The 56,684-nt window shown below is 70.5% G+C and carries 53 protein-coding genes (1 of these 53 running past the window's edge); 17 read left to right on the top strand and 36 right to left on the bottom strand.

Annotated features, from left to right (window positions below):
* On the top strand, nt 1-267 hold the final stretch of the coding sequence (locus ACWGJM_RS18320; RefSeq protein WP_453412700.1) for a sugar ABC transporter substrate-binding protein. 864 nt of this gene lie to the left of the window's left edge; the window shows 267 of its 1,131 coding nt (coding positions 865-1,131); its start codon lies off the left edge, out of view; its stop codon occupies nt 265-267.
* 29 nt (nt 268-296) lie between these two features.
* Here ACWGJM_RS18320 and ACWGJM_RS18315 read toward each other — a convergent pair whose 3' ends face one another.
* Both ACWGJM_RS18315 and ACWGJM_RS18310 read right to left on the bottom strand, forming a co-directional pair.
* Complete coding sequence (locus ACWGJM_RS18315) at nt 297-2,099, bottom strand: bifunctional metallophosphatase/5'-nucleotidase (protein WP_453412699.1); 1,803 nt, start codon at nt 2,097-2,099, stop codon at nt 297-299.
* Between the two features lie 159 nt (nt 2,100-2,258).
* Entirely contained in the window at nt 2,259-3,542 is a 1,284-nt protein-coding gene (locus tag ACWGJM_RS18310; protein WP_453412698.1) for an adenylosuccinate synthase, read from the bottom strand.
* Between the two features lie 197 nt (nt 3,543-3,739).
* On the opposite strand from ACWGJM_RS18310, the gene ACWGJM_RS18305 reads away from it, so the two are divergent.
* Complete coding sequence (locus tag ACWGJM_RS18305; protein WP_453412697.1) at nt 3,740-4,588, top strand: diacylglycerol kinase; 849 nt, start codon at nt 3,740-3,742, stop codon at nt 4,586-4,588.
* Here the strand turns inward: ACWGJM_RS18305 and ACWGJM_RS18300 are convergent.
* On the bottom strand, nt 4,580-5,182 hold the full coding sequence (locus tag ACWGJM_RS18300) for a Uma2 family endonuclease (protein ID WP_453412696.1): 603 nt from the start codon (nt 5,180-5,182) through the stop codon (nt 4,580-4,582). The genes ACWGJM_RS18305 and ACWGJM_RS18300 overlap by 9 nt on opposite strands.
* 201 nt (nt 5,183-5,383) lie before the next feature.
* Between ACWGJM_RS18300 and ACWGJM_RS18295 the strand changes: the two genes are divergently transcribed.
* Entirely contained in the window at nt 5,384-6,895 is a 1,512-nt protein-coding gene (locus ACWGJM_RS18295) for an APC family permease (protein WP_453412695.1), read from the top strand.
* A 170-nt stretch (nt 6,896-7,065) separates the two neighbouring features.
* Here the strand turns inward: ACWGJM_RS18295 and ACWGJM_RS18290 are convergent, their stop codons facing one another.
* The gene (locus ACWGJM_RS18290) at nt 7,066-8,286 is read right to left on the bottom strand and encodes a cytochrome P450 (protein WP_453412694.1); all 1,221 of its coding nucleotides are present in this window, start codon (nt 8,284-8,286) and stop codon (nt 7,066-7,068) included.
* Between the two features lie 1,112 nt (nt 8,287-9,398).
* Nucleotides 9,399-9,806 (bottom strand): ATP-binding protein, encoded by a 408-nt coding sequence (locus ACWGJM_RS18285; protein ID WP_453412693.1) that lies wholly within the window; start codon nt 9,804-9,806, stop codon nt 9,399-9,401.
* 232 nt (nt 9,807-10,038) lie between these two features.
* Here ACWGJM_RS18285 and ACWGJM_RS18280 point away from each other — a divergent pair, with 232 nt between their 5' ends.
* Entirely contained in the window at nt 10,039-10,890 is an 852-nt protein-coding gene (locus tag ACWGJM_RS18280) for a helix-turn-helix domain-containing protein (protein WP_453412692.1), read from the top strand.
* An 8-nt stretch (nt 10,891-10,898) separates the two neighbouring features.
* On the top strand, nt 10,899-11,099 hold the full coding sequence (locus ACWGJM_RS18275; protein ID WP_453412691.1) for a DUF397 domain-containing protein: 201 nt from the start codon (nt 10,899-10,901) through the stop codon (nt 11,097-11,099).
* Here the strand turns inward: ACWGJM_RS18275 and ACWGJM_RS18270 are convergent.
* The 17 genes from ACWGJM_RS18270 to ACWGJM_RS18190 form a co-directional block, all read right to left on the bottom strand.
* Complete coding sequence (locus tag ACWGJM_RS18270; RefSeq protein ID WP_453412690.1) at nt 11,086-11,751, bottom strand: response regulator; 666 nt, start codon at nt 11,749-11,751, stop codon at nt 11,086-11,088. The two genes, ACWGJM_RS18275 and ACWGJM_RS18270, sit on opposite strands and share 14 nt — an antisense overlap.
* A gap of 19 nt (nt 11,752-11,770) precedes the next feature.
* Nucleotides 11,771-13,117 carry a sensor histidine kinase gene (locus ACWGJM_RS18265; protein ID WP_453412689.1) on the bottom strand — a complete coding sequence of 449 codons (1,347 nt, stop codon included), beginning with the start codon at nt 13,115-13,117 and terminating at the stop codon, nt 11,771-11,773.
* A 99-nt stretch (nt 13,118-13,216) separates the two neighbouring features.
* The gene (locus tag ACWGJM_RS18260) at nt 13,217-13,891 is read right to left on the bottom strand and encodes a response regulator (RefSeq protein ID WP_453412688.1); all 675 of its coding nucleotides are present in this window, start codon (nt 13,889-13,891) and stop codon (nt 13,217-13,219) included.
* On the bottom strand, nt 13,888-15,264 hold the full coding sequence (locus ACWGJM_RS18255) for a sensor histidine kinase (protein ID WP_453412687.1): 1,377 nt from the start codon (nt 15,262-15,264) through the stop codon (nt 13,888-13,890). Before ACWGJM_RS18255 ends, ACWGJM_RS18260 begins: the two co-directional genes overlap by 4 nt.
* Nucleotides 15,265-15,274: 10 nt before the next feature.
* Nucleotides 15,275-16,492 (bottom strand): acyltransferase family protein, encoded by a 1,218-nt coding sequence (locus tag ACWGJM_RS18250; protein ID WP_453412686.1) that lies wholly within the window; start codon nt 16,490-16,492, stop codon nt 15,275-15,277.
* Nucleotides 16,485-17,486, bottom strand: a complete 1,002-nt coding sequence (locus tag ACWGJM_RS18245) for an alpha/beta hydrolase (RefSeq protein WP_453412685.1) — start codon at nt 17,484-17,486, stop codon at nt 16,485-16,487. Before ACWGJM_RS18245 ends, ACWGJM_RS18250 begins: the two co-directional genes overlap by 8 nt.
* A 201-nt stretch (nt 17,487-17,687) precedes the next feature.
* On the bottom strand, nt 17,688-18,572 hold the full coding sequence (locus tag ACWGJM_RS18240; protein WP_453412684.1) for an alpha/beta hydrolase: 885 nt from the start codon (nt 18,570-18,572) through the stop codon (nt 17,688-17,690).
* A gap of 492 nt (nt 18,573-19,064) precedes the next feature.
* Complete coding sequence (gene kynU / locus ACWGJM_RS18235) at nt 19,065-20,279, bottom strand: kynureninase (RefSeq protein ID WP_453412683.1); 1,215 nt, start codon at nt 20,277-20,279, stop codon at nt 19,065-19,067.
* On the bottom strand, nt 20,272-21,129 hold the full coding sequence (locus ACWGJM_RS18230; RefSeq protein ID WP_453412682.1) for a tryptophan 2,3-dioxygenase family protein: 858 nt from the start codon (nt 21,127-21,129) through the stop codon (nt 20,272-20,274). The genes kynU and ACWGJM_RS18230 overlap by 8 nt, the downstream gene beginning before the upstream one ends.
* Before the next feature lie 152 nt (nt 21,130-21,281).
* Nucleotides 21,282-21,695: a DUF3151 domain-containing protein gene (locus tag ACWGJM_RS18225; RefSeq protein ID WP_390737284.1), complete on the bottom strand. Its 414-nt coding sequence runs from the start codon at nt 21,693-21,695 to the stop codon at nt 21,282-21,284.
* A gap of 182 nt (nt 21,696-21,877) precedes the next feature.
* Nucleotides 21,878-23,371: an MFS transporter gene (locus ACWGJM_RS18220; protein WP_453412681.1), complete on the bottom strand. Its 1,494-nt coding sequence runs from the start codon at nt 23,369-23,371 to the stop codon at nt 21,878-21,880.
* Between the two features lie 69 nt (nt 23,372-23,440).
* A complete protein-coding gene (fbaA, locus tag ACWGJM_RS18215) occupies nt 23,441-24,472 on the bottom strand; it encodes a class II fructose-bisphosphate aldolase (protein WP_453412680.1) in 1,032 nt (343 codons plus the stop codon).
* 135 nt (nt 24,473-24,607) lie between these two features.
* Nucleotides 24,608-25,180, bottom strand: a complete 573-nt coding sequence (gene pyrE / locus ACWGJM_RS18210) for an orotate phosphoribosyltransferase (RefSeq protein WP_453412679.1) — start codon at nt 25,178-25,180, stop codon at nt 24,608-24,610.
* 10 nt (nt 25,181-25,190) lie between these two features.
* A complete protein-coding gene (locus ACWGJM_RS18205) occupies nt 25,191-25,979 on the bottom strand; it encodes an aldose epimerase family protein (protein WP_453412678.1) in 789 nt (262 codons plus the stop codon).
* A 120-nt stretch (nt 25,980-26,099) separates the two neighbouring features.
* Nucleotides 26,100-26,888: an SRPBCC domain-containing protein gene (locus tag ACWGJM_RS18200; RefSeq protein WP_453412677.1), complete on the bottom strand. Its 789-nt coding sequence runs from the start codon at nt 26,886-26,888 to the stop codon at nt 26,100-26,102.
* Between the two features lie 52 nt (nt 26,889-26,940).
* Nucleotides 26,941-28,581 carry a polyamine aminopropyltransferase gene (locus ACWGJM_RS18195; protein WP_453412676.1) on the bottom strand — a complete coding sequence of 547 codons (1,641 nt, stop codon included), beginning with the start codon at nt 28,579-28,581 and terminating at the stop codon, nt 26,941-26,943.
* A 91-nt stretch (nt 28,582-28,672) separates the two neighbouring features.
* Nucleotides 28,673-29,197, bottom strand: coding sequence for a DUF2617 family protein (locus ACWGJM_RS18190; protein WP_453412675.1), 525 nt, complete (start codon nt 29,195-29,197; stop codon nt 28,673-28,675).
* A gap of 885 nt (nt 29,198-30,082) precedes the next feature.
* Between ACWGJM_RS18190 and ACWGJM_RS18185 the strand changes: the two genes are divergently transcribed.
* Both ACWGJM_RS18185 and ACWGJM_RS18180 read left to right on the top strand, forming a co-directional pair.
* Nucleotides 30,083-30,688, top strand: coding sequence for a hypothetical protein (locus ACWGJM_RS18185; RefSeq protein WP_453412674.1), 606 nt, complete (start codon nt 30,083-30,085; stop codon nt 30,686-30,688).
* Between the two features lie 111 nt (nt 30,689-30,799).
* A complete protein-coding gene (locus ACWGJM_RS18180) occupies nt 30,800-31,993 on the top strand; it encodes a pyridoxal phosphate-dependent aminotransferase (protein ID WP_453412673.1) in 1,194 nt (397 codons plus the stop codon).
* A 12-nt stretch (nt 31,994-32,005) separates the two neighbouring features.
* On the opposite strand, the gene ACWGJM_RS18175 is transcribed toward ACWGJM_RS18180, so the two are convergent.
* Nucleotides 32,006-32,545 carry a YbjN domain-containing protein gene (locus tag ACWGJM_RS18175; RefSeq protein WP_453412672.1) on the bottom strand — a complete coding sequence of 180 codons (540 nt, stop codon included), beginning with the start codon at nt 32,543-32,545 and terminating at the stop codon, nt 32,006-32,008.
* A 145-nt stretch (nt 32,546-32,690) separates the two neighbouring features.
* On the opposite strand from ACWGJM_RS18175, the gene ACWGJM_RS18170 reads away from it, so the two are divergent.
* Nucleotides 32,691-32,822, top strand: coding sequence for a hypothetical protein (locus ACWGJM_RS18170; RefSeq protein WP_453412671.1), 132 nt, complete (start codon nt 32,691-32,693; stop codon nt 32,820-32,822).
* Nucleotides 32,823-32,873: 51 nt separating this feature from the next.
* Here the strand turns inward: ACWGJM_RS18170 and clpB are convergent, their stop codons facing one another.
* Entirely contained in the window at nt 32,874-35,471 is a 2,598-nt protein-coding gene (gene clpB, locus ACWGJM_RS18165) for an ATP-dependent chaperone ClpB (RefSeq protein WP_453412670.1), read from the bottom strand.
* Nucleotides 35,472-35,624: 153 nt separating this feature from the next.
* Here clpB and ACWGJM_RS18160 point away from each other — a divergent pair, with 153 nt between their 5' ends.
* On the top strand, nt 35,625-36,038 hold the full coding sequence (locus ACWGJM_RS18160; RefSeq protein WP_361798183.1) for a pyridoxamine 5'-phosphate oxidase family protein: 414 nt from the start codon (nt 35,625-35,627) through the stop codon (nt 36,036-36,038).
* A 149-nt stretch (nt 36,039-36,187) separates the two neighbouring features.
* Here the strand turns inward: ACWGJM_RS18160 and ACWGJM_RS18155 are convergent, their stop codons facing one another.
* A complete protein-coding gene (locus ACWGJM_RS18155; RefSeq protein ID WP_390737300.1) occupies nt 36,188-36,523 on the bottom strand; it encodes a hypothetical protein in 336 nt (111 codons plus the stop codon).
* A gap of 378 nt (nt 36,524-36,901) precedes the next feature.
* Between ACWGJM_RS18155 and ACWGJM_RS18150 the strand changes: the two genes are divergently transcribed.
* Nucleotides 36,902-37,873 carry a helix-turn-helix transcriptional regulator gene (locus tag ACWGJM_RS18150; RefSeq protein ID WP_453412669.1) on the top strand — a complete coding sequence of 324 codons (972 nt, stop codon included), beginning with the start codon at nt 36,902-36,904 and terminating at the stop codon, nt 37,871-37,873.
* A gap of 30 nt (nt 37,874-37,903) precedes the next feature.
* On the opposite strand, the gene ACWGJM_RS18145 is transcribed toward ACWGJM_RS18150, so the two are convergent.
* The 7 genes from ACWGJM_RS18145 to ACWGJM_RS18115 form a co-directional block, all read right to left on the bottom strand.
* A complete protein-coding gene (locus ACWGJM_RS18145; protein WP_453412668.1) occupies nt 37,904-38,950 on the bottom strand; it encodes a LuxR C-terminal-related transcriptional regulator in 1,047 nt (348 codons plus the stop codon).
* A gap of 278 nt (nt 38,951-39,228) precedes the next feature.
* Nucleotides 39,229-40,335 carry a sugar ABC transporter substrate-binding protein gene (locus ACWGJM_RS18140; protein WP_453412667.1) on the bottom strand — a complete coding sequence of 369 codons (1,107 nt, stop codon included), beginning with the start codon at nt 40,333-40,335 and terminating at the stop codon, nt 39,229-39,231.
* 512 nt (nt 40,336-40,847) lie between these two features.
* Nucleotides 40,848-41,300, bottom strand: a complete 453-nt coding sequence (locus ACWGJM_RS18135) for a heat shock protein transcriptional repressor HspR (protein WP_453412666.1) — start codon at nt 41,298-41,300, stop codon at nt 40,848-40,850.
* A 5-nt stretch (nt 41,301-41,305) separates the two neighbouring features.
* A complete protein-coding gene (dnaJ, locus tag ACWGJM_RS18130) occupies nt 41,306-42,496 on the bottom strand; it encodes a molecular chaperone DnaJ (protein ID WP_453412665.1) in 1,191 nt (396 codons plus the stop codon).
* Between the two features lie 39 nt (nt 42,497-42,535).
* Nucleotides 42,536-43,204, bottom strand: a complete 669-nt coding sequence (gene grpE / locus ACWGJM_RS18125; protein WP_453412664.1) for a nucleotide exchange factor GrpE — start codon at nt 43,202-43,204, stop codon at nt 42,536-42,538.
* Entirely contained in the window at nt 43,201-45,045 is a 1,845-nt protein-coding gene (dnaK, locus tag ACWGJM_RS18120; protein ID WP_453412663.1) for a molecular chaperone DnaK, read from the bottom strand. Before dnaK ends, grpE begins: the two co-directional genes overlap by 4 nt.
* 94 nt (nt 45,046-45,139) lie before the next feature.
* Nucleotides 45,140-46,273: an MraY family glycosyltransferase gene (locus ACWGJM_RS18115; RefSeq protein WP_453412662.1), complete on the bottom strand. Its 1,134-nt coding sequence runs from the start codon at nt 46,271-46,273 to the stop codon at nt 45,140-45,142.
* A 127-nt stretch (nt 46,274-46,400) separates the two neighbouring features.
* On the opposite strand from ACWGJM_RS18115, the gene ACWGJM_RS18110 reads away from it, so the two are divergent.
* Together ACWGJM_RS18110 and ACWGJM_RS18105 are read left to right on the top strand one after the other, a co-directional pair.
* The gene (locus tag ACWGJM_RS18110) at nt 46,401-46,958 is read left to right on the top strand and encodes a hypothetical protein (protein ID WP_453412661.1); all 558 of its coding nucleotides are present in this window, start codon (nt 46,401-46,403) and stop codon (nt 46,956-46,958) included.
* A 144-nt stretch (nt 46,959-47,102) separates the two neighbouring features.
* Complete coding sequence (locus tag ACWGJM_RS18105; RefSeq protein WP_453412660.1) at nt 47,103-49,385, top strand: (Fe-S)-binding protein; 2,283 nt, start codon at nt 47,103-47,105, stop codon at nt 49,383-49,385.
* Nucleotides 49,386-49,490: 105 nt separating this feature from the next.
* On the opposite strand, the gene ACWGJM_RS18100 is transcribed toward ACWGJM_RS18105, so the two are convergent.
* Nucleotides 49,491-50,219 (bottom strand): L,D-transpeptidase, encoded by a 729-nt coding sequence (locus ACWGJM_RS18100; RefSeq protein WP_453412659.1) that lies wholly within the window; start codon nt 50,217-50,219, stop codon nt 49,491-49,493.
* Entirely contained in the window at nt 50,209-50,721 is a 513-nt protein-coding gene (locus ACWGJM_RS18095; protein WP_453412658.1) for a SigE family RNA polymerase sigma factor, read from the bottom strand. Before ACWGJM_RS18095 ends, ACWGJM_RS18100 begins: the two co-directional genes overlap by 11 nt.
* A gap of 174 nt (nt 50,722-50,895) precedes the next feature.
* On the opposite strand from ACWGJM_RS18095, the gene ACWGJM_RS18090 reads away from it, so the two are divergent.
* Genes ACWGJM_RS18090 through ACWGJM_RS18080 form a run of 3 tightly spaced genes read left to right on the top strand, consistent with a single transcriptional unit; the run spans nt 50,896 to nt 53,743 of the window.
* Entirely contained in the window at nt 50,896-51,345 is a 450-nt protein-coding gene (locus ACWGJM_RS18090) for a SigE family RNA polymerase sigma factor (protein ID WP_453412657.1), read from the top strand.
* Nucleotides 51,342-52,025, top strand: a complete 684-nt coding sequence (locus tag ACWGJM_RS18085; protein ID WP_453412656.1) for a hypothetical protein — start codon at nt 51,342-51,344, stop codon at nt 52,023-52,025. Before ACWGJM_RS18090 ends, ACWGJM_RS18085 begins: the two co-directional genes overlap by 4 nt.
* 5 nt (nt 52,026-52,030) lie before the next feature.
* Nucleotides 52,031-53,743, top strand: coding sequence for a transglycosylase domain-containing protein (locus ACWGJM_RS18080; RefSeq protein WP_453412825.1), 1,713 nt, complete (start codon nt 52,031-52,033; stop codon nt 53,741-53,743).
* 4 nt (nt 53,744-53,747) lie between these two features.
* Here ACWGJM_RS18080 and ACWGJM_RS18075 read toward each other — a convergent pair whose 3' ends face one another.
* Nucleotides 53,748-53,933 carry a DUF397 domain-containing protein gene (locus ACWGJM_RS18075; RefSeq protein WP_453412655.1) on the bottom strand — a complete coding sequence of 62 codons (186 nt, stop codon included), beginning with the start codon at nt 53,931-53,933 and terminating at the stop codon, nt 53,748-53,750.
* Here ACWGJM_RS18075 and ACWGJM_RS18070 point away from each other — a divergent pair.
* Nucleotides 53,927-54,238 carry a hypothetical protein gene (locus ACWGJM_RS18070; protein WP_453412654.1) on the top strand — a complete coding sequence of 104 codons (312 nt, stop codon included), beginning with the start codon at nt 53,927-53,929 and terminating at the stop codon, nt 54,236-54,238. The genes ACWGJM_RS18075 and ACWGJM_RS18070 overlap by 7 nt on opposite strands.
* A gap of 76 nt (nt 54,239-54,314) precedes the next feature.
* Here ACWGJM_RS18070 and ACWGJM_RS18065 read toward each other — a convergent pair whose 3' ends face one another.
* Complete coding sequence (locus ACWGJM_RS18065; RefSeq protein ID WP_453412653.1) at nt 54,315-54,644, bottom strand: antibiotic biosynthesis monooxygenase family protein; 330 nt, start codon at nt 54,642-54,644, stop codon at nt 54,315-54,317.
* Here ACWGJM_RS18065 and ACWGJM_RS18060 point away from each other — a divergent pair, their 5' ends adjacent.
* Complete coding sequence (locus ACWGJM_RS18060; RefSeq protein WP_453412652.1) at nt 54,645-56,327, top strand: recombinase family protein; 1,683 nt, start codon at nt 54,645-54,647, stop codon at nt 56,325-56,327.
* Nucleotides 56,328-56,684: the final 357 nt, after the last annotated feature.

The raw sequence follows: 56,684 nt of genomic DNA, 5'->3' as shown, positions 1-56,684 counted from the left end.
GTGTACAAGTCGTTCCTGGACGAGGCCACCAACGCCGCGGAGATGGCGGTGTACAAGGTGCAGGGCCGCGACATCCAGTTCGACGCGCTGACCCGGGACACGGCGAACAGCCCGACCAACAAGAAGATCCCCGCCGCGCTGGTGCCGGTGGTCTCCCTCACGAGGAACAACATCAAGGACACGGTGATCGCGGACGGCGTCTACACCGTCAAGCAGCTCTGCGCCCAGAAGTACGCGTCGGACTGCGCCGCGATCGGCCTGAAGTAGCCGCCGCGCCCCACCCACCGTCCGGTCGTCTAGAACACCGGCGTACCGTCCTGCGTCAGCTTCCAGTTGACGGTGGCGAAGTCTGCGGGGTTCAGGCTGCCCTTGGCCAGCAGGTAATCGATCATCAGCTGGCGGATCTCGTTCGTGGAGCTGTAGGCGATCTCCGCGGACGCGATGTGCGGGTACCCCGAACCGCCGTTGGCCCGGTAGTTGTTGACGGCGACGACGAAGACCTGGTCGTCGGCGACCGGCGTGCCGCCGTACGTCAGGTTCTTGATCCGCGAGCCCTCCGCCTGCGCGATGTCGATCTCGTAGTCGACGCCCGCCGCGGTGTCGTACATGTAGTCCCAGAAGCTGTTGGCACCTGTGAGGGTGGCGGTGTCCACCGCCGTGCCCGACGGGACCTGGTGGTAGTACTTCGCCGCGTACTCCAGGTAGTCCTTCAGCTGGGCGCCGGTGAGCTTCTTGCCGTACAGGGTGTTGTCGTAGATGTAGAGCCCGGCGATGTCCTTGATGGTCACGTTCCCGGCGGGGATCTCCGCCGTGCGGCTGAAGGGCGCGGCGACCGAGATCAGCGGGAGGGCCGCGTCCGCCGTGGACAGGCCCGCCTTCACCGTGTCCGCCTGCACCTTGTGGATGAAGTCCATGATGGGCACGTCCTTCCAGCAGGACTCCGCCGCCGAGAGGTCCTCGGTACACGTGCCCACCGCCGTGTTGACGTACTTCACGACCAGCTCGTGGTCGGCCGCCAGGAGCTTCTTGATCTCCGGGTCCTCGTCCACCGTGTTGGGGTTGAGGGTCTGCGCCTTCTTGCTCGTCACCTTCCACTGGCCGTGGTGCAGTTCGAGTTCGAAGTCGAAGACGCTGAGGCGGTAGCCCCAGCAGTAGGGCTCGGAGAGGAGGACGTCCTCGCCGGTCTGCTCGTTCTTCACCGTGTAGGACGGGACCTCGACGTGGGTGTGGCCCACCAGGATCGCGTCGATGCCCGGGACCTGCTCGGCCACGAGGTTCGACGCGTTCTCGACGTACGGCAGTTCGTCACCGTACGACGAGGAGCCGTCGAGGCCGGAGTGGTCGGTGAGGAAGACGACGTCGCAGCCCAGCGCCCGCAGCCGGGGCACGTACTTCTTCGCCTGCTCCACCAGCCCGGGGAACACCATCTTCCCGCTGACGTTGTCCTTGTCCCAGATCGCGATGCCCGGGTTGGTGAGGCCGAGGATGCCGACCTTGATGTCGGGGGCGCCGGGGACGCGGATCTTCTTCACGGTGTACGGGGCGAACGCCGGGCGCAGGGTCTTCGCGTCCAGCGCGTTCGCGCCGAGCAGCGGGAAGCGGCACTGCTTCTCGAACTTGCGCAGCACGTCGATGCCGTAGTTGAACTCGTGGTTGCCGAGCGCGGCGGCGTCGTAGCGCATGTGGTTCATGGCGACGGCCATCGGGTGCTTGACGCCGTCGGTGATGGGGTCCACGCGCGCGAAGTAGTAGGCGAGGGAGGTGCCCTGGATGATGTCGCCGGCGTCGACCAGGAGGACGTGGTCCTCCCCCTTCGCCTCCCGCTGCTGCTTGACGAGGGTGGCGACCCGGGCCACGCCCACGGAGTTGCCGGCCTTGTCGCTGTAGGCCGCGTCCTTGTAGTAGTCCCAGTCGAAGACGTGGCTGTGCAGGTCGGTGGTGCCCAGGATGGAGAACGTCCAGGTGCGGGGCTTGCAGTCGGGCTTGTGCCCGGCGGCCTCGGCGGTGCCGGTGCCGACCGCTCCCGCGACGGCCACCGCCGCACCTGTGACGGCCGACTTCTGCACGAACTCACGACGGTTCATGGGACTGACGGGCATTCGGGGCTCCTGGGACTGGAGAGAGGAGGAAGGCAGGAAGGCAACTACCCGCGTAGATGCTTGCCCTCGGCCACTTCCGCGCGGAACCACGAACAACCCAAGGGCCGGTCAAGGATGTTCATGTCCATGACCGGCCCAGCGGGAGGTGCGGCTCGTGACCTACAGGAACGAGTTGATCTCGATCGTCTCGTCACGGCCCGGGCCCACGCCGATCGCCGAGATCGGGGCGCCGGACATCTCCTCCAGCGCCTTGACGTAGTTCTGGGCGTTCTTCGGCAGGTCGGAGAAGGACTTCGCCTTGGTGATGTCCTCGGACCAGCCCGGCAGGGTCTCGTAGACCGGCTTGGCGTGGTGGAAGTCGGTCTGCGAGTACGGCAGTTCCTCCACCCGCCTGCCGTCGATCTCGTAGGCCACGCAGACGGGGATCTGCTCCCAGCCGGTCAGCACGTCCAGCTTGGTGAGGAAGAAGTCGGTCAGGCCGTTCACGCGGGTCGCGTAGCGGGCGATGACCGCGTCGAACCAGCCGCAGCGCCGGTCACGGCCCGTGGTCACGCCCCGCTCACCGCCGATGCGGCGCAGCGCCTCGCCGTCCTCGTCGAACAGCTCGGTCGGGAAGGGACCGGCGCCGACGCGGGTGGTGTACGCCTTCAGGATGCCGATGACCCGGCTGATCTTCGTCGGGCCGACACCGGCGCCGGTGCAGGCGCCGCCGGCGGTGGGGTTGCTGGAGGTGACGAACGGATACGTGCCGTGGTCGATGTCCAGCAGCGTGCCCTGGCCGCCCTCGAAGAGGACGACCTTGTTCTCCTCCAGGGCCTGGTTCAGGACCAGCACCGTGTCGGCGACGAACGGCGCGAGCTTGTCGGCGTAGTCCAGCAGCTCCTCGACCACCTGGCCGACGGCGATCGCGCGGCGGTTGTAGAGCTTGGTGAGGACCTGGTTCTTGACGTCGAGGGCCGCCTCGACCTTCTGGGTCAGGATCGACTCGTCGTACAGGTCCTGCACGCGGATGCCCACACGGTTGATCTTGTCGGCGTACGTCGGACCGATCCCGCGTCCGGTGGTCCCGATCTTCCGCTTGCCGAGGAAGCGCTCCGTCACCTTGTCGACGGTGACGTTGTACGGCGTGATGATGTGCGCGTTACCGCTGATGAGGAGCTTGGACGTGTCGACGCCTCGCTCGTTCAGACCGCTCAGCTCGGAGAGCAGGACCGACGGGTCGACGACGACGCCGTTACCGATGACCGGCGTACAACCGGGCGAGAGGATTCCGGAAGGGAGAAGGTGGAGTGCATACTTCTGGTCGCCGACGACCACCGTGTGGCCGGCGTTGTTGCCGCCCTGGTAACGCACCACATAATCCACCGAGCCACCGAGCAAGTCGGTCGCCTTTCCCTTGCCTTCGTCACCCCACTGAGCACCGAGCAGCACAAGTGCGGGCACGCGCGTACACCCCTTCCGGGCGGGGCATGTCCAAGGTCAGGGGCGCACGCGTAGGCTTCACCGCCGCGTACCACCGCGACCGTCGTTGGTCGCACAACCGTCGGACCGGATGCCCCGGAATAGACGAAGCCCCTGGCGCAATAGCGCAAGGGGCTCTTGCACAAAGATGCTACCCGAGGAAGCGAGGCAGGACCGAGGTGGCGACTTTCGCGACGTCCGATCAGCTGCTGGTGATCATCGATCCCCTCGCCCGACGGACGGACGGGGAGGCGGTGCGGATCGCGAAAGACGTGCTCAGCGCGGGTGCGGCCACAAAGGTGTGCCTGCCGGACGACCCCGAGGAATTCGCCCGGGCGCTCACCCGGCGGGGCTCGCGGCGGCCGGTGGTCGTGGGCGACGACCGGGCGCTGGTCCGGGCGGTGACCGTGCTGCACCGGCAGCGGGAGCTGGCCGGATGCCTGCTGTCGATGGTGCCCGTCGGGGGCTCCCTCGCCCTGGCGGAGGCACTGGGCGTGCCGACAGGGGCCGTGGCGGCGGCGCGGGCGGTGCTGGACGGTACCGAGCGCAGGATGGACCTGCTCGTCGACGACAGCGACGGGGTGGTGCTGGGCGCGCTGCGCATCCCGCCGGTTCCCGTACGGGAGGCCGAGGCGGTGGGGGCGGTGGCGTCGGCTGACGGACGTCCGTGGCTGCGTACGCGGTACCGGTCGCTCGTACGGACCCTGGCCATCCGCCCCACCACGACCGTCCCCGGCCCCGGCCCGTCCCGGCTGCGGGTGGAGGTCGACGGGGAGACGGTCATCGGCCTGGAGCAGCCGGTGGAGGCGGTGTCGGTGACCGCGGGCGCCTCCGGTGTGGCCGACGTGGAGGTGCGTCCGGTGTCGGTGGGCGCGGAGGCGTCACCCCTGCTGGCGTCCGGCCGGACGGTGACCGTGACCGGCGCTGACTTCCGCTACCGGGCGGACGCGGGGGTGTCCGGGCCGGTACGCCGGCGAACGTGGCGGGTGGTGGAGGGGGCCTGGGGACTCACGGTGCCTTCAGCGTGAGCCGGGGGGCTGGAAGCCGGTGGTGTCGAGGGGGCAGTCGAAGGGTTCCGGGATGTGGAGCTTCTCGCCGAAAGGCTTGCTGAAGCGGACTTCATACCCCTTGGCGGAGGGGGACCCGAAGACGATGGCCTGCTTCTCCTGCATGTCGAGGACCAGGTAGACGGGGACACCGGCTTTGCCGTACGCGTCGACCTTGTCGGTCAGGTCGTCGTCCCTGGTGGAGCTTGAGGTCAGTTCGGCTACGAAGGAGAGACCCTCTCCATCGAGGCATTTGGTCTCCTCTTCGTACGTCTGCGCATGCGCAGCGTGAATGTCCGGCCCGTACGCGCGCTCGATCCCAGGGAAGACGAACAGCTGGGGGTTCCGGTCGATGATGTGGTCATCGGGGAGATACGGCTCGAGTTGGCTGCACACCGACCTCATGACCCGGGTGTAATAGCCCAGCGACCACGGCGACACGACGATGCTTCCCCTGATGATCTCGGCCTTGTAGCCGTCGGGCACGTTCAGCTCGTCGAGGAGGTCCAGGAGCTCCTCAAAGCTGCTACGGGGTTCGGGGTCGTTTATCACCGGTCGCTCTGCCATCAACGTCATGATGCGCCCTCCCTCGCATGCAGACCAGCCGCCACAGAGCGTAGCCGAACGATCACATATCAGGATGTGATCATGCTAGCCACGCCCGCCCAAAGGTCTGGTGACGAATATTTAACCGGGCCGACCCCTTGAGCACCCCCTCCGCCGTCCACCATGCTGCTCCATCAAGACCCACGCGGCACAGGCGGAAGGGGCCACCCGATGGCAGTGGACGAGGGCGTCGCCCCGGCGGCGGGAACGGCGGGCGAAGAGGCGGTTCACCGGCTCAAGCCCAACGCAGTGGGCCTGCTGGGCGTGGTCTTCATGGCGGTCGCGACCGCCGCGCCGATCACGGCGATGACGGGCAACGTGCCCTTCATGGTGTCGTCGGGCAACGGCATCGGCGCTCCCGCGAGCTATCTCGTCGCAATGGTCGTTCTGGCAATCTTTTCCGTCGGCTTCACGTCGATGGCGAAACACATCACCTCGACCGGCGCGTTCTACGGCTTCATCTCCTACGGCCTCGGCCGCACCGCCGGACTGGCCTCCGGACTGCTGGCGACCTTCGCGTACGTCGTCTTCGAGCCCGCCCTGATCGGCATCTTCTCCACCTTCGCCACCACCACCCTCCAGGACCAGACGGGACTCGACGTGCCGTGGTGGGCGTTCGCGATCCTGATGCTGGCGATCAACGCCATGGGCACCTGGTTCGGTGTCAGCGTCGCGGAAAAGCTGCTCGTCGTGCTGCTCGCCACCGAGATCACCGTGCTGGCGGCGATGGCGGTGTCCGTCGCCCTCCACGGCGGCGGCCCGCACGGCTTCACCCTCGCCCCGGTCAACCCGGTCAACGCCTTCAAGGGCACCAGCGCCGGCCTCGGCCTGTTCTTCGCCTTCTGGTCGTGGGTCGGCTTCGAGTCGACGGCGATGTACGGCGAGGAGTCCCGCGACCCGAAGAAGATCATCCCCAGGGCGACCATGATCAGCGTCCTCGGCGTCGGCGTCTTCTACGTCCTCGTCTCCTGGATGGCCATCACCGGCAGCGGCGAGGCCGAGGCCGTGCGGGCCGCCTCCTCCGCGAACCCGCTGGCGCTGTTCTTCGGCCCCACCGAGCGGTACGTCGGCCACTGGGCGGTCGACGTCATGCAATGGCTGATGATCACCGGCTCGCTGGCCTGCGGCATGGCCTTCCACAACTGCGCCGCCCGCTACCTGTACGCGCTCGGCCGCGAGGGCGTCCTGCCCGCGCTGAAGAACACCATCGGCCGCACCCACGCCCGGCACGGCTCCCCGCACATCGCCGGCCTGGTGCAGACGGTGGTGAGCGCGGTGCTGATCGGCGCGTTCTGGGTCGCGGGCAAGGACCCGTACAACGCCCTCTACGTCCTGCTGGCCATCCTCGGCACGATGGCGATCCTGATCGTGCAGGCGGTGTGCTCGTTCGCGGTGCTGGTGTACTTCCGCTCGCACCACCCCGAGAGCCGGCACTGGTTCCGGACCTTCACCGCGCCGTTGATCGGCGGCGTCGCGATGCTCGCGGTGGTCGTGCTGCTGGTGTCCAACATGAGCGTCGCGGCCGGCCCGGAGTCCGGCTCGCTGGTGCTGAAGGCGACGCCGTGGCTGGTTGCGCTGGTCGCGGCCACGGGTGTCGGATACGCGCAGTATCTGAAGCGGCGCTCGCCCGAACGGTACGCGCTGCTGGGGCGGACGGTGCTGGAGGAGACCAAGGAGCGCTGACGGAGTGGGAGTCGGTGGCGGTTCTCGCGGGGCCGGCGGTGGTGCTGGTGGCCGGTGGGCCGGCGGGACTACGGCGGGACTACGGCGGAGGGACTTGACCGGCTGACGGTGGCCGCCGGTCAATCGACGTACTGCTTGACTTCTCGTCCGGTGATCAGCCGAACGGCTGATCACCCCACCTCCACGCTCAGCCCCTCCAGCCCCCGGATCACGAAGTTCGGCTTCCGCTTCGGCTCCGCCGCCGGCCGCAGCGTCGGGGCCTTCTCCAGCAGGGCCGTCATCGAGGCGGCGAGCTCGATACGGGCAAGAGGCGCGCCGATGCAGTAGTGGATGCCCGCGCTGAAGGAGATGTGCGGGTTGTCCTTGCGGGTGAGGTCCAGCCGCTCGGGGTCCGCGAAGACCGCCGGGTCGTGGTTGGCCGAGCCGAAGAGCATGGCGATCTCGGCGCCCCTCGGGATCACCGTGCCGTCGATCTCGATCTCGTCCAGCACCCAGCGCTCGAAGAGCTGGAGCGGAGTGTCGTAGCGCATCAGCTCCTCGATCGCGGACGGGATCAGGGAGTGGTCCGCGCGCAGGGCCGCCAGCTGGTCGGGGTTGCGGAACAGGGCCCACCAGCCGTTCACGGTGGCGTTGACCGTGGCCTCGTGTCCCGCGTTGAGGAGGAGGACGGCGGTGGAGATCATCTCCTGCTCGGTCAGCCGGTCGCCCTCGTCGTGCGCCGCGATCAGGCCGGAGATGAGGTCGTCGCCCGGCTCCTTGCGGCGGGCCGCGATCAGCTCCCGGAGGTAGTCGGAGAACTCGACCGACGCCCGCACGGCCTTCGCCGCCGTCTCCTCCGACGGGTTCAGCTCGTACATCCCGCAGATGTCCGCCGACCAGGGCCTCAGCGGGGCCCGGTCGGACTCGGGGATGCCCAGCATCTCGGCGATCACCGCGACCGGCAGCGGCTCGGCCACGTCGGTCAGCAGATCACCGCCGCCCGCGTCGACCAGTTTGGATACCAGGTCCCGCGCCAGCCCCTGCACGTAGGGCTTGAGCTGCTCCACCGTGCGCGGCGTGAACGCCTTCGACACCAGCCGCCGGATCCGGGTGTGGTCCGGCGGCTCGAGGTCGAGCATGCCGTGGTCGTTGAGGACGTGGAACGGCTCGTGCTCCGGCGGGGGCGCGGTGCGGCCGAACTCGGCGTGCGTGAACCGGTGCTGATACGTCCGCCCCAACCGCCGGTCCCGCAACAGCGCCGAGACGTCCGCGTGGTGCGGCACGAGCCACTGGTCGGTAGGCTCGTAGCGGATCACGCGCCCCCTCTCCCGCAGCTCGGCGTAAGCCGGGTACGGGTCGGACACGAACGCCGGGTTCCAGGGGTCGAACGCGAGACCGTCAGCAACTGCCATGCCCGGACGCTAGCCCGTCGACCATGCTGCTGACCAGGGGGTTGGGGGGCGGGGCGGGGTTTGGGGCGGGTGAGCTTGCCGCCGGTTGGGGGTTGCCGTGGGGCCGCCCGCTTCTTTTGCAGTGTCGTGCCTCCGCGACCCGAGTAAAGGGCGCTACGCGTCGCCTGCGGCGATCGGCCTGGCGGCCGACCCTTGACTCGGCTCGCTCCAGCACGGGGAAGAAGCGAGCGGGCAGCCCGGGGAAAGCGGGGGCCCGGGTGGGCATCCCTTACGTGGGCGGGGTAAGGGGCGCGGACGCGCCTCGCCTGCACGCCGGGTGGCTTAGCGGCGATCGGTGAGTGGGGGGTGAGGGCGCGCGTCCGATGGGTGGCGGCACGCCGGGCCGGCTTAGCGGCTTGCGGTGAGTGGGAGGTGGGGGTGCGCGCTGGGCGGGGGCGGCACGCCGGGCCGGCTTAGCGGCTTGCGGCGGGTGGTGGTGGAGGTGGCGGGCTTGGGGTGGGTGACGGGCCGGGGCTGGCGATCCCCGGCCCACGGTCCCGGTCCGCAGCCCTCCGGCATCCACCTCCGTCACACTGGTCTCACCAGTCACAGCCACCCAGTGATTGGCAGATATGTCCCACGGCCGGAGGACAAAACCGCAGGTCGCAGAACCTGGGCGCGGCCCATATCTGTCAATAGTGCCCATCACCCCTCATCGCCGCCCGATTTGGGAGGTCGTCAAGCCGACCGGACACCGCCGCCACCCCCGGCGGCTGCCGCCGCCCCGCCCACCGACCGCAAGCCGCTAAGCCAGCCCGGCGTGCCGCCCCCACCCGGCGCGCACACCACCCACCGATCGCCGCTAAGCCACCCGGCGTGCAGGCGAGGCGCGTCCGCGCCCCCTACCCGCCCGCCGACCCAGCCCACGTAAGGGATGCCCACCCGGGCCCCCGCTTTCCCCGGGCTGCCCGCTCGCTTCTCACCCGTGCTGGAGCGAGCCGAGTCAAGGGTCGGCCGCAAAGCCGATCGCCGCAGGCGACGCGAGAGCGCAGCGCAGCGGAGCGGAAGCGCCCTTTACTCGGATCGCGGAGGCACGACAATGCAAAAGAAGCGGGCGGCCCCACGGCCACCTCTCAAGCCGCGGTCAGTTCGCACCACACCAGCTTGCCCCGGCTTCCGTTTCTGGCCAGCGGCTGCCAACCCCAGAGGTCGGCGCAGGCCCGGACCAGTGCGAGACCTCGCCGTTCCTCGGCCTCGGCCAGCCGCTCCCACGCCTGCGGTGGCTGTGGTGGTGCCGGGTCCCCGTCCCACGCACCGATCCGCAACACTCCCGCCGACCAGTGCACCCGCAGAGCCGCCGGCCCCTTGGCGTGCCGTACCGCGTTCGACACCAACTCCGCCGCCAGCAGCTCCGCCGCGTCGACCAGGCCGATCAGTCCGTGCAGGGTCAGGATCAGGCGAAGGGTGCGGCGACTGACGGTGACCGCACGGACGTCACTCGGGACGTAAAGCCAGTACTCCCACGGCTCGTTTTCAGGCATGCGTCAACACTCCGTTCTGGTGACTGGGGAGGAGAGGCGCGGATCGCGGGTGGTGGCATTGCCGCAGCCGTCATGGCAGGACGGAGCAGTGCGCTTCCGGTACCCGGGGTTCCGCAGCGTGTGCGTCGCGTCACCGACGGTAGGTAATAAATTTCAGTCAGCGCAAGCTGCTCGCGTAATCTGACCCCCGAACGAGTTGCCTCACCAACGCCGTTGAGGAAGGCAGGACGCCGTGCCAGCAAGACGGCACCCCACCGCACGACAGGTACGCCTGGGCGCAGAGCTGCGGAAACTGCGTGAAGCCGCAGGGCTCAAGGCGACCGAGGCAGCTAGCCTGCTCGGCGCCAACTCCGTACAGATGAGCCAGATCGAGGCCGGCATCTCCGGCGTGAGTGAACAGCGGCTACGTCGCCTTGCTGCCAACTACGCCTGTTCGGATGATGAGTTGATCGATGCTCTCGTGGCAATGGCGACCGACCGCACCCGCGGCTGGTGGGAGGAGTACCGCGGCATCCTTCCCGCCGCCTATCTGGACCTCGCCGAACTGGACCATCACGCGAGGTTTCGTCATGACGTGGCGGTCATCCACGTGCCGGGGCTGTTCCAGACGGAGGACTATGCCCGGGCTCTCTTCGCCTACATGAATCCGGAGTTCCCCGCGGAAGAGGTGGAACTCCGGGTAGCTCACAGGATGAAGCGGAGGGTCATCATCGAGGGTCCGGATCCCATCCCGAACGAGGCCGTGATCCATGAGGCCGCGCTCCGCATCAGGGTGGCCGGACGCGTCACCACCCGGGCTCAACTCTCCCGCATCTTGGAGATGTCCGACGCGGACCATGTCACCGTCCGGGTCATCCCCTTCAGCTTGGACGACTTCGCGGGTGCCGGAAGCGCCATGGTGCACCTGGGTGGAGCGGTCCCCCGCCTCGACACCGTCGTACGCGATGCCCCGCACGGCACGGTGTTCCTCGACTCCGAGGCCCAACTGGAGCGTTTCCGGAAGCTCTTCCTTAGGGTGAAGGAAGCGTCGCTCTCTCCAGAGCAGTCACGTGACCTCATCCACCAGTTGACCAAGGAACTGTGAGGAACAGCATGACCACCCGCACGCAGTGGCAGAAGTCGTCCTTCTCTGGTGGCGGCGAGGGCAACGACTGCGTCGAAATCGCCCACCTTCCCACCCACATAGCCGTCCGCGACTCAAAGGCCCCCACCCGCGCGACCCTCTCCTTCCCGAGCGAGGCCTTCACCACCTTCATAGCCGCCCTGAAATCCCCGCCCACTACCCCGGCGTGACCAGCCGCGCCTCATAAGCGAACACCGCCGCCTGGGTGCGGTCCCTGAGGCCCAGTTTCACCAGGATTCGGCTGACGTGGGTCTTGATCGTGGACTCGGCGACCACGAGCAGTTCGGCGATCTCCGCGTTGGACAGGCCCTGGGCGATGAGGACGAGTACCTCCGTCTCGCGTTCCGTCAGGTCTCCGTAGGCGGTGTGGGCCGTGGCCGACAGGCGCGGGGTCTCGGCGAGCCGGGAGAACTCCGTGATCAGCCGCCTGGTGACCGAGGGGGCCAGGAGGGCCTCACCGGAGGCCACCACCCTCACTCCGTCAGCCAGTTGCCGTGCCGAGGCGTCCTTGAGGAGGAAGCCGGAGGCACCGGCGCGCAGGGCCTGGTAGACGTACTCGTCGAGGTCGAAGGTCGTCAACACCAGCACCTTCGCCGTGCCGTCCGCCGCGACGATCTCGCGGGTGGCCTCGATGCCGTTCAGTTCGGGCATGCGGATGTCCATCAGGACGACGTCCGGGGACAGTTCGCGGACGCGGTCCACCGCCTCGCGGCCGTTGACCGCCTCGCCGACGACCTCGATGTCCGGCATGGCGTTGAGGAGCACCGAGAAGCCCTCCCGCACCATCATCTGGTCGTCGGCGATCAATACCCGGATGCTCATGCGGTTCCCTTACACGTACTCATGCGGTTTCCTCGGTCGCCGTGGCGACGGGCAGGAACACCGTCACCTCGTAGCCGCCGTCGCCGGACGGGCCGGCCGTCATCTCGCCGTTCAGCATGGAGACGCGTTCCCGCATGCCGGTGATGCCGTGGCCGGCCCCGGGTGAGGGCTTGATCAGGGACGGGGCGGGCGGCGGGTCGTTCACCACGCGCAGGCCGAGCCCGCCGAGGACGTATCCGACCTCCACGCGGGCGCTCGCGCCGGGAGCGTGCCGCAGGGTGTTGCTCAGGGCCTCCTGGACGATCCGGTACGCCGACAGCTCTACGCCCTGGGGCAGTTCGCGCGCCGCGCCGGTCACCACCTTCTCGACGTCGAGGCCCGCCTCACGCACGTTGGCGAGCAGGGCGTCCAGGTCGGCGAGGGTGGGCTGCGGGGCGTCCGGGACCTCGTAGTCCTCCGCGCGGACGACGCCGAGGACGCGGCGCAGCTCGGTCAGCGCCGCCACCGCGTTCTCCCGGATGGTGGCGAAGGCCCGTTCCAGCTCCGGCGGCGGGTTCTCCACCCGGTAGGGGGCGGCCTCCGCCTGGATGGCGACCACCGACATGTGGTGGGCGACCACGTCGTGCAGCTCACGGGCGATGGTGGTGCGCTCCTCCAGCAGCGTGCGGCGGGAGCGCTCCTGCGCGGTCGCGGTCTGCTGGGCGGTCACCTCCTGCCGGGCGTCGCGGCGTATGTGCCAGATGGTGATGGCCAGCAGGGCCATGGCGGAGATGATCAGCATGGGGGCGCTGGTGGCGCCGTTGTCGTCCCGGCCGAGGAGATACTCGGCGACGAAGGCGTAGACGGCGGTGACCGCCCACATCCAGGCGGCCGTACGCGGCCGGGTGCGTATCGCGACGATGGTGAGCACCAGCAGGTGGGAGATGAAACTGCCGGGCAGCCACGGCCAGTCGAACGTCACGTCGGCCAGGAAGCCGACGAGTGCCGTCGACACGAAGGACAGCCAGAAGGCGCCGACCGGGCGGATCAGGGTGAGCAGGACCGGGATCGCCACGATCAGGCCGCACAGCAGGGCCGACAGGCCGCCGCCGTTGTCGCCCGACCAGGCCACCAGCGTCGCCAGCACGGCGCCGGCGGCCACCATCCAGTGCGGGGTCCACAGGGCGTACTGCCGCATGCGGGGCGTGAACCGGCCGGTGATCGGACCGTCGACGCTCATGCTGGGCAGCGGGCGGTAGGCGAAGGCGTCGTGGAACAGGTCCTGCCGCAGGCCCCGCAGGGCGTCCGCGGCGAGCCGGTACTCCGGGCTGCGCGGCCTGGCGCCCGTGCCCGGCGGTGTCGTCTGCGTGTGGGTCGTCTCGGTCACGCTCCAAACGGTAGGCGTGGCAAGGGGGCTGGGGCGTCACCGGGGAGAGGGGTCCTTCGGGGTCCGTCTCAGGTACTACGGGTCTCCCCGTCAGGGGTCTCAGCGGCTCCCGGGGCGGACCAGGCCCGACTCGTAGGCGAACACCGCCGCCTGGGTGCGGTCGCGCAGGCCGAGCTTCACCAGGATGCGGCCGACGTGGGTCTTCACGGTCTGTTCCGCGACGACGAGCCGTTCGGCGATCTCCGCGTTCGACAGGCCCTGGGCGATCAGGGCGAGCACCTCCGTCTCGCGTTCCGTCAGGCCGCCCACACGCTGCTTCAGCGGTGCCCGGCGGCTGCCGTCCAGGCGGGAGAACTCGGCGATCAGACGGCGGGTGATCCCGGGTGCGAGCAGCGCGTCACCGGCGGCCACCACCCGGACCGCCTCGGCGAGCTGGTCCGCGGAGGCGTCCTTGAGCAGGAAGCCGGAGGCGCCGGCGCGCAGGGCCTCGTACACGTACTCGTCCAGGTCGAAGGTGGTGAGGACCAGTACCCGTATGTCCGGGTACTCGGCGGTGATGCGGCCGGTGGCCTCGATGCCGCCCATTTCGGGCATGCGGATGTCCATCAGGACGACGTCCGGGAGCAGTTCGGCGACCTGGCCGATCGCGTCCAGGCCGTCCACCGCCTGGCCGACGACGTCGATGTCGGGCTGGGTGTCGAGCAGCACGGTGAAGCCCTGCCGGACCATCTGCTGGTCGTCGGCGACGAGGACACGGATGGGGCTGCTCGTCATGCGGTGTGGCCCTTCGGGTCGGTCGGGTCGGTCGGGTCGGTGGCGGAGTCCGGGCCGGCGACGAGCGTGGACGTGGGGAGGATCGCGCTCACCCGGTAGCCGCCGTCGGGCAGCGAGTGCGCCGCCAGGGAGCCGTCGAGCATCGCGATCCGCTCCCGCATGCCGAGCAGCCCGTGCCCGGCACCCGGTGACGGCGGTGTCGGCCGGGTCGGCGGCGAGTTGACTATCTCCACGCTCAACTTGAGGAGGGAGTACCGCAGTTCGACGCGGGCGGTGGCGCCGGGAGCGTGCCGCAGTACGTTGCTCAGCGCCTCCTGCACGATCCGGTACGCGGACAGCTCCACGCCCGGTGCCAGCGGTCGCCGCTCGCCCTTGACCTCGAGCGTCACGGTCAGGCCCGCGGCCCGGGTGTTCTCCACGAGCGCGCCGAGCCGGTCCAGGCCGGGCTGCGGGGCGTGCGGGGCGGGGCCGGTGGCTGGCCCGTCGAGGGGGTCGCCCGTCTCGGGGTGCTCCGAGCGCAGCACGCCGAGCACCCGGCGCAGCTCCGTCAGTGCCTCCAGCGCGTTCTCGCGGATGCCCGCGAGGTTCTCCCTGAGCTCCTCGGGCGGGTTCTCCACCAGGTGCGGGGCGACCTGGGCCTGGATGGAGATGACGGACATGTGGTGGGCCACCACGTCGTGCAGCTCGCGCGCGATGCGGCTGCGCTCCTCCAGGAGGGTGCGCCGGGCCCGTTCCTCGGCGGTGAGCGTCGTCTGCCGGCCGAGTTCCGCGCGCGCCTCGCGGCGGCCGCGCAGCGCCATGCCGAGCACCACGACGACCGCCGACAGGACGATCGCGACCACCCCGGTGGGCTGGTAGTTCGCCGCACCCCACAGTCCTTCGAGGACATAGGTGACCAGTACGGTCAGGGCCAGTGCCTCCGCGGACACCCTGGTGCGCACCCGCAGCGCGAGCAACAGCAGCACGAGCAGGTGGGCGATGATCCCGCCCGCGGTCCAGGGCCAGGTGAACTCATCGTTCTGGGCATCCATGGACAGCCGGCCGTGCACCGCGACGGCCCCCACCACCATGGCCGCCATGGACAGCCACCACGCCGGAATCGGCCGCCACAGGGCGAGCACCACCGCGCCGCCCTGCGCGACGGCGATCAGGAGGGCGGCCATGGGGCCCAGCCGCCCGTCGTCCATGAGCTGGCCCGCGTCGCCGAGAGTGATGCCGAACGCGGCGAGGCACAGCACGCCGTGCGGCAGCCGGCGCAGCCATACGGAGGGAGACAGCGGATCCGCCCTGACGGTCCACAGGTCGTCCCGGAGCACCCGCAGCCAGCGCAGGACAGGGCTGCCGAACGCACGTTGGGGCCCCGGTTCCGTCACGGGCCCCACCCTAGGCACGGTGACCGTCCACCGTCGCTCCCCGGCCGGACGGCCGGTGCGCACGGATCACGCGTGAACGGCGGCGGCGGGCGCGGCCGGTCCGCTCGTGGCCGCGGAACGCGGTCCAGCACACGGCGAGAGCCAGGGCGAAGACCGGGAGCCAGGCCAGGCGGGCGGCGACCCAGGTCAGGTCGTCGGGTGGGGTGTGCAGGCCGGTCAGATGGGCCGCGGGGAGGGCGAGGGCCGTGGTGGCCATCATCGCGGTCTGGTGCCAGAGGAAGATCGTCATCGCGGAGAGGTTCACCAGGGCCACCGCCGCCCAGGCGAGAGGCCGGCGCAGCGCCCGGCGCAGCGGCGCCCGCAGCAGCAGGGCCAGCCCGCACTGGGCGAGGCCGAAGGTCACGGCCGCCAGGGTCGGCGGATCCAGGTTGGAGACGGCCGTCCCGGGGACGCCGACCATCGAGGCCGGGTAGCCCGCCCACACGACCAGTCCCGCGGTGGCCGTCGCCCCGCCCGCGAGCAGCACCCAGCCCGCGCGGCGGCTCTCCAGCTCGCCCCGGGTCCAGGCCGCGCCCAGGGTGTAGGGCACCAGCCAGCCCGCCGCCACGTTCACCCAGCCGAGCCAGGGCGGGGCGACGCCGAGGCCGAATCGGAGGAGGTCCACATGGAGGACGACGGCCAGCGGCCACAGGGGGTTGAGCCGGGTCACCAGCGGGGTCGCCGCCGTCAGCACGGCGAACACCAGCAGGAACCACATCGGCGACAGGGCCAGTTTGACCAGGGTGCGGACCGTTTCGTACGGGGCACCGGCGAGGAGCAGGGCGGTCGCCGCCACCGTCCACAGGGCCAGTACGGCGGCCACCGGACGGAACAGCCGGGTCAGCCGGCCGCGCAGCCACTCGGCGTACGACGTCCCCCGGGCGCGAGCGGAGGCGTACCCGCGTGTCGCCACGTGCCCGCCCACCAGGAAGAACACCGCGAGGGTCTGGAAGGCCCAGGAGACGGGCGCCAGCCAGGGCATGTGCTGGAGCGGGCTCGCCGCGTGCAGCGCGCCGTCGTCCACGACGAGGGCGGTGACCAGCCAGTGGCCGAGGACGACGCCGAGGATCGCGAAGGCGCGCAGGGCGTCGGCCGCGCGGTCCCGGGACGCGGGGGTGGCGGCGTCCACCCGGCGGGCGCCCTGCCGTACGCCCCGGGGGAGCGGTGTGCGGAGGGTTCGCTCAGTCATGGGTCACCTCCGAGGTGTCGCCCAGGACGATCCGGGCCAGGTTGGCGAGGGCCGTCGAGCCCGGCGTGAAGTAGCCGCTGTGATCGGCGTCGGCGGCGTCGAAGACCCGGGCGCCGAAGGCCGGGGAGACCGGGTCGGTGCCGAAGCCGATGGTGGTGTCGAACAGATCGGCCCTGACGTGCGGCACCTCCGCCACCCAGTCCTCGCTGCCCCGGGCCGCCCAGACCCGGGCGGGCGTGTGCAGGGCCGCGGCCGAGTCGGCGCCCGTGCCGGGGCTGCCGATCAGGGCGATGTCGTCCACCGCGAGGTGGTCGGCGGCGCGGCCGCAGACCACCGAGCCGTACGAGTGGCAGACCAGGGTGAGGTGGGTGTGCGGGCCGGTGACGCGGCGCAGCTCGCCGACGAAGTCCCTGAGGCGCGGGGCGGCTTGTTCGGCGCGGCCCGTGGTGAGGACGGTCGTGCTGACCGTGCCGGGCGTGCGGTAGCCCAGCCAGGCCACGACCGCGGTACGGGTGCCGGGCGGGGCCTGCCGGGTGAGTTCGCGGTGCAGGGCGGAGGCCGCCGTGTGGAAGCGGGCGTAGGTGTCGAGGGAGGTGTCGGAACCCGGGACCACGACGGCCACCCGGTCGGCGTGAGCGAGGTCGCCGAAGACCTCCGTGGCCAGACCCGCGCCCCGGCCGTCGAAGGCGAGGAGGTGACGGGCCGGGTCGGCGAGCGAGCGGTCCGCCGCGGCGCGCCGACGGTCACCGTGGGCGGCGGCCATCCGGGACGCCTGCGCGGCGTCGGCGCGGTTGGCCGTGTAGGCCTGGCCCAGGGTGGACGGCGTCAGGGGGGCGAGGGCGGCGGGTGCCGGAGCGGGGACCTCGGGGTGGGCGGCGGCGGAGAGCGGGACCACTATGGCGGCGGTGATCGCGGTGGCCAGGAGGGCGCGTACCCATCTGGTGCCCCGGCGCCGTTCTCCGTCCCGCTCGCGTGCCGCCCGTACCAGCTCCATGCCGGCCTCCCCTTCCGGTTCCGCCCGGTCATCGGGCTGGTGTGGAAGGGAAGTTACGGAGCGGGGCTCGTCGTCGGCGTCCCGCCCGAGAGCTGTTCTCGGAGGTAGTTCTCAGGTACTACGGGTATGGCCGGGTGCCGGGTACGTAGCGCGTGGCCGGGTGCCGGGTACGTATGCGCGTGCGTTGTGCGGCGGGCCGCGTCACCATGCCAGCTGGGCGATCTCCTCCGCCACCACCGCGCAGGCGTCCGCCGCCGGGTCGATCAGCGGGAAGTGGCCGACGTCCTCCAGCAGGGTCAGGCCCACCATCTCGCCCGCCTTCGCCGCCGCCTCCGCGTACGCCTCGGCGACCGCCTGCGGAACGACCAGGTCCGTACGGCCCTGGACGAGCGTGGTCGCGATGCCGGTGGGCAGCAGGAGGGCGGGGTCGGCGTACGGCCGACGCTCGGCGAACTTCTCGTCGCCGCCGAGGAGTTGGAGGGCAGCGTTGCCGCAGACCTCCAGTTTCCCGGCGACCGCGAAGTCCGCGATCGGGGCGAGGGCGACCACTCCGCGCAGCGGGGCGGGGCCGTCGGTGCGCCAGGGGGAGTCGGCGGGGACGACGTGGCGGGCCGCCGCCCACAGGGCCAGGTGGCCGCCCGCCGAGTGGCCGGTGAGGACCGTGCGGCGGGGGTCGGCCTGCGGAAGTGCCTCGCGGACGAGGGCGGGGAGCGCGTCGAGCGCCGCGGCCACGTCGTCGAAGGTGTCCGGCCAGCGCCCGGCGACCGGGGTGCCCTCGCCCTGCGCCGGGATCGCGCTGCCGCGCCGGTATTCGACGTTGGCGACGGCGAAGCCCCGGGCGGCCAGGAAGTCGGCGAACGGGGTGATGTGGCGGCGGTCGTAGGGGGCGCGCCAGGCGCCGCCGTGCAGGACGACGACGAGGGGGGCGTTGCCGCCGGGGGCGCTCTCGCCTCGCGGCGCGTAGAAGTCGATCACCTGGTCGGGGTGGTCGCCGTAGGCACGGGTGGCGTCGGGGTCGACGGACGGGTGCGAGAAGGCCGATTCCTCCTCGGCGGCGGCGCGGGATGCTGCGGCGTCGTCCGGCATGCTCCAACCTCTCAGCGGTGTAACGGGTTTGGCGGACCAGGTGGCAGATCGGCCGTTGGCGGGGACGGTATCAGGCCGGTTACGTGCCATGTCACTCTCGGTGAGGATAAACGGTTCTGTAGCGGGTGGGGTTGGGCCGCGGGTGTACGCCCCCGCCGCCCCTACCCTTCCCGTCCCCAGGGGCTCCGCCCCTTCGACCCCGCCGGGGCTCCGCCCCCGAACCCCCGCAGGGCTCCGCCCCTGCACCCCGCCGGGGCTCCGCCCCGGACCCCGCTTCGGCCTGAACGGCCTCGTCCTCAAACGCCGGACGGGCTGAGAAGGAGGCCACGCCCCCCCCTCTCAGCCCGCGACGCGGAGAGGGAGTCGCGCCTCCACGCGCATCCCAGTCGGCCGCGGCGGGAGAGGGGAGCCGCGCATGCCAGCCCACCCGCGCGGGTGGTGGGGGGCATAGGCCGGGGTCTGGGGGCGGAGCGCCCAGAGGGCCGGTCCTCGTCACGCCGTGATCGTGGCCCCCAGTACCCGCGCCGCCCGCTCCACGTCCGTGAAGCGTACGTACAGCGGGGTGAAGCCGAAGCGGAGGACGTCGGGGTGGCGGAAGTCGCCTACTACGCCGCGTTCGATGAGGCGGCGCATCACCTCCCCGGCGTCGTCGCAGCGCAGCGCGATCTGGCTGCCGCGCTCCTCGTGGGGGACAGGGGTGAGGGACTCGAGGCGGCCCGGCGGGACGTACGCGGTCACGCACTCCAGGAAGAAGTCCGTCAGGGCGAGGGACTTGGCCCGTACGGCCGGCACCGGCACGTCCTCCCAGACCTCCAGCGCCGCCTCCAGGGCCAGCATGGAGAGGATGTCCGGGGTGCCGACGCGGCCGCGCAGGGCGCCCGGCGCCGCTTCGTAGGACGAGCGCATGCCGAAGGGCTCGGCGTGGGAGTTCCAGCCGGGGAGGGGCGAGTCGAAGCGGGGCTGAAGGTCCTGGCGGACGTACAGGAACGCCGGTGAACCCGGGCCGCCGTTCAGGTACTTGTAGGTGCAGCCGACCGCCAGGTCCACCCCGTGCTCGTCCAGGCCCACCTCCAGCGCACCCGCGCTGTGGCACAGGTCCCAGACCGCGAGGGCGCCGGACGCGTGGATCGCCGCCGTCAGGGAGGGCAGGTCGTGCAGGCGGCCGGTGCGGTAGTCGACGTGGTTGAGGAGAACCGCCGCCGTACGGTCGCTGAGCGCGCCCGGCACCTCCGCCGGGGTCACCGCGCGCAGGGCGCGGCCGGTCAGGCGGGCCGCCGACTCGGCGATGTAGCCGTCCGTGGGAAAGGTCGTCGCGTCGACCAGGATCTCGTCGCGGCCCTCGCCCGCCATGCGCACGGCCGCCACGAGCGCCTTGAAGACGTTGACGCTCGTGGAGTCGCCCACCACGATCTGGCCCGGAGCCGCGCCCACCAGCGGGGCGATCCGGTCACCGATCCGCTCCGGTGCCGTCCACCAGCCGCTCTCCGTCCAGGAGCGGATGCGCAGCTCACCCCACTCCCGGCGGACCACGTCGTCCAGCCGTGCGGGGACGTGTGAGGGCAGCGCGCCCAGTGAATTTCCGTCCAGGTACACGCCCGCGGCGTCAGCCGCGTGATCGGACACCGTGTCGAGCGAGAAACGGGATCTGACGGCGGCGAGGTCGTCCGCCGCGTCCAGCTTCTCCGCCCGCACCATGAGTTCAGACATGGGACCTCGCCGTCCACAGCTCCGGGAAGACGTTCTTCTGCGCGCGCTTCTCCAGCCAGGCCACACCCGCCGAGCCGCCGGTGCCGGGCTTGGCGCCCATCGCGCGGCGGGTGGCGACCAGGTGGTCGTTGCGCCAGCGCCAGACCAGTTCGGCCACGTCGCTGAGCGCCTCTCCGAGACGGGCGAGCTCGGCGTTCTGGTCGCCGGAGTAGATCGCGGTCCAGGCCGATTCGACGGCGTCCGAGGGCTCGTAGCGCAGGGACACGTCACGGTCGAGGACGGCGGCGGGGATCGCGTGGCCGCGGCGGGCCAGCAGCCGCAGCACCTCGTCGTAGAGGCTCGGCTCGTGCAGGGCCTTCTCCAGTTCGGCGTGCACGCGCGGCGCGCCCCGGTGCGGGACGAGCATCGACGCGGACTTCTCGCCGAGCAGGAACTCCATGCGGCGGTACATCGCCGACTGGAAGCCGGAGCCCTCGCCGAGAGCGGAGCGGTACGAGTTGAACTGCGCCGGGGTGAGCTGGCCGAGCGGCTTCCAGGAGGCGTTGAGCGCCTCCAGCTCGCGTACGGAACGCTTCAGCGCGTCGACCGCGACCGGCACCCGGTCCTCGCGGAGCGCCCTGGCCGCGGTCTCCCACTCGTGGACGATGACGGTGAACCACAGCTCCATCACCTGGGTGGTGACCAGGAAGACCATCTCTCCGGGGTCGTCGGAGAGGGTGTGCTGGAGGTGGGTGAGCACGTCCGCCTTGACGTAGTCCTCGTACGGCGTCGTACCCGCGAAGTCGAGATGCGGGGTCTCGGGCTCATGGGCCTCGGGGGGCTGAGAGGTCGGGTGAGCCTGTTGGGACATCGCTGTCTCCTGTTGTTGCTCCGGGTAGCGGTCCGCCCCTGCCGATGCCGGCACGGGGGCCCCGGTCCCCAATCGGCATCCTCCGCAATCCCCCCGGATACGGCAAGGCCCGCCTGCTGCCAGACGGGCCACACCGTGACGTCCCCGAGGCCTCAGCCGAGGGTCTGGGCCGCCGTCGGGGAGGAGTCCTTCAGGAACTGCGTGCAGCGCTCGTACTCCTCCTGCTCGCCGATCGCCTGCGCGGCGCGGGCGAGGGCGTGCAGGGCGCGCAGGAAGCCACGGTTCGCCTCGTGCTCCCAGGGGACCGGGCCGTGGCCCTTCCAGCCGGCTCGGCGCAGGGCGTCCAGGCCCCGGTGGTAGCCCGTGCGGGCGTAGGCGTACGACTCGACGACCGAGCCCCGCTCGAACGCGTCGTCGGCCAGCTGGGCCCAGGCGAGCGACGAGGTGGGGTACCTGGCGGCGACGTCCGCCGGCGCGGTGCCCTGGGCCAGGAGCTCACGGGGCTCCGGGTCGTCGGGGAGGTGCGTGGGGGGCGGGCCCCCGAGGAGGTTCTCGTGAATGCTCATGGGTCCAGTCTGTCGCACGACTGCCCGTAGCCAGGTCCCACGATCGCCGCTACGTCCGATCACCGCCGCTACGTCCGACCATCGCCGCTACGTCCGACGATCGCTGCTACGTCCCACCATCGCCGCTACGTCCAACGATCGCCGCTACGTCCCACCATCGCCGCTACGTCCGACGACAGCCGCTACGTCCGACGACCGCCGCGCTCCAGCGGCGGTGCCGTCACCGAGCCGTGCGTGTGGCATTCCGGGCGGATGCAGCCGGGCCGCGGACGGCGTACGAAGGCGAAGGCCAGCGCCGCTCCGGCGACCAGCACCCCGGCGCAGATCGGCATCGCCCGGCGGAAGGCCGCGTCGAAGGCGGCCGCCGAACGGTAGGCCTCCGGGCCCATCCCGGCCAGCAGCGGCAGCGCTGCCACCGCGATCAGTCCCGCCGCCCGGGCCGCCGCGTTGTTGATGCCGCTGGCCAGGCCCGCCCGGGCGGTTTCCACGGAGGCCAGCACGGAGGCGGTGAGCGGGGCGACCAGGGTGACCATGCCGGCGCCCATGACCAGCAGCGCGGGCAGGACGTCCGTCACGTAGTCGGCGTCCTGGCCCACCCGCAGCATCAGCAGCATCGCCGCCGCGCAGAGCAGGGGGCCGACGGTGAGGGGGATGCGGGGGCCGATCCGGTCGGCGAGGGCGCCCGAGCGGGCCGAGAACAGCAGCATCAGGACGGTCGTCGGCAGCAGGGAGACGCCCGCCTGGAGGGGCGAGTAGCCGGCCACGACCTGGAGCTGGAGGGCGGTGAGGAAGAAGAAGCCGCTGAAGGCCGCGTACACGCAGAGGGTCACCAGGTTGACCGACGTGAACTGGCGGGAGGAGAAGATGTCGAGCGGCAGCATCGGGTCCGGGCTGTGCTTCTCGACGTACACGAAGGCGACCGCGGACAGCAGCCCCGCCACCGCCGTGAGGGCGACGGCCAGTGAGCCGCCGCGGGCCTCGATCAGCGCGTACGTCACCAGGGCCAGGGCCAGCGCGCCCAGCGCGGCGCCGAGCGCGTCGAAGCGGCCGTGCGCGCGGGCTCCCCCACTCTCGGCTTCGCTCGAGCGGGAGGGGCCCCCAGAGGACTCCGGGACGTGCCGCAGGGCGACCGGCGCGCACAGCAGCGCCAGCGGCACGTTCAGCAGGAACACCCAGCGCCAGCCGGGGCCCGCCACCAGCCAGCCGCCGAGGAACGGGCCGACGGCTGCGCCGACCCCGCCGAAGCCGGACCACAGACCGATCGCCCTCCCCCGGTCGTCGGGGTGGAAGGACGCCTGGATCAGGGCGAGGGAGCCGGGGGTGAGGAGTGCCCCGCCGATGCCCTGGAGGGCGCGGGCCGCGATCAGGATGCCCGAGGTCGGGGCGAGCCCGCACAGCAGGGACGCCAGGGCGAACCAGATCACGCCGAGCACGAAGATCTTGCGGCGGCCGTAGCGGTCGCCGAGGGAGCCGCCGAGCAGGATCAGCCCGGCCAGCGTGACCATGTAGGCGTTGACCGTCCACTGGAGGGCGGTGAGGCTCGCGTCGAGGTCGCGGCCGATGGTCGGGAGCGCCACGTTGACGACGGTCGAGTCCAGCATCGCCATGCTGGAGCCGAGGACGGTGGTCAGCAGGATCCACTTGCCCTGCGGGGAGGACAGCCGGACGTCGGGCATGCCCCCAGGTATACAGCGAGCCCGGCGCCGTAGACAGACGCCGGGCCCACCGGGAAGTACCGCGGCCGGTTACTTGATCTTGTTGCCCGCGGACCGCAGGTTCTGCGTGGCCTCGACGACACGCTCGGCCATGCCCGCCTCGGCCAGCTTGCCCCAGGTGCGCGGGTCGTAGGTCTTCTTGGAGCCGACCTCGCCGTCGACCTTCAGGACGCCGTCGTAGTTCTTGAACATGTGGTCGGCGACGGGACGCGTGAAGGCGTACTGCGTGTCCGTGTCGAGGTTCATCTTGACGACGCCGTTCTCCAGCGCGGTCGCGATCTCCTCCGCCGAGGAGCCGGAGCCGCCGTGGAAGACGAAGTCGAACGGCTTGCTGCCGGAGGGCTGGCCGTACTTGGCGGCGACGCCGTCGTTCAGCTCCTTCAGCAGGTCGGGGCGGAGCACGACGTTGCCGGGCTTGTACACGCCGTGCACGTTGCCGAAGGACGCGGCCAGCAGGTAGCGGCCCTTCTCGCCGAGGCCCAGCGCCTCGGCCGTGCGGATCGCGTCGTCGACCGTGGTGTACAGGGAGTCGTTGATCTCGTGGGAGACGCCGTCCTCCTCGCCGCCGGTCGGGGTGATCTCGACCTCGAGGATGATGTTCGCGGCGGCGGCGCGGGCCAGCAGCTCCTGGGCGATCGCCAGGTTGTCGGCGAGAGTCTCGGCCGAGCCGTCCCACATGTGCGACTGGAAGAGCGGGTTGCGGCCGGCCTTGACGCGCTCCTCGGAGATCGCGAGCAGCGGACGTACGTACCCGTCGAGCTTGTCCTTCGGGCAGTGGTCCGTGTGCAGGGCGACGTTGACCGGGTACTTCTCGGCGACGATGTGCGCGAACTCGGCCAGGGCCACCGCGCCGGTGACCATGTCCTTGCTGTACTGGCCGCCCAGGAACTCGGCGCCACCCGTCGAGATCTGGACGATGCCGTCGCTCTCCGCCTCCGCGAAACCGCGCAGTGCCGCGTGCAGGGTCTGGGTCGAGGTCACGTTGATGGCCGGGTAGGCGAACTTGCCTGCCTTCGCCCGGTCGAGCATCTCGTTGTAGACCTCGGGGGTTGCGATGGGCATCTGTCCGCTCCTTGTATGTGCGGGTTTGCGTTCTGCTATTACGGCCCTGACCTAGGGAGTGACGTCATCGTCGGGGCCATCTTCGCAGACTCGACGGGATCCTTCGGACACCCTGTCCAGCCTGTGGATAACCGCTCAGTCGAGCCCCAGGTCGTCCTTCGAGTAGGCGTAGAGGTACGGCACGCCGGCCTGCTCGGCGATGGCCTCGGCGGCCCCCGTCGCCCGGTCCACGATGGTCGCCACGGCCACGACCTCCGCGCCGGCCTCGCGCAGCGCCTCGACCGCGGTGAGCACCGAGCCGCCCGTGGTGGAGGTGTCCTCGACGGCCAGCACCCGGCGGCCCTCGACCTCGGTGCCCTCGATACGACGCTGAAGGCCGTGCGCCTTGCCCGCCTTGCGCACCACGAAGGCGTCCAGCGTCTTCCCGCGCGCGTGGGAGGCATGCAGCATGGCCGTGGCCACCGGGTCGGCGCCCAGCGTGAGCCCGCCGACCGCCTCGAAGTCGAGGTCGGCGGTCAGGTCGAGCATGACCTGACCGACCAGCGGCGCGGCCACACCGTCGAGGGTGATCCGGCGCAGGTCGACGTAGTAGTCGGCTTCCTTGCCCGACGACAGGGTCACCTTGCCGTGCACCACGGCCTTGTCCTTGATCTCACGCAGCAGCTCGCCGCGTGTGCCTGGCGGCATTACTTCGTTGACGTCCGTCATGCCGGACAGCTTAAGGGCGGCGCCAGCGCCAGGTCGTCGTGGCTTCCAGCGGCTCCAGGGGCGTGACCAGGCGAGGGAGGGTGTTCAGGCCGTTGGGCGGGCCGGTCTGCGGCTCCACGCAGACCGCGGCCTCCTGCTCGTCGTAGACGACGACCCACTCCTCGCGGCTGGTCACCTTCAACTCCAGCTGCCCGGGCCAGGTGAGCGTGACGTCCACGCCGCCCGGCATGCCGAAGCAGTCGTCCCAGGGGCCCGGCTTGGGCTCGACGCGGTTGCCGGTGGGCAGGTGGTCGTCGCCGCGCTCCTCCTGCCAGGCGGGGTCGAAGTCGAGGCGCACGTCCTGACCGCCCAGGTTCCGGTTGAACCACGGGTGCCAGCCGATCTGCGCCGGGAAGGACGACTCGTACGTCTCCACGGACATGGCGAGCGTCAACGCGTCCTCGGTCAGCGTCGCCGCCTGGGTGACCCGGGCCGGGAACGGCCACGGCTCGACCAGATCGTAGGTGAGTACCGCCTCGTCGGCACCCGCGCGGGCGACGCGCCAGGCGCCGTCGCGGGCGGTGCCGTGGATGGCGTGCGGCGGGGAGTTCAGCGGCATCTGGTGGGCGGTGGCGCCGTCCAGGAAACGGCCGTCCCGGATCCGGCCGCACCAGGGGACCATCGGGAAGCACCCGAACCGGTCACCCTGCCGGAGCAGCTCGAGACCGGCGACCTTCAGCCCGCCGACCCGGCCACCGTGGGCGGGCCGCAGGGTCACTTCCGCGTCACCCGCGGTCAGCGTGATGTCTTCGTTGCTCACGTGACGACCCTACTGGGGCGATCAAGAGGGCGCTCGAAGTCCCGGACGACGGTGGTCAGCGGCGCGTGGTCGGCCTCCTCCGCTCGCGGAAGAGAACGGTCGCACCCTCGCGGGCCGTGGTCAGCGGCGTCGGCGCAGTGCCCGGCTCACCACGATCGCCGACGCCAGCACCAGCGCCGCCGCCGGGGCGGCCCAGCGCAGCGCGGAGTTCACGGCCACGGTCTGCGGCGCCGGCACGGGGGCGTACCGGCCGCGCGGGGGCGCGTGGTCGACCTCCTCCGCGCTGCGGCCGATCATCGTCCGCCGCGCGTGTGCCGCCTCGGCGGGCGGCTCGTCCGGCTCGCCGTAGGCCTCGGTGCCGGTGTCCTCCTCGAGGCCGAGGCCGAGGCCGTCCTCGGCCGCGGGGGCGAGGGAGGGCGGCGGGATCTCGGTGTCGTGGGCGGAGGCCTCGGCGGCGGTGTCCGCCGCCTCCGGCTTCGCCTCGGGCTCCGGCTCCGCCCCCAGCGCCTCCACCCAGCGGTTCAGCAGCCGCAGCGCCGCCGAGGCCACCGCGTCCTGCGGCAGTTCCGCGACGCGGCCCTCCCCGGTGGCGGTGCCGTGGACGGTGACGGTGGTGCCGCCGTCGGTGTCGCGCAGCCGGAGGGTGAGGACGAGGGTGACCGAACCCGTGCCGCGGGTCTCCGTCGCGTCGCCCTCGACGACGTACGCGCCGTCCTGTCCGGGCGAGACCCGAAGCGAGCCGCGGTAGGTGATGGAGTGGCTGCCGATGCGCACCTTCAGCCGCCCGGCGACGGCCTCGGCGCCGGCGTCCTGCTGGAGCCCGGGAATCGCCCGGGCGATGCGCGCGGGGTCGGCGAGCGCCTCCCTCAGCCGCTCGGCCGGAACCGGAAGGAAGACCTCGTGCTCCATGTCGGCTGAGCCTACCCAGGTGTGACCGGTACGTACCCCCCTCAGCGAAGCGTCAGTAGCGCGGATGCACCAACGTGGACGCGGGCAGCCCCGGCACGCGCGTACGGTCCGCCGAGCGGGCGGCGGCGGCGAGTCCGGACCGGGTCAGGGTGCGCGGGCGCGGCTGGTCCGGGTCCAGGCGCAGCCGGGGTGCGGCCGTGCCCGGCGCGGCCAGGAGGAAGCCCCAGTCGTGCGGGGCGTGGAAGGCGCCGGCGGAGCGGTCGGGGCCGGCCGCGAGACCGGGGCCCTGTCCGGGGACGCGGTAGGGGGTGGCGGTGAGGCCGGCCGCGCGCAGTGTCGATGCCACCGTCCAGAAGACGCGGGGCCGGCCGGAGACCGGGCCGGCGTGCACGGCCAGGCGGCCGCCCGGTGCCAGGGCCCGACGGGCCAGACCGTAGAACTCCAGGGAGTACAGCTTGGCGCTGGCCGTGATGCCGGGGTCGGGGAGGTCCGCGATCACCATGTCGTACGCCGCCGGGGGCGCCCCGCGCAGCCAGCGGAAGGCGTCCGCGGTGGTGGTGCGGACGCGGGTGTCGTCGTACACGTGCTCGTTCAGCCGGGACAGGGCGGGGTCGTGGCGGGCGAGGCGGAGCAGGCCGGCGTCGAGTTCGACGACGTCCACGCGGCGCACGCCCCGGTGGCGCAGCACTTCCCGGGCGGCCAGCCCGTCGCCGCCGCCGAGGATCAGCACGCGCGCGTGGGGGCCGGTCATCGCCGGGTCGACGAGGGCCTCGTGGTAGCGGCGTTCGTCCCGGCCGCCGACCCGTAGCCGGCCGTCCAGGAAGAGATCGAGCGGACGGCCGCGCGTGCCGCCGGTGAGGACGACCTCCTGGACGCCGGTCTGGACGGCGACCCGGACGTCCGGGCCGTACACCGCGTGCCGGGCGGCCCGTTCGAAGTCGTCGACGAGGACGGCGGCGGAGGCGAGGACGGTGAGGACGATGAGGTTGGCGAGCAGCAGCAGCCAGCGGGCCCGGCGGGTCAGATCGCGGCGGAACAGGCCGAGGACCAGGGCGCCGCCGGCCACCACGTTGACCGTGCCGGTGAGCAGCGTGCCGGTCAACTGACCCAGCCGGGGCAGCAGGAGGAAGGGGAAGGCCAGGCCCCCGACCAGGGCTCCGACGTAGTCCGCCGCGAACAGGTCGGCCACCGCGCCGCCCGCGTCCTCGCGGCGGATGCGCTGGATCAGCTCCATCAGCAGCGGGACCTCGGCGCCGATCAGCAGGCCGATGGTGAGGGAGAAGGCGACCAGGAGGCAGCGCGGGCCGTCGGCCCACATGCCGCCCCAGTCGCCGGTCCAGGCGAAGACCGCGTACAGCGCCATCGCGCTGCATCCGCCGACCAGCGCGAGGGTCGCCTCCACGGCGCCGAAGCCGGCGGCGGCCAGCGGGCGCAGCCGCTTCGCGGCGAGGGAGCCGATGCCCATCGCGAAGACCATCACGGACAGCACCACGGAGGCCTGGGTGACCGAGTCGCCCATCAAGTACGAGGCGAGTGCGACCAGTTCGAGCTCGTACACGAGTCCGCAGGCCGCACAGACGAAGACGCCCGCGAGGACCAGGAAGCGTCCGGTCCCCGGCCGGACGGGCAGCCGCGCGGGGGCGCCCCAGGACGGCGGTGTGCCGGGCGGGGCGGGCGCGTGCGGTTCGATCACGCTGCGACGTTACGTCACGGGTGCGGTGCTCTTCGTCACCCACACGTGTGGAACTCCGCGACGCGCGGGCGCTTTTGGTTTATCCGATGGTTTATCTGACCGGCATATGACTCGCCCGCACCCCCACCCTCGTCCGCGTCGCCACCAGCTGGCCGTCCTGCGGGTAGGCGTGCCAGGTGCGCCAGTGCACTTGGCCCTCGTGGTGCTGGGCCAGCAGCGCGGTGAAGGCGTGCGGGCTGCCGGGGAAGACGCCGGCCAGGCCGTGGGGGTGGTCGGAGACCAGGGCCAGCAACTCCTGTGCGCGGCCCGCGAAGGAGCCGGGTGACAGGACCTCCACCCGTGCCGCGAACTCGTACTCCCAGTCGCCGACCCGCTTGGCGACGCCGAGCGGGAGCGGGGTGCTGGATCCCGGGAGGCACGCCACCGTCTCCGAGCAGTTGCCCCGCTCCTCCTCCAGCAGCACCTGGTGGGACGCGCCGAGGAGTCTCAACTGCAATTTTGATCCGGTCAGTTCGAGATCGAGCGTGGCCAGGGCGGGGAGCGGTTCGCGTCCCAGGGCCCAGGCGAGGTCGGCGGCGCGCGTATCGGTGTAGGCGGTGTTCAGGGTCGTGAGCATGGATCGGCTCCGCTAGCACGCAAAGAAAAGGAGGGAAAGGAGGGAAAGAAGGGAAAGGGGCCGGGAGATCGGCCAGGTCAGCGCTGTCGGCCCAGCCGGCCCAGGGCGGTTTAGAGGGAATCATGAACGGTGGCGCCGCCAAAGCGTTTTTACCCAACTTCGTGGGGTTTCCATCCCCTAGAGGGCTCAACAGCTCAACTGTTCAACCATGGCGCGCGTATGACGGAGCGCCCGCCGGATGCCTTCTTCCGACGGGCGCTCGGTGTGCGGCCCCGACGAACAGGGCCTGGGGAGGAGCTCAGCTGCCCCGTGTCAGCTGCCTCCGCCGCATCCGCCCCCGCCGCCGCAGGACGAGCCGCCCCCACAGGACGACCCGCCGCACGACGAGTGACCCCCGCACGAGTGACCCCCGTGGCCCCCATGACTGCCGTGACCCCCATGACCGCTGTGTCCGCCCGAGGACGACCCGCACGACGAGACCGCGCCCGAGCTCCCGGCCACCCACCAGCTGCTGGACGATCCGCTCCCGAGCCCTTTGCGGTAGGACCGCCCCTTGCGCACGCCGCTCAGCATGGCCCCGATGAACAGGACCGCGATCACTGCCAGGATGATGCCGATGACCATGGCGTCACCCTCCTTCCGTTCCCCCGTGAGTGTGGTGAACGGGGGATGCCCTGCCGTCCGACGGGCCAAAGCAGAGTTGAGGAAGTTCTGAGGGTCACGACGCAAAAACGTCCCCCTGACCTGCACCGGAGACCAGTTCAGGAGCCGTCGGAGTGATTACGAGCGTGTTCCGGCCGAACTTTCCAGATGATCAGATGCGTGCCGTTCAAGCTCGCAATGGGATGCAGGAGTCATCCGAAGCGCTTGAAACAAGGAGCACACATGAGTCCTGAGCACAGGACAGCGTCCGGACCACCGGCCCGAGGCAGACGCAAGAGGATCGGCGGCCTCGCCTCCGTCGCGCTGCTGGTGACGCTCGGCCTGGTCACCCCCGCGGCGGCCATCGCACACACCGTGACCACCCACGGGGGCGTCACGACCACCGATGGCCTCACCTGCGAGAAAGAGGGCAAGGGCAAGGACGAGTGCAAGACGAAGCCGACGCCGACGCGGAAGCCGACGCCGACGCCGACGCGGAAGCCGACGCCGACGCCGACGCCGCCCACGGGCTGCAACGACATCGACTCAGCAGTCCAAGGGAACACCAAGTACGTCTCGGTCGTGTGTAACGGGCAGGTGCGCGTCCTGTCCGTCAACGAGGCCGGTATGAACCCGCCCAGCCCTGTTCCGGGACCGGGCAATGTCTTCTGGCAGCGGGTGGGAGGCCCGACCAACGTATTCGACGCCACACTGTCGGTGTTCGACGCCCGCCTCCTGGTCACCGAGCTGACTTCGACAGGAGAGGTGTGGCAGGGCGTTTGCACCTCAACGCTGCCGCTCACGGTGCCGTGCGCCTTCAGGCAGATGCCCACGCCGCCGAATACGTGACGAGCCTGCTCGCAGGGACCGGCTAGGCGGCACCGTACCTCTGGCGTGCCCGTTCGAGAGGCATGCCAGGGGAGGGCAGCAAGTTGAGGAAGTCCATGGCCTGGGCGCAGGATGACCGCCATGACCTCCAGTGCGCGCCCCCTCCTCAACCGCCGGCTCGCCGAGTTCGGGACGACGATCTTCGCCGAGATGTCGGCCCTCGCCGTGCGGACCGGCTCGATCAACCTGGGCCAGGGTTTCCCGGACACGGACGGCCCCGAGGAGGTACGGGAGGCGGCGGTGCGCGCCCTGCGCGACGGGCGCGGCAACCAGTACCCGCCGGGGCCGGGCGTCCCCGAGCTGCGTACGGCGATCGCCGCGCACCAGGAGCGCCGCTACGGACTGTCCTTCGACCCCGACACCGAGGTCCTGGTCACGGCCGGTGCCACGGAGGCCATCGCCGCGTCACTGCTGGCGCTGCTCGAGCCGGGCGACGAGGTGATCGCCTTCGAGCCGTACTACGACTCGTACGCGGCGAGCATCGCGATGGCGGGCGGCAGGCGCGTCCCGGTGACCCTGCGGCCGCACTCGGAGGGGGCCGCGAGCTTCCGGCTCGACCTCGACGAGCTGCGCGCGGCCGTCACCGACCGCACCCGGCTGCTGCTGATCAACACCCCGCACAACCCGACGGGGACGGTGCTCACCCGCGAGGAGCTCACCGCGATCGCCGAGCTGGCGGTGGAGCGCGATCTGCTGGTGGTCACGGACGAGGTGTACGAGCACCTGGTGTTCGACGAGGCCGAGCATCTGCCGCTGGCCGCGTTCCCGGGCATGCGCGAGCGCACGGTGACGATCGGGTCGGCCGGAAAGACCTTCTCCTTCACGGGGTGGAAGGTCGGCTGGGTGACGGCGGCGCCCGGGCTGGTGGCCGCGGTGCGCTCGGCCAAGCAGTTCCTGACGTACGTGGCGTCCGGCCCCTTCCAGTACGCGGTGGCCGAGGCGCTCGCCCTGCCGGACTCGTACTTCGACGGCTTCCGGGCGGACATGCTGGCCAAGCGCGATCTGCTGTCGGCGGGGCTGGCGGACGCCGGCTTCCGGGTGTTCCGGCCCGCCGGCACGTACTTCGTCACCACCGACATCCGCCCGCTCGGCGAGAAGGACGGCCTCTCCTTCTGCCGCGCCCTGCCGGAGCGGGCGGGTGTCGTCGCCGTCCCCAACGCGGTCTTCTACGACGACCGCGAGGCCGGGGCCCCCTTCGTACGCTTCGCCTTCTGCAAGCGGCGGGAGGTGCTGGAGGAGGCGGTGGAGCGCCTGGGGGGCCTGTGATCCGGCCCTGGACTACTCCTCGTCGTCTCCGTCGTCCTCGGGCTTGTCCGCTTCGTTGACCTCCTGCTCGAGGCCGAGCTGCTCGACCAGCCACTTGTCGAACTCGATCGCGGCCCGCACCCAGCTGACCGTGGAGGAGACGAAGTGGTTGAGGTCGACGCCGGAGCCGATCAGCATCTGCGCCTCACCGATGAGGCGGACGGTGCCGTCGTCGTGGGTGTGGCTGTACACCTTGGGCCACAGGGTCCGCCGGTTCCAGTCGTCGATGGACTCCAGCAGCAGTGGCTTCTCGTCGATCTTGTGGGGGCGGTCGTAGAAGGTCCGCACCGAGAAGACGGCCTGCTCGGCCTCTCCGCGGAACATGAAGTACGTACGGAACTGCTCCCACGGCGCCGCGAGGTCTCCCTCGTCGTCGACGACGTACTTGAGCTCCATCTGGTCGAGGAGCTGCTTCACGAGGTCCTGATCCGGGACGACGGGGCCCGCCGGTCCTTGGGGCTGCGGGTCGGGCTGGCCCCCGAAGTTCGGAATCGAGGACGGGTCGATGGTCACCGTGTTTTTCCCTTCGTACGGATCCCGCCATCCTCCCTCATCCGGGGAGGGGGGTGGCAAGCCCCGACGGGGCCTGTCAGCCGTCGGCTGACATGATCCGGCCTCTCCCAGGTAACCAGTGCACGGAGCGGGAAACGGCGCGCGCATGGACCATGACTTCGCCATGCGCATGCGGAGACGGGTGCGGTGGCTGCTGTGGGCCCTGTGGTGGGCCTGCCTGGGGTTCGCGGTGTGGTTCTTCTGGATGGTGTACGTCGTCTACACCACTGACACCTGACCCGGCCGCCGGAGCACGGCGGCCGGGCGGGTGCCGGGGGGCCGGGGGTGGTTACAGCGTCTTGCCGGTGGCCGGGCCCACGATCAGGCCGTCTCCGAACCTGTCCACGCGGACCGTGTCGCCGTCCTTGATCTCGCCGGAGAGGATCTCCTTGGCGAGGCGGTCGCCGATGGCGGTCTGGACGAGGCGGCGCAGCGGACGGGCGCCGTACGCCGGGTCGTTGCCCTCGTCGGCGAGCCAGGCCAGGGCCTCGTCGGTGATCTCGAGGATGAGCCGCCGCTCGGCGAGCCGCTTGGCGAGCCGGTCGATCTGGAGGCGCGCGATGCGGGCCAGCTCCTCCTTGCTGAGCGCGGAGAAGACCACCAGGTCGTCCAGCCGGTTGAGGAACTCCGGCTTGAAAGAGGTCCGTACCGCCTCCAGCACCTGCTCCTTCTTCTCCACCTCGCCGAGCACCGGGTCGACCAGGTACTGGCTGCCCAGGTTGGAGGTGAGGACCAGGATGGTGTTGCGGAAGTCGACCGTACGGCCCTGACCGTCCGTCAGGCGGCCGTCGTCCAGCACCTGAAGGAGGATGTCGAAGACCTCGGGGTGGGCCTTCTCGACCTCGTCGAGCAGGATCACGCTGTACGGGCGGCGGCGCACCGCCTCCGTCAGCTGGCCGCCCTCCTCGTAGCCGACGTAGCCGGGCGGCGCGCCGACCAGCCGGGCCACGCTGTGCTTCTCGCTGTACTCGGACATGTCGATGCGGACCATGGCCCGCTCGTCGTCGAAGAGGAACTCGGCGAGCGCCTTGGCCAGTTCGGTCTTGCCGACGCCGGTCGGGCCGAGGAAGAGGAAGGATCCGGTGGGCCGGTCGGGGTCGGCGATCCCGGCGCGGCTGCGGCGTACGGCGTCGGAGACGGCCCGGACCGCCTCGCTCTGGCCGATGAGCCGCTTGCCGATCTCGTCCTCCATGCGCAGCAGCTTCTGCGTCTCGCCCTCCAGCAGGCGGCCGGCGGGGATGCCGGTCCAGGAGGCGACGACGTCGGCGATGTCGTCGGAGCCGACCTCGTCCTTGACCATCGTGTCCTGGGCGACCTCCTCCTCGGCCTCGGAGGCGGCCTCCAACTCCTTCTCCAGGCCCGGGATCTCGCCGTACAGCAGTTTGGAGGCGCTGTCGAAGTCGCCGTCGCGCTGGGCGCGTTCGGCCTGCCCGCGCAGGTCGTCGAGGCGTTCCTTCAGCTCACCGACCCGGTTGAGGGACTGCTTCTCCTTCTCCCAGCGGGCGGTGAGGCCCCGCAGCTCCTCCTCCTTGTCGGCGAGGTCGCGGCGCAGCTTCTCCAGGCGTTCCCGGGAGGCCGGGTCGGTCTCCTTGTCGAGGGCCAGCTCCTCCATCTTCAACCGGTCGACAGCACGCTGGAGTTCGTCGATCTCGACGGGCGAGGAGTCGATCTCCATGCGCAGCCGCGAGGCGGCCTCGTCGACGAGGTCGATGGCCTTGTCGGGCAGGAAGCGGGAGGTGATGTACCGGTCGGACAGGGTGGCCGCCGCGACCAGCGCGCTGTCCGCGATCTGCACCTTGTGGTGGGCCTCGTACCGGCCCTTGAGGCCGCGCAGGATCGCGATGGTGTCCTCGACGGTCGGCTCGGCGACCATCACCTGCTGGAAGCGCCGCTCCAGCGCCGGGTCCTTCTCGATCCGCTCCCGGTACTCGTCCAGGGTGGTCGCGCCGACCATGCGCAGCTCACCGCGGGCGAGCATCGGCTTGAGCATGTTGCCGGCGTCCATGGCGGAGTCACCGCCGGCGCCCGCGCCCACGACGGTGTGCAGCTCGTCGATGAAGGTGATGATCTGCCCGTCGGAGTCCTTGATCTCGGCCAGGACGGTCTTCAGCCGCTCCTCGAACTCACCGCGGTACTTGGCGCCCGCGACCATCGCGCCCAGGTCGAGCGCGACCAGCCGCTTGTCCTTGAGGGACTCGGGCACGTCGCCCTTCACGATCCGCTGGGCGAGGCCCTCGACGACGGCGGTCTTGCCGACGCCGGGCTCGCCGATGAGCACGGGGTTGTTCTTGGTGCGGCGGGACAGCACCTGCACGACCCGGCGGATCTCCTGGTCCCGCCCGATGACCGGGTCGAGCTTGCCGTCGCGCGCGGCGGCGGTGAAGTCGGTCCCGAACTTCTCCAGGGCCTTGTACTGGCCCTCTGGGTCCGCGGTGGTCACGCGGCGCCCTCCCCTCGCCTTCTGGAAGGCCTCCTGGAGCTTCTTCGCGGTCGCGCCCTGCCGCTGAAGCACCTCGCCGGCCGCGCCGCCCTTCGCGGCGATGCCGATGAGCAGGTGCTCGGTGGAAAGGTACTCGTCGTCGAGGTCCTTGGCACGCTCGCTCGCGTCCGCGATGACGGCGAGCAGCTCGCGGTTGGGCTGCGGGGGCGCGACGGTGGACCCGGTCACGCTGGGCAGCCCGGCGAGGACGCGCTCGGTGCCGGAGCGCACGGCCGCCTGGTCGGCGTCGACGGCGGCGAGCAGGTCGGTGATGTTCTCGTTCTCCTGCCCCTGGAGCAGAGCCAGCAGCAGATGGGCGGGCGTGAGGTCCGGGTGCCCCTCGGTCACGGCTCGGTTGCCGGCCGCGTTGATCGCTTCCCGGCTCCTGTTGGTCAGCTCGGCGTCCACGTGTCCGTTCTCCTCCTCGGCGTCGGCTCGTCGGCCGCGTCTCCCACTGCTGACTTAACCAACGTACACAAAGTTGAGTCTATTTCACTCAAGGTTTCTCGCGTTTTCGCTCAAGGTGGAGCCGGGAGCCGTTCCGGGCTAGCTTCCGGTCCCATGAGTACGTACTCCGTGGATCCGGGTGCCCCGGACGAGCCGTATCTCCGCTTCTGGCGTGAGCGGCATCTGTGCACGCTGACCACCCTGCGCCCGGACGGCAGCCCGCACGTCGTGCCCGTCGGTGTGACATACGAGCCCGGGGCGCGACTGGCTCGGGTGATCACGAACAAGGCGAGCGCGAAGGCGGCGCACGTCCTGGCCGCCGGGCCGGAGGGCGCCCGGGTCGCCGTGTGCCAGGTGGACGGGCGGCGGTGGGCGACACTGGAGGGACGCGCGTACGTCCGCGGCGAACCGGAGCGGGTCGCGGAGGCGGAGCGGCGCTATGCCGAGCGCTATGAGCGGACCCCGTCCCCCAACCCGTCACGGGTGGTGATCGAGATCCGGGTGGAGCGGGCCCTCGGGCGTGGTTGAGCGTGTTTCGGCCACCATGACGTCCTGGCCGAATCTGCCCATACGGAGAAATGTCCCCACGAACTACAGCGGCGTCACCGTGTTCAGGTCACGGTGACGCCGCTGCGGGGGGAAGCACCTGAGCGATCTTTTACGACGGGGGAATCGCGTCAGGCACTGCGGGGGGTGGCCGAGATGGTCCTCACATCCGAGACCTCCGGGTCTGCCAGCCGGTGGTCTCGTCGGTCCAGGTTCACAAAGATCATTCCGTATCGGATGGCACATCGCACGGGCTGTGGCGCCCCTCGAGGCTTCCGCAGGCACCGGTACGCCCGCACGTCCTCGTCCTCGTCCCGCGTGACGACGACCGGCTCTCCGAAGACGGTCACCATCAGCGAGTCGCCGCTGTGGGGGATGGCGGTGACCAGGTCGATGAAGTGCCAGCCGGAGCGATAGGCGGTGGCCATCTCGCGGCGGAAGGAACGGTCGTCGGGCGGAGTCGTCACGTCAGCTCCCGGCTCCGCCTGCCGCCGCGCCGGTGTTCACAGCCACCGAGGGCCACTCGGTTATGGCCTGAACCTGCGTCTTCCCCGCCGAGGGCCACTCAGTGATCGCCTGAGCGCCACCCTTCGCGGAGACACCGCTCAACACCCCCAGGGCCACCAGGGCGGAAAAGCCGGCGACAAGCACCGAGCGAAGCAGTCTGTTACGCATAGTCGGCTTCATCCTCACTTGAAGGTCCCCTTTTCCCCCGTCAGGTACGACGATGGCTCATTCGGGCACGTGGTGGCCACAGAATCAGTGCATCATGTTCCTGCATGTTCAGGACCCTGGGGGGTGGAGATTTAGTGGCGAATCGGCCAAAAGCGGCACATCCCCATGCGATGACCCAGCTGTGCGAAGAAGGCAGCCGCCTCTATACCACCGCTCTCAGTGCGGGACGCATCGCCCGATCGGACACGGATGCCGTGCCCTGCCTGATCGAACTCGCCCTGCTCCACCCGGATCCCGACGATCCGGACTGGTTGCGCCCGGTGCCCCCGGCGGTCGCCCTCGCCCAGCGGCTCAACCCCATCGAGCGGGAGATAGCCGAGCACAGGCGCCTGTCCGTCCAACTCGCCGAGGCCTTCGAGCCGTTCATGGCCCTCAGCACGGTGGCGACGACGACCAGCGACTCCATCACGGTGCTGGAAGGCAGCGACCGGATCAACGCGGCGCTCAACCTCGCCACCTCCCAGTGCCAGACCGAACTCGTCACGGTACAGCCGTCCGACCGCATCTCGGAGACCAGTCTGCTCCAGGGTCTGGAGCGGGACCGACCCCTGATCGAACGTGGTGTGAAGATCCGGAGCCTGTATCAGCACACGGCCCGCTACAACCCGGAGAAGCTGGCCTACGCGGCCCAGCTCTCGGACGGCAAGGTCGAGTACCGCACCATCGACGAACTGGTCGAGCGCCTGATCATCTCCGACGGCACCGTCGCCTTCATACCGGTCCGCGACGACCACAAGGTCGCCCTGGAACTGCGCCATCCCGGCCTGGTCCGCTACCTCATGAAGGTCTTCGAGTACCTGTGGGACCGGGCCGTCCCGATGAGCGCCGGCGGCCCGTACGAGGTCGACTCCGAGGGCATCACCGAGATCCAGCACTCCATCGCCAAACTCCTGGTGGAGGGTCATGTCGACGAGGCCATCGCGCGCCGCCTGGGCATGAACGTACGCACCTGCCGCGCCCACATCGCCAAGCTGGCCCAGGCCCTGGGCAGCGGCAGCCGCGCCCAACTCGGCTACCTCATCGCCCAGTCCGGCATCCTGAACAAGAACCACGCACTACCGGGCCCGGCCGGCCGCCGGTGAGACACCGAGCCGCCGGCCGGCTCGGCCGGCTCAGCGCACGGTCGGGGATTCCTGGCCGGGGAGTCTGAGCACGGTCGGTGCCGCCGTGCGTGGTGGGCCGTCCAGGCCCACCTGGGCGATGCGCACGCCCAGTTGGGTGCGGCTGGCCGCCCCCAGGGTCTCCGACAGCCGGGCGATGTGGGCCCGGCAGGTACGGACGCTGATGCCGAGCCGCTCGGCGATCACCGCGTCCTGGTGGCCCTCCGCGAGCAGCGCCGCGATGGACTGTTCGCGGTGGGAGATGCCCTCGATGCCGGTGTCGGGCAGCGGCGCGGTCAGCGGGATCGCCAACCGCCACAACCTTTCGAAAACCGTCACCAGATATTCGACCAGCGCGGGGTGGCGCAGCTCCAGCGCCATGGTGCGGTCGGCGTTGGCGGGGATGAAGGCCACCGTGCGGTCGAAGAGGATCAGCCGGTCGATGACCTCGTCCAGGGTGCGGGCCTCGACCGCGTCACCCATCAGCTCCAGGTAGTTCAGCAGCCCCTGCCCGTGCCGGGCCACGTGCGTGTACAGGTCGCGCATGCGCACACCCCGGCCGCGCAGCGCCAGCGCCCGGTGCAGGCCCTCGGTGAGCTCCGCCTCCCGCCGGATGCCGCCGGGCTGCACGGTCAGCACCTCGGTGGTGCACGCCTCGGTCGCCTCGTCCATCGCGGCCTGGATCCGTGACAGCCCGTCCAGGACACGGATGGCGGTGCCCTCCGCCGAGGCCGCCGCGGAGTCCTGCACCTGCCGTCCCAGGCCCGTGTAGCGCTCGAAGGCGGCCACCGCCGAGCCCACCCGCCGCTGGCTCTCCCTGACCTCGTCGTACACCCCGCGCAGCAGCCGGGTCATGACCTCCTGCGGAGAGGTCGGCACCAGCCAGTCCATGTCGTCGGGGTCAGGGTGCAGCAGCGCCAGGTCCAGCAGGCAGGGCACCGCCTCGGCGTCCGTGCGCGCCACCCGGCCGCGCCGTACGGCCCGGGAATACACGCGATCCCCGGCCTCGCACAGTCGGTCGGCACCGTGGGGATGCTCCTCCGCCCCGTGCCCGGCCATCGCCCATTCCACCCCCGGTTTGCTGCCACATCCGCAGCGCAACTATGCGCGGCCCCGACCGGGTCCGCAACACGGCTCTCCGAGCCACGGCCGTCGTAAACCACCGGAATGACCCGCTATCCTCCGGCCTCCGCCCATCGCATCGCGACAAGCTGATGGTGGTGGCTCGAACACCACGGCCGCGCCCCGGGCCGGCGCACCCTCGGACCGAACGCGGCAAGGCGCCCACCCTCGCGGGTGAACGCCTTGCACCGCGTCACATTGACCGGGGGGATGGGCTACTTCAGACCGATGGACGCGCAGGCCGCCTTGTACTTGGCCGTGCAGATCTCGTCCACCTTGTAGATGCCGTCCGCGATGACGGTGCTCTTGATGCTCTTCCGCGTCAGGGCGTTCACCGTGACCAGCTGGGCGGGGATGTCCTTGTCGGTGGGGCTGTCGACCTTGTCGCGGGTGAGGGCGTCGAACTGGATGTCGTGGCCCTGGACCCTGGCGACGGCCATCTCGGCGGCGGCCTCGGCCTCGTCCGGGTACGGCTTGTAGACGCTCATGTACTGCTCGCCGGAGACGACCCGCTGCACCGCCGCCAGCTCCGCGTCCTGGCCGGTGATGGGCGGCACGTTGGTGACGCCCGCGTTGTTGAAGGCCTTGACGATGCCGCCGGCCATGGCGTCGTTGGCGGAGTAGACGGCGGCGATGTTGTCCTTGCCGATCAAGCTGATCGCCTTGGTCATCTCGGACTGGGCGAGCTCCGGGTCCCACTTGTCGGTGTCGTAGCTCTTGGCGATGGTCACCTTGCCGTTGAGCTCGGAGAGCGCGCCCTGCTTGAACTGCTTGGCGTTCGGGTCGGTGGGCGAGCCGTTGATCATGACGACCTTGTCGGAGGTGTCGGCGTTCGAGCCCAGCGCCTCGAGCAGCGTACGGGCCTGCACCTCGCCGACGAGCTCGTTGTCGAAGGAGACGTACGCGTCGATCGGGCCCTCGGCCAGCCGGTCGTAGGCGATGACCGGGATGCCCGCGTCCTTGGCCTTCTTCACGGTGGACGCGATGGCGTGGGAGTCGACGGCGTCGAGGATGATGACGTCGACCTTGTCGTCGATCATCTTCTCCATCTGGGTGGCCTGGACCTTCGCGTCGGCACCGGCGTTCTGGTACTCGATCTTGCCCTGCTTCTTGGTGAGCTGGGCGACCTTGTCCTTGATGATGGGGTAGTCGAAGTCCGCGTACCGCGTGTTCGTCTTCTCCGGCATCAGCACGCCCACGGTGACGTCGTTGCCCTTCGTCGGGCTTGCGTCGCTCGAGTCCCCCGTCGCGTTCAGCACACCGCAGCCGGCAAGCGAGAGGGTCATCGTGGTGGCGGCCACGGACAGGGCGATACGACGCATGCGAGGGCTCACTTCAGGGGTTTCGGACGTGGCGGCTCCTATGCCACCCAGATGTCTGAAAAGACAACGCGGAGGCCACCACCGGCGTCAAGCGGAATCACTTAACGAGTGCGCAACACCACGCTCCGCTGCACCTGTGAAGGCTCAGCGGAACCACCTTCAAACGCCCTTTACGGACCCTTCACCCAACTGGAGTTCACGTGCGGGTAAAGATCAGTACAACCAACTCCATTCCTCCCGAGTCAGGATCGTCGACGAACCCGGACGCCCGCCGAGTCGTCGTACCGACCGAGCAGAGGAGCGAATGAAGTCGGCCAGACGCACGACATCGTGTATGCCGTGGACGCCCACCGGCGCACGGGAGGGCAGTTCCTCGCCGGAGTTCATGGTGGCCCGCTGACGGCCCGCTGACGGCCCGTCGACGGCCCGGCAGCGGCCGGACGGCCCCGTCGGCGGTCCGCACGGGAAAGGGCCCGGAGTCGCCTCCGGGCCCTCTGCCGCACACGGGCGGGTCAGTCGTTCTGCTGCTGCCGCTTCGGCCGCCACACCACCAGGGCGCTGGTCTGCTGGACCTCCTGGTACGGGACCAGGTCCCGCCGGTAGGAGGCGTGCACGGCGGCCTCGCGCTGGCGCATCGCGGCCGCGGCGCCGTCCAGGGCCGCTTCCATTTCCGCGACGCGGGACTGGAGGGCGGCGACCTGGTTCTCCAGTTCGATGATGCGCTTGATGCCGGCCAGGTTTATGCCCTCGTCCTGCGACAACTGCTGGACGGTGCGCAGCAGTTCGATGTCACGGGCCGAGTAGCGGCGGCCCCGGCCGGGAGTGCGGTCGGGCGAGACCAGGCCCAGGCGGTCGTACTGGCGCAGCGTCTGCGGGTGCAGGCCGGAAAGCTGGGCCGCCACCGAGATGACGTAGACCGGGGTTTCCTCGGTCAGTTCATACGGGTTCCGTCGACGGCCGTCCATCCCACTCAAGCTCCCTTCGCAGCCTCGAACAGCTCCGCCCGCGGGTCCTCGCCCGCGGTCGCCTCGCGATACGCCTCGAGCGCGTCACGAGCCTTCCCCGTCACGTCCTTGGGAACACTCACCTCGACGGTGACCAACAGGTCGCCGCGGGTGCCGTCCTTGCGGACCGCGCCCTTGCCCCGCGCCCGCATGGTGCGGCCGTTGGGCGTGCCCGGCGGCAGCTTCAGCGTGACGGCGGGGCCGCCGAGGGTCGGGACCCGGACCTCGCCGCCGAGGGCCGCCTCGGCGAACGTCACCGGGACGGTCACCGTGAGGTTGTCGCCTCTGCGGCCGAACACCGGGTGCTCGCCGACGTGCACGACCACGTACAGGTCACCCGCCGGTCCGCCCCGCTCGCCGGGCGCGCCCTTGCCGCGCAGCCGGATGCGCTGCCCGTCGGTCACGCCGGCCGGGATGCGGACCTGCATGGTGCGGGACGACTTGGCCCGGCCGCTGCCCTTGCACTCCAGACAGGGGTGCTCGGCCATCAGGCCGCGGCCCTTGCAGTCGGGGCAGGGGTCGGTGAGGGAGAACCCTCCCCCGGAGCCCCGGGCCACCTGGCCGGTGCCGACACAGGTCGGGCACACGCGTGGCGTGCCGTTCTTGTCGCCGGTGCCCGAACAGGCCTTGCACGGTGCCTGCGAGGACATCCTGAGCGGGACCGTGGCCCCCTCGATGGCCTCCGTGAAGCTCAGCGTGACCTCGGACTCGATGTCCTGGCCGCGCCGGGGCTGGGTGCGCGTGGTGCCCGCGCCGCCGCCCCGGTTGAACAGGCCCCCGAAGACGTCACCGATTCCGCCGCCGAAGCCGCCGCCCCCGCCCTGGGGGCCGCCTGCGCCGCCGGCGCCTCCGAAGAGGTCGCCCAGGTCGAAGTTGAACGATCCTCCGCCCGCGCCCGGCCCCGGACGGAAACCGCCGTTGCCGAAGAGGGCGCGCGCCTCGTCGTACTCCTTGCGCTTCTTCGGGTCACCGAGGACGTCGTTCGCCTCGGAGATCTCCTTGAAGCGCTCCTCGGCCTTGGCGTTGCCCTTGTTGGCGTCCGGGTGGAACTCGCGGGCGAGCTTCCGGTACGCCTTCTTGATCTCGGCCTCGGTGGCGTCCTTGGGGACGCCGAGGACCTTGTAGTAGTCCTTCTCGATGAAGTCCTTGGTGCTCATCCCCGACGCCCCTCCTTCCCTGCTTGGTTCGTGTCGACGTCAGCCCTCCTCCGGGCCACCGCTCTCCTTGTCGTCGGCGGAGCCGGCCGCGGTGCTCTCCTCGGCCCCCTCGGCCTTGACCGTCTGCGCACCGGGCTGCGGTTCGGCCACGGCCACCCGCGCGGGGCGGATGGTGCGCTCGCCGATGCGATACCCGGGCTGCAGAATCGCCACGCACGTCGTCTCGGTGACGTCCGGCGCGTAGCTGTGCATCAGGGCCTCGTGGATCGTCGGGTCGAAGGGCTCGCCCTCCTTGCCGAACTGCTGGAGGCCCATCTTGGCCGCGACGGTCTCCAGCGACTCGGCCACCGACTTGAAGCCGCCGACGAGTTCGCCGTGTTCCCGTGCGCGGCCGATGTCGTCCAGCACGGGCAGGAGCTCGGTCAGGAGGTTCGCGACGGCGATCTCCTTGACCGTGATCCGGTCGCGCTCCACGCGGCGGCGGTAGTTCTGGTACTCGGCCTGGAGTCGCTGGAGGTCCGCGGTGCGCTCACCGAGCGCGGTGCGCACCTGGTCCAGCTGGGCCACCAGGCCCGCTGTCTGGCTCGCGTCCCCGGCCGGGGCCGCCTGCTCCTCGGGGGAGGAGGCGGCCTTCGGCTCGGCGTCGTCAGGGGTGGCGCCGGAGGGGACGTCGGGCTTCTCGTCGAAGCCCGGGGTCTCCTCCGTCACGCGGCACCGTCCTTGCGCTCGTCGTCCACGATCTCCGCGTCGACGACGTCGTCGTCGGCCTTGGCCTCACCGGCACCGGCGGACTCGCCACCGGCGGCCTGCGAAGCCTGGGCGTCGGCGTACATGGCCTGGCCGAGCTTCTGGGAGACGGCCGCGACCTTCTCCGTGGCGGTGCGGATCTCGGCGGTGTCCTCGCCCTTGAGGGCTTCCTTCAGCTCGCCGATCGCGTCCTCGACCTCGGTCTTGATCTCGCCCGGGACCTTGTCCTCGTTGTCCTTGAGGAACTTCTCGGTCTGGTAGACGAGCTGCTCGCCCTGGTTGCGGCTCTCGGCGGCCTCGCGGCGCTTGTGGTCCTCCTCCGCGTAGCGCTCGGCCTCCTCGCGCATGCGGTCGACCTCGTCCTTCGGGAGCGAGGAGCCGCCGGTGACGGTCATCTTCTGCTCCTTGCCGGTGCCGAGGTCCTTCGCCGTGACGTGCATGATGCCGTTGGCGTCGATGTCGAAGGACACCTCGATCTGCGGGACGCCACGCGGCGCCGGCGGCAGACCGGTCAGCTCGAACATGCCGAGCTTCTTGTTGTAGGCCGCGATCTCGCGCTCGCCCTGGTAGACCTGGATCTGCACGGACGGCTGGTTGTCCTCGGCCGTCGTGAAGATCTCCGACCGCTTGGTCGGGATGGTCGTGTTGCGCTCGATGAGCTTGGTCATGATGCCGCCCTTGGTCTCGATACCGAGGGACAGCGGGGTCACGTCGAGGAGCAGTACGTCCTTGACCTCGCCCTTGAGGACACCGGCCTGGAGCGAGGCGCCGATGGCGACGACCTCGTCCGGGTTCACGCCCTTGTTGGCCTCCTTGCCGCCGGTGAGCTCCTTGACGAGCTCGGCCACGGCGGGCATACGGGTGGAGCCACCGACGAGGACGACGTGGTCGATCTCGCCGAGGGCGATGCCGGCGTCCTTGATGACGTTGTGGAACGGCGTCTTGCAGCGCTCCAGCAGGTCGGCCGTCAGCTGCTGGAACTGAGCGCGGGTGAGCTTCTCGTCCAGGTGCAGCGGGCCCTCGGCGGACGCGGTGATGTAGGGCAGGTTGATCGAGGTCTCGCTGGACGAGGACAGCTCGATCTTGGCCTTCTCGGCGGCCTCACGGAGACGCTGGAGGGCCATCTTGTCCTTGGCCAGGTCCACGCCGTGACCGGACTTGAACTGCTGCACCAGGTAGTCGACGACGCGCTGGTCCCAGTCGTCACCACCGAGGTGGTTGTCACCGTTGGTGGCCTTCACCTCGACGACGCCGTCGCCGATCTCCAGCAGGGACACGTCGAAGGTGCCGCCGCCGAGGTCGAAGACGAGGATCGTCTGGTCGTCCTTGTCGAGGCCGTAGGCGAGCGCGGCCGCGGTCGGCTCGTTGACGATGCGCAGGACGTTCAGACCGGCGATCTCGCCGGCCTCCTTCGTCGCCTGGCGCTCGGAGTCGTTGAAGTACGCCGGGACGGTGATGACCGCGTCGGTCACCTTCTCGCCCAGGTAGGACTCGGCGTCGCGCTTCAGCTTCTGGAGGATGAAGGCGGAGATCTGCTGCGGGTTGAAGGGCTTCCCGTCGAGCTCCATCTTCCAGTCGGTGCCCATGTGACGCTTGACGGACCGGATGGTCCGGTCCACGTTGGTGACCGCCTGGCGCTTGGCGACCTCGCCGACGAGCACCTCGCCGTTCTTGGCGAAGGCGACGACGGACGGCGTGGTCCTGGCGCCCTCGGCGTTGGTGATGACGGTGGGCTCGCCGCCTTCCAGAACGCTGACGACGGAGTTAGTCGTGCCCAGGTCGATGCCGACCGCACGTGCCATGGTGAATTCCTCCAGTTGACTTGAGTGGAACAGGCTCAAGTGTGCATGAGAGGGCCCACTGGGTCAACAGACCTGAGTCGAGCAGACTCAAGTCTTATCCGTTCCTTACACGCAATGCGCCGGTGACCTGCGCGGATGTTCGCGTGGACGTGTGCATGGACGTCTGCGTGGACGCCCGTACGGACGACTGCGCGGGCGCCCGGATGCCCGTCTGCGTACCTGTCATGGATGTCTGCGTGGATGTCTGCGTGGCCGTCCGGCGGCGCCCGTAGGCGGGTACCCGAAGCAGCCCAAGCACGACCACGGACGCCCCGCCGACCACCCACAGCACGGCCGGCTCCCCCGCCCAGCCACTGTGCACGAGTACCCCGACGACCACCGCCGCGAAGGCCCCCGCACCCAGCAGCACGGCGGCCCCCGGCGGGGTGAGCCCGAGCCGCCGCAGCCGGTGGGCGAGATGGTCGGGCCCGCCCCGCAGCAGCGACCGCCGGGCCATGAGCCGGGAGAGGACCACGAGGGCCACGTCCGCGGTGGCGACGGCGGTGAGCGGGAACAGCACCCGCACGCTGGGCCCGAGCGGGTACCCCGCGCGGGTGAACACCGCGGCGGAGCTGAGCAGGAACCCGGTGAACAGCGACCCGCAGGCGCCGAGCCCGATCCGCGCGGGCGGCCAGTTGTGCATGAGGAACCCGGTGAGGGCGGCGGCGAGCACGCTCAGCAGCACCGCCAGCCCGTCCATCACCTCGGCCGCCGCGCACGCCCCCGCCCCGAAGGCCGTGACCACGCCGACCGTTCCCGCGAGCCCGTCGGCGTGGTCCAGCGCCCGGAAGGCGAGCGTGACAAAAACGATCCAGAGCACCGCCAGCAGCCCGGCGAGCAGCCCCGTCTCCTCGTACGGCACGACACAGGCCGCCGCCACCACCGCACCGGCGACCAGTACCCGCGCCCGCAGCCGCCACACATCCGCGACCAGCCCGAGCGCGGCGACCCCGGCCCCGGCGACCAGCAGGCCCCCCACCCCCTCCCCCAGCGGCGCGACCCGCGTCCACTGCCCCATACCGGCGACGAGGCAGGTGACGGCCACCACGGCCAGTCCCCCGAACAGCGGTATGGGCCGCTGCCGCCGTCGGTCGACGATCCCGGCCCGCAGGACCGGCCCCCTCAGCAGCGCCGCGAGCACGGCGGTCAGGAGGAGGGCGGTGGTGGCGGCGAGGATCCCGTAGAGCACGGCAATAAATTAGGCTTGAAAGTAGCAATTGTGGATGAATAACACGATCCGATTGCCTGGCGGGTGGGCAGCTCCACCGCTGGAAGGATTCGCCGACCGCCCCCTGCGGGAATCTGGACCATGGGAGTTGAGGGGCTCGGGGCTGCCCGAATTCCTGTACGGCCGCTGCGCCGGCAGCCGGCTGTTACGCCGCGCCGCGCTCACGAAATACACCCGTGAGCTCTACGAGCGCCACAAGGAGTTCCCCGTCTCCTTCCAGGTCGACGAGTCGTTCAGGCTGCCGCCCATGGAGTCGGTGTACGTACCGCTGCGCGGCGGCATCTGTCTCGCCGTGCTCAGGGAGGCCGGGCTGCCGGCCCGCCGACGAGCCCTGCTGGACCGCCTCCCCCCCACGCTCCGCCTCCGCGCCGCCGTCGCACTGCTCACCCAGGGCTGGCTCGTGCTCAGCGGCCTCGCCGAGTGGCAGGCACTGGCCCCCACGGCGGGCGACCAGCTCTGGGGACCGGCATGGCTGGCCTGGGTGGCGACGGCCGTCATCGTCGCCGGGTGGGCGGCAGTCGTCGTCCTGGCCCGGTACAGGGAGCGGACTGACCTCGCGTTCCTCGTCCGGGCCACGCTGCCCACCACCTCGGCCGCGTTGCGCGTCCGCCACCTCGTGCCGGCCGCTCTCCTCCCTCACCCCTGACCTCCACTCAGGCACGCCTCAGCGACCCAGATCACCCCGCACCCGGCTGCATCCCGACGGAAGATGGGGGTAGTCTCAGACGGACTGCATAAGTTACCGCTTAGTAATGTCGCTCGTTAATTCGAGGCCGCCCCAGGAGCCCCAATGCAACTCGCCGCGATCATCGTGTCGCTGGTCCTGATCGTGGTCGGCGTGGCACTGTTCGGCCGCGCCCTCCTGCAGATCTACAACTTCATGCGGCTGGGCCAGCCGGTACCGGCCGGCACGCGGACCAACGATCCCACACAGCGCACCGTCACCGTGGTCAAGGAGTTCCTCGGCCACACCCGGATGAACCGCTGGGGCATCGTCGGCGTGGCGCACTGGTTCGTGGCGGTGGGCTTCTTCACCCTGTTGCTGACGATCGTCAACGCGATCGGCCAGCTGTTCCAGGCCGACTGGATCCTGCCGGTCCTGGGCGACTGGGCGCCGTACAACGTCTTCGTCGAGTTCATCGGCACCATGACGGTGGTCGGCATCCTCGTCCTGATCGCCATCCGCCAGCTGAACCACCCGCGCAACCCGGGCCGCAAGTCCCGCTTCGCCGGCTCCAACTTCGGCCAGGCGTACTTCGTCGAGGCCGTCATCCTCATCGTCGGTGTCTGCATCTTCATGCTGCACGCCCTCGAAGGCGCCCAGCACCACGTGGACGGCTACGAGGCGTCGTTCTTCATCTCGTACCCGGTGGTGCACTGGTTCGCGGGCATGGACGTCTCCACGCTCCAGAACCTCACCTACTTCTTCGCCGGCCTGAAGATCGCGACCTCGTTCATCTGGATGATCACGGTCGCCCTGAAGACCGACATGGGCGTGGCCTGGCACCGCTTCCTCGCCTTCCCGAACATCTGGTTCAAGCGGAACGCGACCGGCGAGACCTCCCTGGGCGCCCTGCTCCCGATGACGAGCGGCGGCAAGCCGATCAACTTCGAGGACCCCGGCGACGACGACGTCTTCGGCGTCTCGCAGGTCGAGCAGTTCTCCTGGAAGGGCCTGCTGGACTTCTCCACCTGCACCGAGTGCGGCCGCTGCCAGTCGCAGTGCCCCGCCTGGAACACCGGCAAGCCGCTCTCCCCCAAGCTGCTGATCATGTCCCTGAGGGACCACGCCCACGCCAAGGCGCCCTACCTGCTCGCGGGTGGCGGCAAGACCATGGAGGGCGAGGAGAAGGCGTCCGAGGAGGCCCTGAAGGACGTCCCCGCCGCCGCCCTGGCGGAGGCCGAGCGCCCGCTGATCGGCACGGCCGAAGAGAATGGCGTCATCGACCCGGACGTCCTGTGGTCCTGCACCACCTGCGGCGCCTGCGTCGAGCAGTGCCCCGTCGACATCGAGCACGTCGACCACATCGTCGACATGCGCCGCTACCAGGTCATGATCGAGAGCGCCTTCCCCTCCGAGGCGGGCACGATGCTCAAGAACCTGGAGAAGAAGGGCAACCCCTGGGGCCTGGCCAAGAAGCAGCGCCTGGAGTGGACCAAGGAGGTCGACTTCGAGATCCCGGTCGTCGGCAAGGACATCGAGGACCTGTCCGAGGTCGAGTACCTGTACTGGGTCGGCTGCGCCGGCGCCCTGGAGGACCGCGCCAAGAAGACCACGAAGGCCTTCGCCGAGCTGCTCCACATCGCGGGCGTCAAGTTCGCGATCATGGGCGGCGACGAGAAGTGCACCGGTGACTCCGCCCGCCGCCTCGGCAACGAGCCCCTCTTCCAGGAGCTCGGCATGGAGAACGTGATGGCCCTGAACACGGCGTTCGGCGAGGAGCTGGACGACGAGGGCAAGGTCACGGCGGACTCGAAGAAGCCGAAGTCGGCGAAGAAGATCGTAGCCACCTGCCCCCACTGCTTGAACACGCTCGGCAACGAGTACCCACAGCTCGGCGGCGGCTACGAGGTCATCCACCACACCCAGCTGCTCCAGCACCTCGTCGACGAGGGCAAGCTGGTCCCGGTGACCCCGGTCGAGGGCATCATCACGTACCACGACCCGTGCTACCTGGGCCGCCACAACAAGATCTACACGCCCCCGCGCGAGATCATCGGCAAGGTCCCGGGCCTGCGCAACGAGGAGATGCACCGCCACAAGGAGCGCGGCTTCTGCTGCGGCGCCGGCGGCGCGCGGATGTGGATGGAAGAGCGGATCGGCAAGCGCATCAACAACGAGCGCGTCGACGAGGCCCTGTCGCTGAACCCCGACATCGTCTCCACGGCCTGCCCCTTCTGCCTCGTCATGCTGACCGACTCGGTCAACGGCAAGAAGAACGACGGCAAGGCCAAGGAGTCCATCCAGGTCGTCGACGTCGCCCAGCTCCTCCTCGACTCCGTCAGGACGCCGGTCGACCCGGCGGGCGAGGCCGAGACGGAGAGCGAGCCGGAGCCGGAGCCGGTGAAGTAGGTGATGTGACCGGCCTCGTCGGGCCGGCCTGACGAGGCCGGCCCGATCGGTACCACCGACGCCCCCGTGCCCTGTTGATTTCGGGTACGGGGGCGTCGTCGTACGTCACGAGGTGGCTTCGGGTGAGCCCGGTGTCGCGATCGGGGCGGTCTCGGCCGGTCTCCCGCGCACGATGTCGACCGCCGCCCCGGGCCGCAGCTTCGCGTAGACCCACTTCGCGTCGGAGGGCCGCAGGCCGATCCAGCCCGAGGTGACGTCGTAGTTGCCGGGGGCCTTGTCGTTGTACGGCATGGCGGCCAGGTAGGTCGTCGTGCCGTCGTCCGCCCGCAGGCGGACCACCCACGTCAGTTTGTAGCTGCTTCCGGATTCCGCGCCGACCTCTTCTCCGCTCACCAGCTCCATGTCGGTCATGGAGGTGACGGTCATCCGCCCGCTCGGAGTCGGTGTCCTCGCGAGGCCGGAGGTGATGGGCACTTTGCGGTTGTCGGCGACGAGGAACCGGGCCGAGAGGTTCACCGTGGCGTCGGACACCGCCCGCCGGACCGGCGCGCTGGTGGGTGTGCTGGTCGGTGTGCTGGTCGGCGGCGGGGTCGGCGCCGCGCTGGTCGGGCCGGCGGCCGGCGAGGACGTCCGTCCGGCGCCCGGACCGCCCAGGTTCAACACCAGCGTGAGCGCCACCGCGGCAGCGGCGACAGTCCCGGCGCCGACGGCGGCGGTACGACGGCGACGGCGGCGCAGATGGGCCCGACGGCGGATGTCCGCGCCCGACGCGGTCGGCAGACTCTGCCCCGACTCGGCCAGTTGACGCAGCCCGGCGGTGAGATCATCGGACACGGTCGTCCTCCCTCTCCCCGTCGTCGGTGGCCAGTTCTCGCGCCAACGCCGCCCGACCGCGGGACAGCCGGGCCTTGACCGTCCCCACGGGGGCTCCGGTCTCGGAGGCTACCTGCTCGACACTCAGGTCGCACAGATGGTGCAGGACCACCGCCATCCGCTGCGCCTCGGGCAGCCGGCGCAGCGCGGCGACCAGATCGGCCAGATGGGCCGGCCCGGACTCGGGCCCCGGTGTGTACTCCGGCGGCGGAGTACGGCGCACCAGTTCCACCCACCGCTTCGCCCGCCGCCAGCGGCTCACCGCGAGCCGCATCGCCACGGTCCGCACCCAGGCCTCCGGCGCCCCGTCCGCCAGGAACTCCCGGCGCCGGTTCCAGGCCCGTACGAAGGCGTCCTGCACGACGTCCTGCGCCTCGCCGTGGTCCCCGGTGAAGGCGTAGAGCTGGCCGGTCAGCCGGGGGAACGCGGCGGTGTAGAAAGCGTCGAACTCTTCCTCCGTCATACCCCCACCACGAGTTTCCCGATGTCCCGTGCAACCCGGCAGTCACCGCCGTGCGTACAGGTCCCGTACGTCGCACATGGAAACACACCGCAGGAGGAACACGATGACCAGCAGAGCCAAGTCCCGTCGTGCCGCCGCCGTCTGGGGCGCCCGCCCGCCGGTCGTGCCGCTGACGTGACCTCCCGAACCCCTTCCCCGCGCGAGGACTTCGCGGCCTACGCCGACCGCGCCTGGCCCCGCCTGGTCCGCACCGCCCACCTCCTGACCGGCGATCCGCAGACGGCTCAGGAGCTGGCCCGCACGACGCTGGCCGACACCTACGCCCGCCGTAGGCGCACGCCGCGCGACGACGCCGACTTCTATGTGCGGCGGACACTGGTGCGCCAATACCTGCGCCGCGCCCGCCGTTTCGCGCGCGGTGGCGGCGAGCGGGCGCCCCTCTTCCAGGCGCTCGGCCGCCTCAGCCCCCGGCAGCGGGTGGTGCTGGTGCTGCGCCACGGCGAGCACCTGGCCGAGGCGGAGATCGCCGAAGTGCTGGGCTGCTCGGTCGGCGCCGTCAGGTCGTACGGACGACGAGGCCTTTCGGTTCTGGGCGCCCTGCCCGTGTCGGGAGTCCGCCGATGAGCCGTGTCGATGCGCGCGAGGCGCGTGAGGCGCTCGCCGGGGCGGTGCGCGAGGCGTTCGCCGAGGCGGTGCGCGAGGCCGACACGCCGCCCCTGCCGCTGGCCGAGATCGAGCGCGAGGGCCGTGCCTGCCGCCGCAGACGCCGTATGACGGCGCTGCTCACCGGTGGTCTGCTGGTGCTCGCCCCGCTGGGTCTGATCGCTTCCCGGACCCTGATCGCACCCGCTTCGTCCGGTTCGACGGCACCCTCGGCCTCCGTACCGGCCGGGACGGTGCGTGTGGTCGCCTCGGGGGAGCGCGTACGGCCCCTGGGCGGTGTGGAGTTGTGGCTGACGAAGGACGGGGAGCACTGGTCGACGGCACGGGGGTCGGGGCAGTTCCTGCCGATCGGCGGGCATGCGGCGCACGGTCCCGCCGTCACGCTGCGACTTGAGGAGGTGAACGGTCGTTTCCTCCTGTCCGGCACCTACCAGGGTGACCGGCCGGCCGCGCGGGTGGAGGTGACGGCGTCGTCCGGTACGACCCACGGCACGCTGCTCACGCTGGCGGGTGACCAGGACTGGAGCGTCTGGTACGCGGCCGCCGAACTCCCGTTGGACAAGCGGGTGTTCTCGGAGCTGCGGGTGACGGTGTACGACGCGCGGGGCGCGGTGCTGGCCAGGAGCGGAGTGAACTCGTGACCGACATGACTGATGTGCCGGATCTGACTGCCCCGGCCGAGGTGACCGGCGACACGACCGGCGCGGCGGACGCGGCGGACGCGGCGGACGGCGACGCGACCCCGGCCCCCAAGGCCCCGGACCCCCGGAAGCCCTTGCGCCGACGGCGACGACTGCCCCGGCGCGTCCGCAGCCGGCGGCGCCGGGGCCGTTGGATCCGGCGGGCCCTGATCGCCCTGCTCACCCTCGTCCTGGCGCTGTGCGGTGCGGTAGTGGCCGCGTACCGGCTGACCGTCATCCCCGAGCCGCATCCGGAGACGGTGATCCAGAGCACGGTGTTCCTGGACGCGAGCGGCGAGTACCTGGGACGGCGAGGGCCCGTGGACCGGCAGGACGTGCCGCTCTCCCAGGTTCCCCGGCAGGTGCAGGACGCGGTGATCGCCGCCGAGAACCGCTCGTTCCGCACCGACTCGGGGGTCTCACCGACCGCCGTCCTGCGGGCGGCGGTGTCCACGCTGAGCGGCGGTGAACGGCAGGGCGGTTCGACGATCACCCAGCAGTACGTGAAGAACGCGCTGCTCAGCCCGGAGCAGTCGCTCACCCGCAAGGCCCGCGAGGCGCTGATCGCCGTCAAGCTGGACCGTACCCGCTCCAAGGACTCGATCCTCGAGGGCTACCTCAACACCGTGTACTTCGGCCGGGGCGCGGCGGGCATCGAGTCGGCCGCGCGCAACTACTTCGGGGTGGACGCGAAGAACCTGACGCTCTCGCAGGGTGCGGCCCTGGCGGCGATCATCAACCTGCCGTCGTACTACGAGCGGGCCGGCGCGGACACGAAGGTGACCTCGACGCTGCGCAAGCGGTGGGAGTGGGTCCTCGACGGGATGCGCGGCTCGGGCACGATCACCGCGAAGGAACGTGCGCAGGCGGCCTTCCCGGCCTTCCGCTTCTATCCGCCGGGCGACACGGACGGCCAGCGCCAGTACCTCATCGACGCGGCGGCGGCCGAGGCGGCGGACCGGCTCGGCATCTCCCAGGACCAGTTGGCGCGGGGCGGGTACACGGTGCGTACGACGTTCGACGTGGGGGCGCAGGACGCGACGGCGGACCGGGTGGGCGACGCGCCACCGGCCGCCAAGGGGACGCGCCTGCACACGGCCGTGGTGGCGATGGTCCCCGGGGACGGCGCGATCCGGGTGCTGTACGGGGGTGCCGAGTACGCGAAGCAGCCGTTCAACGACGCGGTGTCCGGCGCGGTGGAGGCGGGCACGGCGCTGACGGACCTCAAGGAGTCGGGGCTCGGCGCCCCGGCGGCCTCCCTGGTCCGCTCCGCCACGCCTTCCCCGCTGCGGATGGCGTCGGCGTACGCCGCGCTCGCGGCGCGGGCCACGTACGCGAAGCCGTACACGGTCGCGAAGATCACCCGCGGCGGCCACACGCTCTACACGGCCCGCGCCGACACCCGCCGACTCCTGCCTGCGGGGGCAGCCGAACCCGTGGCGAAGGCCCCGGTCGAGGCCGTCCTGCCGTCCTTCACCGGCGGCGCGGGCACCGGCCCCGGCACCCGCACGGTCTGGCACACGGAGTCCGACGACCACCTGTCCGTCACCGTCGCCCTGTTCGCCGAACACCCGGCCAAGGGCAAACACCCGGCCACCCCCGCACGGCTCTCCGGCAATGCGGAGGAGTTCGCGGTACAGGTCGCGGGAACGGCGAGGACGGGCCGGGCGGGCGACTGAGCGGTCAGGAGTGGGGGCGGAGGTGGCGTATGAGGGCGGCGAGTCGGGGCCGGTCAGTTTCAACGACGGTTCCGGGCTCGTCGCTCTCGCGGAGCAACACCGTGCCCTGGCGGGCGGCGAGTTCGACGCAGTTGGAGGAATCCCCGCCGCCAGAGAAGGAGGACTTCCGCCAGATCACGTCCTGTGTCATGTCGGGACCTTTCCATCTGCTGTAGGGCGAGGTTCGAGACCGACCCGTTCAGCGAGAGCGAGAGCAGCTACATCGTCCACTTCCGCACCCTCGACGGCCGCGAGGTCACGGCACACGGGCAGTGGCGAGGGCACCGGGACGAGATCCGCTACGACCCCCAGGATCCCTCACGCGTGCTCGCGCCGACCCGTGTGGCCTGGCTGGGGATCGCCCTGGCGGCGTTCATGGCCGTCGGCTTCTGGGGCGTCGCCTTCGGTATCCCGGCGGTTATCCGGGTGATCGAGCTGCTGTCACTGCCGTTCTAGAAGCGTTCCCCGCGGCACGACCGACGCCCCCATGACCTCAGGGCACAGGGGCGCACCGTTTTCCCGTCGCCGCGGTCTACTCGCCCTTCGGACCCGCCTGCTGCACGACCTCGAAGGACCACAGGGTCGAGCCGGAGGCCGCGGGCCTGTGCCGCTCGCCGCCCTCTCCGCCGCCCTGGTGGGCCGACTTCATCGGGCCCTCCATCCAAGCCTGGAAGGACTCCTCGTCACGCCAGCGCGTGTAGACGAGGTACTGGTCGGTGCCCTCGACGGGGCGCAGCAGCTCGAACCACTCGAAGCCGTCGGAGTTCTCCACGGCGTGGGCCCGCGAGGCGAACCGCTTCTCGAGGGTCTCCCGCTGCTCGGCGGGCACGGTCAGTACGTTGATTTTTACCACGCTAGGCACATGACACCTCTCACCAAACGGGGCCACGACTGGACCCCTAACCTGGACCATGTGCGCGCAGTCTCCTACATCCGGCAGTCCAAGCGGCGTGAAGACGACTCCGCGTCGTCCCCCGAAGCGCAGCGAACCAAGTGCGAAGCGCTGATCACGGCCAAGGGCTGGGACAACGCCGGTCACTTCGCTGACGTGGGCAAGTCCGGATGGGACCCCAAAGTCGTCCGGCCCGAGTTCGAAGAGATGATGTCCGCCGTTCGCGCCGGACACGTAGACGCTGTGGTCGTCTTCTCGCTGTCCCGGCTCACCCGACAGGGCGCTCTCGAAGCGATGCTGATCAATGAGGAACTGGCCAAGCACGGGGTGCTACTGGTCAGCGTCGAGGAACCGTACCTGGACACGTCCACTCCCATGGGCATTGCGATCTTCGGTCTCATTGCTGCGTTGGCCCAGCAGGAATCCGACATGAAGTCGGCGTACATCACGGCGACGAAAGAGACCCTGCGCGCTGCGGGCTCCCACGTGTCCGGCATGGCACCGTACGGCTTCCAATCGACCCGCGAGCCGCGCGGGGAACTGGTGGTGGTGAAGCTGATCCCCGACCCGGCAGAGGCCCCTCACGTGCGTCAGATGGTCGAGTGGGCGTTGTCCGGCGTAGCCGCATCCGCCATTGCCCGCAGGCTGAACACAGACGGCGTGCCGACGAAAGCAGCGGACATGACCGCGCGGGTGACTGCACGCCGGGCCCGGGGCATAAGCAAGCCGCTGGAGCGTACGACGTGGGTGTCATCCACTGTGCTGCGCATCCTGCGTGACCCCCGCCTCGCCGGCTATGCGGCTGAGCGTCAGGGAACCAAGCGCGTCATCCTGCGCGACGAGCAGGGCGCCCCCCTGGTCGCGCATGAGGGCATCGTTCCCGCCGATGACTGGTGGCGCCTTCAGGACGTTCTAGACGGACGCACGCCGCAGGTTGTGAGGCAGGGCGGCAGGTCCGTGCCGTCACTGCTCGGCGGGGCAGGAATGCTGTTCTGCGGAGTGTGCGGATCGTCCATGGTGACCGACCGGCGCAACGGCAAACAGCTCTACCGGTGCAACCGTGCCCAGTCTGGGGCGGTCGCCGGTCACGGGGGTCTGGCTATCAACATGGAAGCCGCCGATGACGTGGTGACCCGCACCGTGTGGGGCCGCCTGACTGCGCTGGACCCCAGAGATCCCGAAGACCTGGAATGGCTCGCGGAGGCAGCGCGCCGATTCGCAGCGCAGGCAGACACGGGTGAGCGGCAGGCCGAACTAGCAGCCGCTCGCGCTGAGTTGGAGCACGTACGGGAAGCACTGCGCACGCTGTATGTCGACCGACAGGCAGGCTTGTACGCCGGGGCGACCGGCACGGCCATGTTCGCTGAATCCGTCGAGAGGCTGACAGCGCATGAGGCTCGCGTGAATGGTCGGGCGGCCGAGCTGGAGCGGGATGAGAGTGGAACCATTGCCATTCCCTCAGAGTGGACGGATCCGGAGGGCGACCCCATCGGGCCAGAGTCGACGTGGGGCAGTTGGGACCTGGAGGACCGACGAGAGTTCCTTGCATTCTTCGTCGACCGCATCACCATCGCTAAGTCAATCGGTCGTGGCCGGAACGCGAACACAGAGGATCGGGTGACTGTGCACTGGGCAGAGGCACCGCACAGCTAGGCGCCCCTGAGCGCCCCGCTGAGCCCCGTCGGCTGGTCCCGCGTGGATCGGTCGGGCGGGGCTCTCTGCTGCCCGCAGGCAGGCGCACAGAGCCTCAGGCAACCGACTCGCTACCAGGCCCCGGAGACAGAGTCATCCGGAGTATCTGACGATCCATCAGATAACACAGCCAAAGCCTGCTCAAGGGCGCTTGGTAACCGACTCGCTAGTCATTCGGTGAGGCGGAATTAGCAACGCCTCGCCGTATCCCGCTGAGGAGAGCGAGACACCATGGCAGCGGAAGAAATGCTGAAGGTCATCATGTCTTGGGCGTCGGAAGACTCACACCGTGGCCGTCTGGTCCGGGCCTGGCAGTCG

The organism is Streptomyces sp. NPDC054834 (assembly GCF_053611185.1).
Note: the sequence above shows the minus strand (reverse complement) of the source record. Positions and strands in the feature narration are given on the sequence as shown.

Coding starts and splice junctions, on each gene's coding strand:
- kynU (WP_453412683.1), bottom strand. CDS start 20,279: ATGTCTGAACTCATGGTGCGGGCGGAGAAGCTGGACGCGGCGGACGAC.
- ACWGJM_RS18095 (WP_453412658.1), bottom strand. CDS start 50,721: ATGACGGAGGAAGAGTTCGACGCTTTCTACACCGCCGCGTTCCCCCGG.
- ACWGJM_RS18140 (WP_453412667.1), bottom strand. CDS start 40,335: ATGCGTCGTATCGCCCTGTCCGTGGCCGCCACCACGATGACCCTCTCG.
- ACWGJM_RS18180 (WP_453412673.1), top strand. CDS start 30,800: ATGACCGCCATGACCTCCAGTGCGCGCCCCCTCCTCAACCGCCGGCTC.
- ACWGJM_RS18160 (WP_361798183.1), top strand. CDS start 35,625: ATGAGTACGTACTCCGTGGATCCGGGTGCCCCGGACGAGCCGTATCTC.
- ACWGJM_RS18075 (WP_453412655.1), bottom strand. CDS start 53,933: ATGACACAGGACGTGATCTGGCGGAAGTCCTCCTTCTCTGGCGGCGGG.
- ACWGJM_RS18245 (WP_453412685.1), bottom strand. CDS start 17,486: ATGGAGCTGGTACGGGCGGCACGCGAGCGGGACGGAGAACGGCGCCGG.
- ACWGJM_RS18190 (WP_453412675.1), bottom strand. CDS start 29,197: ATGCTCACGACCCTGAACACCGCCTACACCGATACGCGCGCCGCCGAC.
- ACWGJM_RS18285 (WP_453412693.1), bottom strand. CDS start 9,806: ATGCCTGAAAACGAGCCGTGGGAGTACTGGCTTTACGTCCCGAGTGAC.
- ACWGJM_RS18060 (WP_453412652.1), top strand. CDS start 54,645: ATGACACCTCTCACCAAACGGGGCCACGACTGGACCCCTAACCTGGAC.
- ACWGJM_RS18260 (WP_453412688.1), bottom strand. CDS start 13,891: ATGACGAGCAGCCCCATCCGTGTCCTCGTCGCCGACGACCAGCAGATG.
- ACWGJM_RS18270 (WP_453412690.1), bottom strand. CDS start 11,751: ATGAGCATCCGGGTATTGATCGCCGACGACCAGATGATGGTGCGGGAG.
- pyrE (WP_453412679.1), bottom strand. CDS start 25,180: ATGACGGACGTCAACGAAGTAATGCCGCCAGGCACACGCGGCGAGCTG.
- dnaJ (WP_453412665.1), bottom strand. CDS start 42,496: ATGAGCACCAAGGACTTCATCGAGAAGGACTACTACAAGGTCCTCGGC.
- ACWGJM_RS18145 (WP_453412668.1), bottom strand. CDS start 38,950: ATGGCCGGGCACGGGGCGGAGGAGCATCCCCACGGTGCCGACCGACTG.
- ACWGJM_RS18295 (WP_453412695.1), top strand. CDS start 5,384: ATGGCAGTGGACGAGGGCGTCGCCCCGGCGGCGGGAACGGCGGGCGAA.
- dnaK (WP_453412663.1), bottom strand. CDS start 45,045: ATGGCACGTGCGGTCGGCATCGACCTGGGCACGACTAACTCCGTCGTC.
- ACWGJM_RS18250 (WP_453412686.1), bottom strand. CDS start 16,492: ATGACTGAGCGAACCCTCCGCACACCGCTCCCCCGGGGCGTACGGCAG.
- ACWGJM_RS18315 (WP_453412699.1), bottom strand. CDS start 2,099: ATGCCCGTCAGTCCCATGAACCGTCGTGAGTTCGTGCAGAAGTCGGCC.
- ACWGJM_RS18150 (WP_453412669.1), top strand. CDS start 36,902: ATGACCCAGCTGTGCGAAGAAGGCAGCCGCCTCTATACCACCGCTCTC.
- ACWGJM_RS18185 (WP_453412674.1), top strand. CDS start 30,083: ATGAGTCCTGAGCACAGGACAGCGTCCGGACCACCGGCCCGAGGCAGA.
- ACWGJM_RS18085 (WP_453412656.1), top strand. CDS start 51,342: ATGAGCCGTGTCGATGCGCGCGAGGCGCGTGAGGCGCTCGCCGGGGCG.
- ACWGJM_RS18220 (WP_453412681.1), bottom strand. CDS start 23,371: ATGCCCGACGTCCGGCTGTCCTCCCCGCAGGGCAAGTGGATCCTGCTG.
- ACWGJM_RS18225 (WP_390737284.1), bottom strand. CDS start 21,695: ATGAGCATTCACGAGAACCTCCTCGGGGGCCCGCCCCCCACGCACCTC.
- ACWGJM_RS18170 (WP_453412671.1), top strand. CDS start 32,691: ATGGACCATGACTTCGCCATGCGCATGCGGAGACGGGTGCGGTGGCTG.
- fbaA (WP_453412680.1), bottom strand. CDS start 24,472: ATGCCCATCGCAACCCCCGAGGTCTACAACGAGATGCTCGACCGGGCG.
- ACWGJM_RS18240 (WP_453412684.1), bottom strand. CDS start 18,572: ATGCCGGACGACGCCGCAGCATCCCGCGCCGCCGCCGAGGAGGAATCG.
- ACWGJM_RS18230 (WP_453412682.1), bottom strand. CDS start 21,129: ATGTCCCAACAGGCTCACCCGACCTCTCAGCCCCCCGAGGCCCATGAG.
- ACWGJM_RS18080 (WP_453412825.1), top strand. CDS start 52,031: ATGACTGATGTGCCGGATCTGACTGCCCCGGCCGAGGTGACCGGCGAC.
- ACWGJM_RS18300 (WP_453412696.1), bottom strand. CDS start 5,182: ATGACGTTGATGGCAGAGCGACCGGTGATAAACGACCCCGAACCCCGT.
- ACWGJM_RS18290 (WP_453412694.1), bottom strand. CDS start 8,286: ATGGCAGTTGCTGACGGTCTCGCGTTCGACCCCTGGAACCCGGCGTTC.
- ACWGJM_RS18105 (WP_453412660.1), top strand. CDS start 47,103: ATGCAACTCGCCGCGATCATCGTGTCGCTGGTCCTGATCGTGGTCGGC.
- ACWGJM_RS18275 (WP_453412691.1), top strand. CDS start 10,899: ATGACCACCCGCACGCAGTGGCAGAAGTCGTCCTTCTCTGGTGGCGGC.
- ACWGJM_RS18200 (WP_453412677.1), bottom strand. CDS start 26,888: ATGGAGCACGAGGTCTTCCTTCCGGTTCCGGCCGAGCGGCTGAGGGAG.
- ACWGJM_RS18135 (WP_453412666.1), bottom strand. CDS start 41,300: ATGGACGGCCGTCGACGGAACCCGTATGAACTGACCGAGGAAACCCCG.